Annotated in this window: 55 protein-coding genes and 2 pseudogenes (2 of these 57 cut by a window edge); 30 read left to right on the forward strand and 27 right to left on the reverse strand. The window is 73.7% G+C overall.

The genetic code is table 11. The annotated features are described in order from the left end of the window. On the reverse strand, positions 1 to 22 hold the start of the coding sequence (locus J4557_RS18550) for a TetR/AcrR family transcriptional regulator (protein ID WP_208267973.1). 605 nt of this gene lie to the left of the window's left edge; 22 of the gene's 627 nt are visible here — the first part of the coding sequence; its start codon is at positions 20 to 22; its stop codon lies beyond the left edge, outside the window. A gap of 74 nt (positions 23 to 96) precedes the next feature. Beyond that, entirely contained in the window at positions 97 to 552 is a 456-nt protein-coding gene (locus tag J4557_RS18555; RefSeq protein WP_208267974.1) for a MarR family winged helix-turn-helix transcriptional regulator, read from the reverse strand. Positions 553 to 635: 83 nt separating this feature from the next. Between J4557_RS18555 and J4557_RS18560 the strand changes: the two genes are divergently transcribed. After that, complete coding sequence (locus tag J4557_RS18560) at positions 636 to 2,141, forward strand: MDR family MFS transporter (protein WP_208267975.1); 1,506 nt, start codon at positions 636 to 638, stop codon at positions 2,139 to 2,141. Positions 2,142 to 2,198: 57 nt separating this feature from the next. Here the strand turns inward: J4557_RS18560 and J4557_RS18565 are convergent, their stop codons facing one another. The 3 genes from J4557_RS18565 to J4557_RS18575 all read right to left on the reverse strand — a co-directional run bounded on the left by J4557_RS18565 (position 2,199) and on the right by J4557_RS18575 (position 4,611). After that, positions 2,199 to 2,864 carry a response regulator transcription factor gene (locus J4557_RS18565; protein ID WP_208267976.1) on the reverse strand — a complete coding sequence of 222 codons (666 nt, stop codon included), beginning with the start codon at positions 2,862 to 2,864 and terminating at the stop codon, positions 2,199 to 2,201. A gap of 30 nt (positions 2,865 to 2,894) precedes the next feature. Beyond that, complete coding sequence (locus J4557_RS18570) at positions 2,895 to 3,320, reverse strand: pyridoxamine 5'-phosphate oxidase family protein (protein ID WP_243775979.1); 426 nt, start codon at positions 3,318 to 3,320, stop codon at positions 2,895 to 2,897. 82 nt (positions 3,321 to 3,402) lie between these two features. Continuing rightward, on the reverse strand, positions 3,403 to 4,611 hold the full coding sequence (locus J4557_RS18575; protein ID WP_208267977.1) for a sensor histidine kinase: 1,209 nt from the start codon (positions 4,609 to 4,611) through the stop codon (positions 3,403 to 3,405). 256 nt (positions 4,612 to 4,867) lie between these two features. On the opposite strand from J4557_RS18575, the gene J4557_RS18580 reads away from it, so the two are divergent. Further along, positions 4,868 to 6,049, forward strand: a complete 1,182-nt coding sequence (locus J4557_RS18580; RefSeq protein ID WP_208267978.1) for a serine hydrolase domain-containing protein — start codon at positions 4,868 to 4,870, stop codon at positions 6,047 to 6,049. Then, entirely contained in the window at positions 6,046 to 7,593 is a 1,548-nt protein-coding gene (locus J4557_RS18585; protein ID WP_208267979.1) for an alpha/beta hydrolase, read from the forward strand. Before J4557_RS18580 ends, J4557_RS18585 begins: the two co-directional genes overlap by 4 nt. A gap of 18 nt (positions 7,594 to 7,611) precedes the next feature. Here the strand turns inward: J4557_RS18585 and J4557_RS18590 are convergent, their stop codons facing one another. Continuing rightward, complete coding sequence (locus J4557_RS18590) at positions 7,612 to 8,304, reverse strand: DUF2249 domain-containing protein (protein ID WP_208267980.1); 693 nt, start codon at positions 8,302 to 8,304, stop codon at positions 7,612 to 7,614. A gap of 71 nt (positions 8,305 to 8,375) precedes the next feature. Between J4557_RS18590 and fdxA the strand changes: the two genes are divergently transcribed. Genes fdxA through J4557_RS18605 form a run of 3 tightly spaced genes read left to right on the forward strand, consistent with a single transcriptional unit; the run spans position 8,376 to position 9,836 of the window. Beyond that, a complete protein-coding gene (fdxA, locus tag J4557_RS18595; protein ID WP_208267981.1) occupies positions 8,376 to 8,699 on the forward strand; it encodes a ferredoxin in 324 nt (107 codons plus the stop codon). 5 nt (positions 8,700 to 8,704) lie between these two features. After that, positions 8,705 to 9,343, forward strand: a complete 639-nt coding sequence (locus J4557_RS18600; RefSeq protein ID WP_208267982.1) for a helix-turn-helix transcriptional regulator — start codon at positions 8,705 to 8,707, stop codon at positions 9,341 to 9,343. Positions 9,344 to 9,401: 58 nt separating this feature from the next. Continuing rightward, positions 9,402 to 9,836, forward strand: a complete 435-nt coding sequence (locus J4557_RS18605; protein ID WP_208267983.1) for a hypothetical protein — start codon at positions 9,402 to 9,404, stop codon at positions 9,834 to 9,836. 49 nt (positions 9,837 to 9,885) lie between these two features. Here the strand turns inward: J4557_RS18605 and J4557_RS18610 are convergent, their stop codons facing one another. The 10 genes from J4557_RS18610 to tkt all read right to left on the reverse strand — a co-directional run bounded on the left by J4557_RS18610 (position 9,886) and on the right by tkt (position 22,560). Then, positions 9,886 to 10,215, reverse strand: coding sequence for a cupin domain-containing protein (locus tag J4557_RS18610; protein WP_208267984.1), 330 nt, complete (start codon positions 10,213 to 10,215; stop codon positions 9,886 to 9,888). A gap of 73 nt (positions 10,216 to 10,288) precedes the next feature. Then, positions 10,289 to 11,494: a L,D-transpeptidase gene (locus J4557_RS18615; RefSeq protein ID WP_208267985.1), complete on the reverse strand. Its 1,206-nt coding sequence runs from the start codon at positions 11,492 to 11,494 to the stop codon at positions 10,289 to 10,291. Between the two features lie 186 nt (positions 11,495 to 11,680). After that, positions 11,681 to 12,460, reverse strand: coding sequence for a 6-phosphogluconolactonase (pgl, locus tag J4557_RS18620; RefSeq protein ID WP_208267986.1), 780 nt, complete (start codon positions 12,458 to 12,460; stop codon positions 11,681 to 11,683). Next, positions 12,457 to 13,548 carry a glucose-6-phosphate dehydrogenase assembly protein OpcA gene (locus tag J4557_RS18625; RefSeq protein WP_208267987.1) on the reverse strand — a complete coding sequence of 364 codons (1,092 nt, stop codon included), beginning with the start codon at positions 13,546 to 13,548 and terminating at the stop codon, positions 12,457 to 12,459. Before J4557_RS18625 ends, pgl begins: the two co-directional genes overlap by 4 nt. Continuing rightward, positions 13,548 to 15,074 (reverse strand): glucose-6-phosphate dehydrogenase, encoded by a 1,527-nt coding sequence (gene zwf, locus J4557_RS18630; protein WP_208267988.1) that lies wholly within the window; start codon positions 15,072 to 15,074, stop codon positions 13,548 to 13,550. The genes J4557_RS18625 and zwf overlap by 1 nt, the downstream gene beginning before the upstream one ends. A 164-nt stretch (positions 15,075 to 15,238) precedes the next feature. Next, positions 15,239 to 15,757 (reverse strand): hypothetical protein, encoded by a 519-nt coding sequence (locus tag J4557_RS18635; protein ID WP_208267989.1) that lies wholly within the window; start codon positions 15,755 to 15,757, stop codon positions 15,239 to 15,241. After that, on the reverse strand, positions 15,754 to 17,439 hold the full coding sequence (locus J4557_RS18640) for a phosphoheptose isomerase (protein ID WP_208267990.1): 1,686 nt from the start codon (positions 17,437 to 17,439) through the stop codon (positions 15,754 to 15,756). Before J4557_RS18640 ends, J4557_RS18635 begins: the two co-directional genes overlap by 4 nt. 129 nt (positions 17,440 to 17,568) lie before the next feature. Further along, positions 17,569 to 19,239: a glucose-6-phosphate isomerase gene (locus J4557_RS18645; protein WP_208267991.1), complete on the reverse strand. Its 1,671-nt coding sequence runs from the start codon at positions 19,237 to 19,239 to the stop codon at positions 17,569 to 17,571. Beyond that, a complete protein-coding gene (gene tal, locus J4557_RS18650) occupies positions 19,236 to 20,345 on the reverse strand; it encodes a transaldolase (RefSeq protein WP_208267992.1) in 1,110 nt (369 codons plus the stop codon). The genes J4557_RS18645 and tal overlap by 4 nt, the downstream gene beginning before the upstream one ends. A gap of 88 nt (positions 20,346 to 20,433) precedes the next feature. Continuing rightward, on the reverse strand, positions 20,434 to 22,560 hold the full coding sequence (gene tkt, locus J4557_RS18655; RefSeq protein WP_208267993.1) for a transketolase: 2,127 nt from the start codon (positions 22,558 to 22,560) through the stop codon (positions 20,434 to 20,436). 616 nt (positions 22,561 to 23,176) lie between these two features. Here tkt and J4557_RS18660 point away from each other — a divergent pair. From J4557_RS18660 to J4557_RS18670, 3 genes are all read left to right on the forward strand, one after another. Further along, positions 23,177 to 24,175 carry a heme o synthase gene (locus J4557_RS18660; protein ID WP_208267994.1) on the forward strand — a complete coding sequence of 333 codons (999 nt, stop codon included), beginning with the start codon at positions 23,177 to 23,179 and terminating at the stop codon, positions 24,173 to 24,175. A gap of 90 nt (positions 24,176 to 24,265) precedes the next feature. After that, positions 24,266 to 25,489: a PrsW family intramembrane metalloprotease gene (locus J4557_RS18665; protein WP_208267995.1), complete on the forward strand. Its 1,224-nt coding sequence runs from the start codon at positions 24,266 to 24,268 to the stop codon at positions 25,487 to 25,489. A 47-nt stretch (positions 25,490 to 25,536) separates the two neighbouring features. Beyond that, on the forward strand, positions 25,537 to 26,535 hold the full coding sequence (locus tag J4557_RS18670; RefSeq protein WP_208267996.1) for a COX15/CtaA family protein: 999 nt from the start codon (positions 25,537 to 25,539) through the stop codon (positions 26,533 to 26,535). Positions 26,536 to 26,548: 13 nt separating this feature from the next. Here J4557_RS18670 and polX read toward each other — a convergent pair whose 3' ends face one another. The 5 genes from polX to J4557_RS18695 all read right to left on the reverse strand — a co-directional run bounded on the left by polX (position 26,549) and on the right by J4557_RS18695 (position 32,041). Next, positions 26,549 to 28,279, reverse strand: coding sequence for a DNA polymerase/3'-5' exonuclease PolX (gene polX, locus J4557_RS18675; protein ID WP_208267997.1), 1,731 nt, complete (start codon positions 28,277 to 28,279; stop codon positions 26,549 to 26,551). Between the two features lie 104 nt (positions 28,280 to 28,383). Continuing rightward, positions 28,384 to 29,283 (reverse strand): proteasome subunit beta, encoded by a 900-nt coding sequence (gene prcB / locus J4557_RS18680; RefSeq protein WP_208267998.1) that lies wholly within the window; start codon positions 29,281 to 29,283, stop codon positions 28,384 to 28,386. Positions 29,284 to 29,375: 92 nt separating this feature from the next. Further along, complete coding sequence (locus tag J4557_RS18685) at positions 29,376 to 30,311, reverse strand: EamA family transporter (RefSeq protein ID WP_243775981.1); 936 nt, start codon at positions 30,309 to 30,311, stop codon at positions 29,376 to 29,378. Between the two features lie 3 nt (positions 30,312 to 30,314). Beyond that, positions 30,315 to 31,118 carry an ABC transporter permease gene (locus tag J4557_RS18690; protein WP_208267999.1) on the reverse strand — a complete coding sequence of 268 codons (804 nt, stop codon included), beginning with the start codon at positions 31,116 to 31,118 and terminating at the stop codon, positions 30,315 to 30,317. Next, positions 31,115 to 32,041 carry an ATP-binding cassette domain-containing protein gene (locus J4557_RS18695; protein ID WP_208268000.1) on the reverse strand — a complete coding sequence of 309 codons (927 nt, stop codon included), beginning with the start codon at positions 32,039 to 32,041 and terminating at the stop codon, positions 31,115 to 31,117. Before J4557_RS18695 ends, J4557_RS18690 begins: the two co-directional genes overlap by 4 nt. Positions 32,042 to 32,243: 202 nt before the next feature. Between J4557_RS18695 and argF the strand changes: the two genes are divergently transcribed. From argF to J4557_RS18760, 13 genes and pseudogenes are all read left to right on the forward strand, one after another. After that, positions 32,244 to 33,245: an ornithine carbamoyltransferase gene (argF, locus tag J4557_RS18700; protein ID WP_208268001.1), complete on the forward strand. Its 1,002-nt coding sequence runs from the start codon at positions 32,244 to 32,246 to the stop codon at positions 33,243 to 33,245. 35 nt (positions 33,246 to 33,280) lie between these two features. Further along, positions 33,281 to 34,216 (forward strand): carbamate kinase, encoded by a 936-nt coding sequence (arcC, locus tag J4557_RS18705; RefSeq protein ID WP_208268002.1) that lies wholly within the window; start codon positions 33,281 to 33,283, stop codon positions 34,214 to 34,216. A gap of 73 nt (positions 34,217 to 34,289) precedes the next feature. Further along, a pseudogene (locus J4557_RS18710) lies at positions 34,290 to 35,625 on the forward strand (amino acid permease). A 104-nt stretch (positions 35,626 to 35,729) separates the two neighbouring features. Beyond that, positions 35,730 to 36,602 (forward strand): annotated as a pseudogene (locus tag J4557_RS18715) (universal stress protein); the annotation flags it as partial. 84 nt (positions 36,603 to 36,686) lie between these two features. Further along, positions 36,687 to 37,520: a helix-turn-helix transcriptional regulator gene (locus J4557_RS18720; protein WP_372442500.1), complete on the forward strand. Its 834-nt coding sequence runs from the start codon at positions 36,687 to 36,689 to the stop codon at positions 37,518 to 37,520. Next, entirely contained in the window at positions 37,517 to 38,926 is a 1,410-nt protein-coding gene (sufB, locus tag J4557_RS18725; RefSeq protein ID WP_208268003.1) for a Fe-S cluster assembly protein SufB, read from the forward strand. The genes J4557_RS18720 and sufB overlap by 4 nt, the downstream gene beginning before the upstream one ends. Further along, positions 38,926 to 40,068, forward strand: a complete 1,143-nt coding sequence (sufD, locus tag J4557_RS18730) for a Fe-S cluster assembly protein SufD (protein WP_208268004.1) — start codon at positions 38,926 to 38,928, stop codon at positions 40,066 to 40,068. Before sufB ends, sufD begins: the two co-directional genes overlap by 1 nt. Continuing rightward, positions 40,065 to 40,382: a non-heme iron oxygenase ferredoxin subunit gene (locus J4557_RS18735; protein WP_208268005.1), complete on the forward strand. Its 318-nt coding sequence runs from the start codon at positions 40,065 to 40,067 to the stop codon at positions 40,380 to 40,382. Before sufD ends, J4557_RS18735 begins: the two co-directional genes overlap by 4 nt. Before the next feature lie 15 nt (positions 40,383 to 40,397). Continuing rightward, positions 40,398 to 41,165, forward strand: a complete 768-nt coding sequence (gene sufC / locus J4557_RS18740; RefSeq protein ID WP_208268006.1) for a Fe-S cluster assembly ATPase SufC — start codon at positions 40,398 to 40,400, stop codon at positions 41,163 to 41,165. Beyond that, positions 41,162 to 42,445 (forward strand): cysteine desulfurase, encoded by a 1,284-nt coding sequence (locus J4557_RS18745; RefSeq protein ID WP_208268007.1) that lies wholly within the window; start codon positions 41,162 to 41,164, stop codon positions 42,443 to 42,445. The genes sufC and J4557_RS18745 overlap by 4 nt, the downstream gene beginning before the upstream one ends. A gap of 62 nt (positions 42,446 to 42,507) precedes the next feature. Then, positions 42,508 to 42,966, forward strand: coding sequence for a Fe-S cluster assembly sulfur transfer protein SufU (sufU, locus tag J4557_RS18750; protein ID WP_208268008.1), 459 nt, complete (start codon positions 42,508 to 42,510; stop codon positions 42,964 to 42,966). Next, the gene (locus tag J4557_RS18755) at positions 42,963 to 43,337 is read left to right on the forward strand and encodes a metal-sulfur cluster assembly factor (protein WP_208268009.1); all 375 of its coding nucleotides are present in this window, start codon (positions 42,963 to 42,965) and stop codon (positions 43,335 to 43,337) included. Before sufU ends, J4557_RS18755 begins: the two co-directional genes overlap by 4 nt. 80 nt (positions 43,338 to 43,417) lie before the next feature. Further along, positions 43,418 to 44,203, forward strand: coding sequence for a class I SAM-dependent methyltransferase (locus tag J4557_RS18760; RefSeq protein ID WP_208268010.1), 786 nt, complete (start codon positions 43,418 to 43,420; stop codon positions 44,201 to 44,203). On the opposite strand, the gene J4557_RS18765 is transcribed toward J4557_RS18760, so the two are convergent. Together J4557_RS18765 and J4557_RS18770 are read right to left on the reverse strand one after the other, a co-directional pair. Beyond that, entirely contained in the window at positions 44,169 to 44,744 is a 576-nt protein-coding gene (locus J4557_RS18765; RefSeq protein WP_208268011.1) for a hypothetical protein, read from the reverse strand. The two genes, J4557_RS18760 and J4557_RS18765, sit on opposite strands and share 35 nt — an antisense overlap. A gap of 4 nt (positions 44,745 to 44,748) precedes the next feature. After that, complete coding sequence (locus J4557_RS18770; RefSeq protein WP_208268012.1) at positions 44,749 to 44,934, reverse strand: hypothetical protein; 186 nt, start codon at positions 44,932 to 44,934, stop codon at positions 44,749 to 44,751. 158 nt (positions 44,935 to 45,092) lie between these two features. Between J4557_RS18770 and J4557_RS18775 the strand changes: the two genes are divergently transcribed. Further along, entirely contained in the window at positions 45,093 to 46,289 is a 1,197-nt protein-coding gene (locus J4557_RS18775) for a sensor histidine kinase (protein ID WP_208268013.1), read from the forward strand. Between the two features lie 28 nt (positions 46,290 to 46,317). Beyond that, positions 46,318 to 47,028 (forward strand): response regulator, encoded by a 711-nt coding sequence (locus J4557_RS18780; protein WP_208268014.1) that lies wholly within the window; start codon positions 46,318 to 46,320, stop codon positions 47,026 to 47,028. A 55-nt stretch (positions 47,029 to 47,083) separates the two neighbouring features. On the opposite strand, the gene J4557_RS18785 is transcribed toward J4557_RS18780, so the two are convergent. Together J4557_RS18785 and J4557_RS18790 are read right to left on the reverse strand one after the other, a co-directional pair. Further along, entirely contained in the window at positions 47,084 to 48,214 is a 1,131-nt protein-coding gene (locus J4557_RS18785; protein WP_307799969.1) for an EAL domain-containing protein, read from the reverse strand. Between the two features lie 104 nt (positions 48,215 to 48,318). Then, the gene (locus tag J4557_RS18790) at positions 48,319 to 48,714 is read right to left on the reverse strand and encodes an ABC transporter permease (protein ID WP_190856390.1); all 396 of its coding nucleotides are present in this window, start codon (positions 48,712 to 48,714) and stop codon (positions 48,319 to 48,321) included. Between the two features lie 151 nt (positions 48,715 to 48,865). On the opposite strand from J4557_RS18790, the gene J4557_RS18795 reads away from it, so the two are divergent. The 3 genes from J4557_RS18795 to J4557_RS18805 are packed head-to-tail and all read left to right on the forward strand — an operon-like array spanning position 48,866 to position 50,922. Next, entirely contained in the window at positions 48,866 to 49,504 is a 639-nt protein-coding gene (locus J4557_RS18795) for an AIM24 family protein (RefSeq protein ID WP_307799971.1), read from the forward strand. Then, a complete protein-coding gene (locus J4557_RS18800) occupies positions 49,504 to 50,157 on the forward strand; it encodes an AIM24 family protein (protein WP_208268015.1) in 654 nt (217 codons plus the stop codon). Before J4557_RS18795 ends, J4557_RS18800 begins: the two co-directional genes overlap by 1 nt. 3 nt (positions 50,158 to 50,160) lie before the next feature. Next, positions 50,161 to 50,922, forward strand: a complete 762-nt coding sequence (locus J4557_RS18805; protein WP_208268016.1) for an AIM24 family protein — start codon at positions 50,161 to 50,163, stop codon at positions 50,920 to 50,922. A 35-nt stretch (positions 50,923 to 50,957) separates the two neighbouring features. Here J4557_RS18805 and J4557_RS18810 read toward each other — a convergent pair whose 3' ends face one another. Next, on the reverse strand, positions 50,958 to 51,752 hold the full coding sequence (locus tag J4557_RS18810) for a VOC family protein (RefSeq protein WP_208268017.1): 795 nt from the start codon (positions 51,750 to 51,752) through the stop codon (positions 50,958 to 50,960). A gap of 267 nt (positions 51,753 to 52,019) precedes the next feature. Here J4557_RS18810 and J4557_RS18815 point away from each other — a divergent pair, with 267 nt between their 5' ends. The 3 genes from J4557_RS18815 to J4557_RS18825 all read left to right on the forward strand — a co-directional run bounded on the left by J4557_RS18815 (position 52,020) and on the right by J4557_RS18825 (position 54,950). After that, the gene (locus J4557_RS18815; RefSeq protein ID WP_208268018.1) at positions 52,020 to 53,618 is read left to right on the forward strand and encodes an ABC-F family ATP-binding cassette domain-containing protein; all 1,599 of its coding nucleotides are present in this window, start codon (positions 52,020 to 52,022) and stop codon (positions 53,616 to 53,618) included. A gap of 116 nt (positions 53,619 to 53,734) precedes the next feature. After that, positions 53,735 to 53,947 (forward strand): helix-turn-helix domain-containing protein, encoded by a 213-nt coding sequence (locus tag J4557_RS18820; protein ID WP_021596738.1) that lies wholly within the window; start codon positions 53,735 to 53,737, stop codon positions 53,945 to 53,947. 196 nt (positions 53,948 to 54,143) lie between these two features. Continuing rightward, positions 54,144 to 54,950 carry an enoyl-CoA hydratase/isomerase family protein gene (locus J4557_RS18825; RefSeq protein ID WP_208268019.1) on the forward strand — a complete coding sequence of 269 codons (807 nt, stop codon included), beginning with the start codon at positions 54,144 to 54,146 and terminating at the stop codon, positions 54,948 to 54,950. Between the two features lie 109 nt (positions 54,951 to 55,059). On the opposite strand, the gene J4557_RS18830 is transcribed toward J4557_RS18825, so the two are convergent. Further along, positions 55,060 to 56,031, reverse strand: partial view of a Xaa-Pro dipeptidyl-peptidase gene (locus J4557_RS18830; protein WP_208268020.1) — the 3' portion only. The gene runs 948 nt beyond the window's last position; the window shows 972 of its 1,920 coding nt (coding positions 949–1,920); the start codon falls outside the window, past its right edge — the gene reads right to left on this strand; it ends in the stop codon at positions 55,060 to 55,062.

The raw sequence follows: 56,031 nt of genomic DNA on the forward strand, positions 1-56,031 counted from the left end.
CGAGGTCCGCGTCGGCGCTCATGCTTCCGACGTTAGCCGCGGACGGCGGCGAACCGTTTCCGGCAAGGTCATGGACCGGCCAAATCGCGGTCGCGGTCAGTCTTCGTAGGCGTCGACGAAGCGGGCGAGCAGCCGCGCGAACTCGGCGCGCTCGCCGTCGCTCCAGTCGCGCATGGCCTTGGCGAAGTGCTCCTGGCGGGTGCGGCGGGTCGCCGCGACGACGGACCGGCCCGCCGGGGTCAGCTCCAGGTGGATGCGGCGGCCGTCCTCCTGGGACGCGACGCGGCGGACGTACCCGGACTTGACGGCCTCGGCGACGATGCGGCTGCCGCGCGAGGCGTCGACGCCGAGGCGGGTGGCGACCAGGCCGACGCTCATCTCCTGGCCGGGCCCGTCGGGGCCCTCGTCCACGACGTCCACGACGTGCAGGACCTGCACGTCGACGGGGAGGTTGTGGTCCCGGATCGCCGCCCTGCCGAGCCGCTGCCGGGACATGCCGCGCCGCAGCTTGACCATGTTCCGCTCGACGGCGTCCAGTGCCTCGTCGGTCATGCCGCCCAGTCTAGTCCGGTTGCGTCCCTCATATTGCTGTGCTTAGCATCTATCTGCCTTAAGCATATGAATGAGAGGTGCACATGACGATCGCCCATGACGCGCCGGCGGGCATGAGCCGCCGGCACCGGGTCCTGGTGTTCGGCGGGCTGATGCTCGCCGGGCTGATGTCGTCCCTGGACGCAACGGTCCTCGGCACCGCGCTGCCGACGATCGTCGGCGACCTCGGCGGGCTGGACCGGCTCGCCTGGGTCTCCACCGCGTACGTGCTGGCCACCAGCGTCACCGTCCCGCTGTCCGGACGGCTCGGGGACCTGTTCGGCCGCCGCCCGATCCTCCTCGTCGGGCTGATCGGGTTCCTGGCAGGCTCGGCGGCGTGCGGGGCGGCGCCCTCGATGGACGCGCTGATCGCGTTCCGCGTCGTCCAGGGAGCGGCCGCCGGGTGCCTGATGAGCTCGATGTTCGCGCTGACGGGCGAGCTGTTCGAGCCGCGCGAACGGGCCCGCTACCAGGGCTACTCGGCGCTGATCTTCGCGGTGTCCAGCATTGCGGGGCCGCTGGTCGGCGGCTTCCTCACCGACCACGCGTCCTGGAGGTGGGTCTTCTACGTCAACCTGCCGCTCGGCATGGCCGCCACCGCGATCACCCTGGCGTTCCTGCGGCTGCCGAAGCCGGACCGGCGACCCCGGATCGACTACGCGGGCATCGCCGTGCTCGGCGCCGCCGTCACCTGCTTCACGCTCCTCACCAGCTGGGCAGGGACCCGGTACGCGTGGGACTCGGCGGAAATCCGCGCGCTCGCCGCCGGGTCGGTGGTGCTGTTCGCCGCCTGGGTGCTCGTGGAGCGCCGCGCCGCCGAGGCGATCATCCCGCCGCGGCTGTTCCGCGACCGGTCGTTCGCGGTGGCGTGCGCCGTCGCCGCGGTCGGCGGCGCGACCGGCTTCGGGCTCGCCACGTACCTGCCCATGTTCTTCCAGGTCGTCGGGGGAGTCGGCGCCACCGAGTCCGGGCTCCTGCTGCTGCCGATGATGATCGGCCTGCTGGTCGCCTCGATGGGCGCCGGACGGTACATCGCGCGGACCGGCCGCTACCACCGGCTGCCCGCCGCCAGCATGGCGATCAGCGCCGTCGGCGTCGCCCTGCTCGCCACCATGGACGTGCGCACCGGCCTCGTCACCGCCGGGCTCTACATGACCGTCCTCGGCTTCGGGGCGGGCTTGTCGCAGCAGGTCGTCATGCTGATCGCGCAGAACGCGGCGCCGAAGCGGGACCTCGGCGCCGCGAGCTCCGGCGTGTTCGCGTCCCGCATGCTCGGCACCGCCGCCGGGATGGCGGTGTTCGGCGGCATCGTCTCCAGCCGGTTCGCCGAGGAGATCGGGCGCCGCGTCCCGGCCGGGAGGGTGCCCGCCTTCGGTGACGCCGTCCGGCCCGAAGTGCTCGACACCCTCCCCGGGCCGGTCCGGCACGGCGTCGCCGAAGCCTTCGCGCAGGCGTTCTCCGACCTGTTCCTCACCGGCCTGCCGCTCCTGGCGGTCGGCCTGGCGGCGGCGGTGCTGCTGCGGCACGTCCCGCTCGCCCCCCGCGAGTGACCGGCCGGACGGCGGGGACGTCCCGTTCCGCGCCCGCTCAGCGGCGGCGCCGCGCGGCTACCCGTCGAGATCGGCGTCGTTCACCAGCAGCGCGACCTGCACCCGGTTGTTCAGCTCCAGCTTGGTCAGCAGCCGCGACACGTACGCCTTCACCGTCGCGACGCTCAGCGAGAGCTCGCGGCCGATCTCGCTGTTGGTCTTGCCCTGCCCGACCCGCACCGCGACCGCCCGCTCGCCCTCGCTGAGCCGCTCCAGCAGCGCGCGGGCACGGGCCTTGCGCGGATCGGCGCCCGCCTCGGCGACGAACGACATCATCCGGCGCAGCACCGCCGGTGACAGCATCGGCTCCCCGGCGGCGACCTGCCGGATCGCCTGGATGATCTCCGGCGGCGGGGTGTGCTTGAGCAGGAACCCGCTCGCGCCCGCGCGCATCGCGCGCAGGATGTGGTCGTCGGTGTCGAACGTCGTCAGCAGGATGATCTCCGGCGGGTCGCGCCGCGCGCGGAGCAGCTCCGTGGCGGCCAGCCCGTCCAGCCGCGGCATCCGGATGTCCATCAGCACCACGTCCGGGCGGTGCTCGTTCACCGCGGGCACCGCCTCCGCGCCGTCCGCGACGTCCCCGACCACCTCCAGGTCACCGGCGCCCGCGAGCATCATCGACAGCCCCGCCCGGACGAGCGCGTCGTCGTCCACGATCAGCACACGGATGGGAGGGGAGTCCATCCCCCAACCCTATGGCCGCCGGGCCCGCTCCTACGGCCGCCGGAGCCGCCGACCGCTGACCTCCATCGCCGTCAGCCTGAACCACGCCTCCCGCTGGCCCCCGGCCCACGGGTCGACCCGGACCGCGCGCTCCTTCTCCTCGGCGCCGAGGGGTTTGGCGCCACCGCGCACCAGCACGCTCCACCCCTCGTGGGTGCTGTCCTGGAACGCGTCGACCTCGAACGCGGCCCGCACCTGCCCGCCCGGCACGGCGGTCAGCAGGCTCCGGTTGAGCCGGCCCTCCAGCGAGGTGCGGAACACCACCGATTCGCCGTCGACGGCGTAGTTCACCGGGATCACCGTCGGCCCTTCGCCGTCATCGAAGGCGATCCGACCGATGCCGCCCGGTGCGATGAGCCGCAGGCACTCCTGCCGGTCGAGTTCCTCCGGGACGGGACGTGCGGAGTCAGAAGCCATGTTCACGGCCATGCCCGCAACTCGCGGCGGCCATGCGTCCGACCTACCCGGACGTGCGCGGACGTGCCCGGACGACCGCGGCTCAGCCGGGGAGCGGCAGGCGGGCGCGCAGCCGGAACCGGCCGTCCCCGGTCCGGCCGTGCTCCAGCGTGCCGCCGAGCAGCGCCACCCGCTCGCCGAGCCCCACCAGCCCGGCGCCCGCGCCCGGCAGCGCCGCTGCGGGCGGCGGCCCGGGCGGGATCGGGTTCACGATCTCGATGGTCAGCGCCGTCCCGCCGGGCGCCTCGAGCGTCACCCGGACCCCCGCGCCCGGCGCGTGCTTGCGGGCGTTGGTCAGCCCCTCCTGCACGATCCGGTAGGCGTGCCGGCCGACCCGGACGGGGATCCCCGCCGGGTCGGGCACCCGGTCGTCCAGGACCACCTCGCTCCCGGCGGACGACGACTCCCGCACCAGGTCCGGGACGTCGGCGAGCGCGGGCTGCGGGCGGTCGGCGTCCGCGCCGCCGGGATCGCCGCGCAGCACCCCGATCACCTCGCGCAGGTCCTCCATCGCCTCGTAGGCGCTCTGCCGGATGACCCCGGCGGCGGCGCGCTGGTCGGCGGGCGCGTCCGGGCGGAACTCCAGCGCCCCCGCGTGCACCGCCAGCAGCGAGATCCGGTGCGCGAGGACGTCGTGCATCTCCCGCGCGATCCGCTCGCGCTCCAGCAGCCGCGCCTCCTCCACCCGCAGCCGCTGCCCCTCCTCGGCGGCGCGCGCCCGCTCCTCCATGGAGGCGATGAGCTGCCGCCGCGACCGCACCAGCATCCCCGTCGTGATCAGCACGGCGTAGATCAGGCCGAAGATGACGATGCCCTGGCGGAACTGGTCCCAGGGCGAGGTGATCCAGAACAGCGTGGTGATCAGCGCCATGTTCGCGGCGGCGACCGGAAGGAGGGTCCGCCAGGGCCGCAACATCGCCAGCGAGTACATGGCGGCGGCGGCCGTGCCCAGCGTCGAGGTGGCCGTCCACTGCGCGAACACCATCGTCACCGCGACGGCCACCGGGAAGCGCCGCCGGAACAGCAGCAGGAACACCAGGGAGGCCGCGCCGACCGACAGGTCCAGCGGCACGACGATCCGCTGGCCGGGCGTCGGGTCGTCCAGCGTCCCCTGGAGCAGCAGCAGGCCCAGCACCGCCGCCCCGGCGGTGACGCCGAGGTCGCCGAGCCAGTCCCGCCACGGGCGCCGCAGGTCGAGCGGGCCGGCGAGGCGGGACGGGCCGGTCGCGGGGGAGGGGCCGGCGGGGTCCATGCCGGCAACGCTAGCGAGCCCGCACCGGCCCGGGAGCGGTCCACGGTCGGCGCGGGCACCGACTTTGGTCGACGCTTCCACCGGATCAGCGGCGGCCGGGCCGGCCGGTGCCCGGCGGTCCCGGCGGCTGCGCCGATCGACTCGTCCGCCCCGGATGTGGGGCTGCCCCCACCATGGCCGTACCGGCCTGCCCGACGGCGAACCGGGGTGATCGCGTCACTGCGCCGGGGCCCGCGCGCGCCTAGCGTCGAAGCACATGACGACACCAGAACCGAGGCGCCGGCGGGCCGTCCGCCGGTCGGCGGTCGCCGCCGGCGCCGCCATCGCCGGGGCCGCGGCCTTCCCGGCGCCCGCGCACGCCCTCACTCCGCCCGGATGCGGCGACCACGCCGCCACCACCCGCGCCCTGCATCGCGTCACCGGCGTCGACGGGCTGACCGGCGCGACCGTCCGGATCGACGACCCGCGCTGCGTGACGTGGACGGCCGCGAGCGGGGTCGCCGACCGCCGTACGGGACGGCCGATGCCCACGGACCCGCGCGTGCGCATCGGCAGCATCACCAAGACGTTCACCGCCGTCACCGTCCTGCGGTTGGCCGCCGAGGGCCGCGTCTCGCTGGACGCGCCGGTCGCCCGCTACCTGCCCGGGTTCATCGACGCGAACGGCCACGACGGGCGGCACATCACCGTCCGGAGCCTGCTGCGCCACACCAGCGGCCTGCCCGACCACATGGACTCCTTCCAGAGCACGGACGAGTTCCGCTTCCGGCACTTCGAGCCCGAGGAGCTCGTGCGCCGGGCGCTGCGGCTCCCCGGCCCCGGCGGGGGATGGCACTACTCCACGACCAACTACGTCGTCGCGGGGCTGATCGTGGAGAAGGTCACCGGGCACCGCCTGGAGGACGAGACCGAGCGGCGGATCATCCGGCCGCTCGGCCTGCACGGCACGTACTGGCCCGGTGACGAGACCCGGATCAGGGGCCCGCACCCGCGCGGCTACGTCCGCGTCGAAGGCGACGGGCCGGTCCGCCGGGCCGACAGCACCGAGATGAACACGACGGTCGCCTGGGCCGGCGGTGCGCTGATCTCCACCCCGCGCGACGTGAACGCGTTCTACGGCGCGCTGCTCGGCGGGCACCTGCTGCCCGCGGGGATGCTCGCCCAGATGGAGCGGACCGTTCCCGCCGACACCGACCGCACGTGGCCGGGCGCCGCCTACGGGCTGGGGCTGATCGGGACGCCGCTGCGCTGCGGCGGCACCTGGTGGGGCCACGCCGGCGACATCGACGGGTTCACCACTCTCGCGGGCGTCGCGCCCGGCGGCCGCCGCGTCTCGATCGCCTTCAACGAGAACCCCGCCACGCAGGCGGCCTTCGACGACGAGCTGGACCTCGTCCAGACCGGCCTGTGCGACCGTCCCGGAACGGAGACGTCATGACCACGAGCAGGACCCGGGCCACGGCCGTGGCGGGACTGACGGCGACCGCCTTGGCGGCCTCCGTTCCGGCGGTGGCGAGCGCCGCGCCGGGCGTGTCCACCGAGGGCGGCCTCGGCCGCTACTACTCCCAGCACCTCACCTGGAAGACGTGCACGCTCGGCCCGGACGACGAGGTGGGGCGCGGCCTGGACGAGGCGGGCGCACGCTGCGCGGACGTGACCGTCCCGCTCGACTACGCCCGCCCGGGCGGCCGCACGATCAAGATCGCGATCTCCCGGCTCGCCGCGTCCGACCGCGCGCACCGCATCGGCACGATGGTGCTCAACGGCGGCGGCCCCGGCCCCGCCATCGACATGCCGCCCTACATGCGCGACCTCATGGGCGCCGCGGGCCCGCGCTACGACCTGATCGGCATGGACCCGCGCTCGCTCGGCCGCAGCGCCACGATCGACTGCGGCTGGCCCTCCGCCACCTGGATCAGGTCGGCGGGGGAGACCCGGCGCTCGTTCCAGCGGTCGGTCCGGTTCGCCCGCGACCTGGCCGCCCGCTGCGCCCGGACGAACGGCGCCGAGCTGCCCTACATCAGCACCCGCAACATCGCCCGCGACATGGACGTCGTCCGGGGCGCGCTCGGCGAAAGGAAGGTCTCCTACAACGGCGGCTCCTACGGCACCTACCTCGGCGCGGTCTACGCGACGATGTTCCCCGGCCGCCTCGACCGGACCGTCCTGGACAGCTCGGTCGACCCGCGGAGCTGGGGGCCGTCGCTGCTCGCCGGCACGGAGGACGCCAACGACCACGCGCTCGCGGACTGGGCGGCGTGGGCGGCGAAGCGCGACGCCGAGTACGGACTGGGCGGCACCCGGGCGGAGGTCCTGGCCGAGGTCCGCGCGATCGTCGACGCGTCCGCCCGCAGGCCCCTGAAGGTCGGCCGGCACCGCGTGGACGACTCGCTCGTCCCGGTCGTCCTGTTCGACTACCTCGGCGACGACGAGGACGCGGCACGGGCCGTCCTCGCCGAGGCGGTGCGGGTGTTCGGCGAGGCGGCGGCGGAGCGGCCGGCCCAGCCGGGCAAGGACCTCGACGAAGAGCTGGCGTTCCTGACCGACGGCGACGAGTCGCTCTACGGCAGCGGCCAGAGCGCGATCATCTGCGGGGACGCCGCGGCCCGCCGCGACCCGGAGTCGTACTGGCGCGACATCCAGCGGCACCGAGCGGCCAGCCCGGTCTTCGCCCCGCTCACCCGGGGCGTCAACCCGTGCGCGTTCTGGCCGGGCGGTCCGCGCGAACCCCTCACCGAGGTCGGCGGGCGGCTGCCCGCGCTGATGGTGGCGGCGACGGGCGACACCAGGACGATCTACGCGTCGAGCCGCGCGCTGCACGGGCTGCTGCCCGGCTCCCGCATGATCACGCTCGAGGGAGCGAACGTCCACGCCCCCTACCAGCGCGGATACAAGAACGACTGCGTGACCGGGCAGGTGAACGCGTACCTGCTGACCGGGCGGCTGCCCGCGCGCGACCTCACCTGCGCTCCGCAGGGCTGACGTAGGCCCGGCGCGGGGTCAGGCGGCGGGGCGGCCGATGCGCACCCGCCACAGCTCCGGCCCGGACTCGACGTAGTCCCAGGTGAACGCGGACGGGTGGGCCAGCTCGAACTCGCGCCGCAGGTGCTTGGGGTCGTGGTTGTTGACCAGCGTGAACGACTCGCCTGGCGCGAGCCGCGCGAAGCGGGCGAAGATCCGGGGGTGCCGCTGCCCGCGCGGGATCTCCCGGACGTCGATCTCGTCCGGCCGCTCCAGCCGCCCGCCGTCGAGCAGCGTGTCCAGGTCGGCGGCCATGAGGCCGACGTCGGCGCCGGGCAGCGCGGCGAGCGCCGGCAGGAGCACCGTCTCCTCCACGGTGAAGTGCACGGCGAGGACGGCCGCGAGGTCGCGGGCGGCGCGCACCGGGTCGGCGGTGGTGGGGAACGCGCCCGCCAGCGCCTCGATCTCGGCGACGGTGGCGCGCAGCGCCCGGACGAGCAGCCGCGTCTCCGGCGCGCCGGACGCGGGCGCGTAGAGGGCCTCGTCGGCGGCGGCGAGGTGGCGGCGCAGCTCGCCGTCGAGGAACCCGGCCAGGACCGCGTGGTCCTGGCCGGGTTCGTGCTCGGCGAGGGCGGCGAGCCGGTCGAGCAGCCGCCGGTGGACGCCCCGCACCTCGGTGGCGGCGCGGACGGCCGGGTCGGTCTCGGTGGCCTGGATGAACACGTCGGACATGGGTGCCCCTCTCTGTTGCCACTATTATTACATGTACTATTTGTAAAAACCCTTGGAGGGGGGGCAACGCCGTGACCTACGTGATCGCCGAGCCGTGCGTGGACGTCAAGGACCGGGCCTGCGTCGACGAATGCCCGGTCGACTGCATCTACGAGGGCGCCCGCTCGCTCTACATCCATCCGGACGAGTGCGTCGACTGCGGCGCCTGCGAGCCGGTGTGCCCCGTCGAGGCGATCTACTACGAGGACGACGTCCCGGACCGGTGGGCGGCCTACACCCCGGCCAACGCCGAGTTCTTCGACGACCTCGGCTCGCCCGGCGGCGCGTCGAAGCTCGGCCCGCTCGACCGGGACCACCCCCTGATCGCGGCGCTGCCGCGGCCCGGGGAAGGATGAGGGCCATGCCCTCCGAACGGCACCGCCGCCGCGAGATCCTGGACGCCCTGCGCGCCGCCGGCGCCCCGCTCGGCGTCGCCGACGTCGCCGAGCGGCTCGGCGTCCACCCGAACACCGCGCGGTTCCACCTGGACGCCCTGGTGGCGGACGGCACGGCCGAGAGGACCCTGGAACGGCCGTCCGGACCCGGCCGGCCCCGCACCGTCTACACGGCCTGCCCCGGCATGGACCGCGGCGGCTCGCGCGGCTACCGGCTGCTGGCACAGATCCTGCTCAGCCGGCTCGCGGGCGCCGGGCCCGACGGGCGCCGGGAGGCCGAGCGCGCCGGCCGCGAGTGGGGCCGCTTCCTGGTCGACCGGCCGCCGCCGTTCGCCCGGACGAGCGCCGGCGACGCGACCGAGCGGCTCACCGCGCTGCTCGCCGACCTCGACTTCGCGCCCGACCCCGACCCCGCCGGCGACGTCGTCCGGCTGCGGCACTGCCCGTTCCTGGAGCTGGCCGAGGAGTACGGGCCGCTGGTCTGCGACGTCCACCTCGGCCTCATGCGGGGCGCGCTGGCCGAGCTGGACGCGCCGGTCGAGGCCGAAGGGCTCGAACCGTTCGCCGAGCCCGCCGCCTGCCTCGCCCGCCTCCGGCGCACCTGACCGTCCGCCGGCATCCCCCTCGGATACCCGAATCCTCTGCGAAAGGCCTTCGACGACCATGAACGCGACCGCGGCCGCCACGGCAGGCGCCCTGACCTTCCTCTGGCTCGGGATGGTGCTCGGCATCTCGTTCCTCGAGGCACCGCTGAAGTTCCGCGCGCCGGGCGTGACCATCCCGATCGGGCTGGGCATCGGCCGCATCGTCTTCCGCGCCCTCAACCTCGTCGAGATCGTGCTGGCCGTCGCGGTGGCCGCCGCGGTCGCGGCCGGCGGCCCGCCGGTCGCCGTCTCCGTGCTCACCGCCGTCCTGGTGGTGCTGCTCGCCGTGCAGCTCGGCGTCGTCCGGCCGCGCCTGAACAAGCGGTCCGACCGGGTGCTCGCCGGCGAGGACGACCAGCCCCGCTCCCGGGGGCACCTGTACTACGTGGCGCTGGAGGGCGTGAAGGTCGCCCTGCTGGTCGCCATCGGCATCACCGTCCTCGCGGCGGGCTGACCCTGCCGGCCCGGCCGGCGGCGCGGGGCCGCCGGCCGGGCCGGGGCCCTCAGCTCTTCGCGACGGTCAGCAGAACCGCGGCGTCCTCCAGCGCCTCCAGCGCGTGCCTGGCCTGCGGGATGATCAGCATGTCGCCGGAAATGCCGTCCCACGCGTCGTCGCCGCTCGTCAACCGCACCCGCCCGTGCAGGACGATCAGCGTCGCCTCTCCCGGGTTCTCGTGCTCGGTCAGCGACGTGCCGGAGGTCAGGGCGATCAAGGTCTGCCGCAGGACGTGCTCGTGGCCGCCGTAGACGGTCTCGGCGCTGCGTCCCGTGGCCGCCGCGGCGGCCCGCTTGAGGTGGTCCCGTACCTGCGCGTCCAGCGAGAGCTTCTGCATGGCACCAGTGTGCCAGCGCCCCAGGGGGACGCCCGGGAGGGGACCCCGGACGCGATGCCCGGTGCGGCCGGCGTCAGTTCAGCGGGGCGCCGGTGACCGGCGCGCCGAGCGCGCTGCCCTTCAGCCACTCGTCCCACGACTTCACCCACGGCGTCGGCCCGTTGCCGAACTGGAGCTGCCGCGACGTCCCCGTCACCTTGACGATGTCGCCCCGGTTGGTGAAGTTGTAGAACCACTTCGCGTCCGTGGGGGAGGCGTTCACGCAGCCGTGGCTGACGTCGGAGACGCCCTGCGAGCCCGTCGACCACGGCGCCGAGTGCACGAACGTCCCGCTGTAGGTCAGCCGCACGTTCCAGCTCGTCGGGATCCGGTACTCGCCGGGGTCGCCGGTCGTCGCGGAGTCCATGATGATGTGCGCCGCCTTCTCCTGCGCGATCATCGTGCCGCTGTAGCTGTCGTGGCCCGGCTTGCCGAGGCTGACCTTCATCGTCCGCACCAGCCGGCCGTTCTCGGTGACCTTGGCGCGGTGCGTGCCGTCGCTGACCGTGGTGATGTGCTTCGGGCCGACGGTGAAGCTCAGCGTCCGGTCCTTCATGCCGTAGAGGCCCTGGCCCGCCTTCAGCCCGGCGAGGTGCGCGACGACCTTCACCTTCTCGCCGGACGGCCAGTAGTCGCGGGGCCGGAAGTCGACCTCCTTGTCGCTGATCCAGTACCAGGCGCCCTGCACGGGCGTGGACATCCGGACCTCCAGCGCCTTCTCCACCGCCTGCTTGCCGGCCTTGGTGCTCACCGGCCTGGACAGCAGCAACTGCACCGGCATCCCCACCCCGACGGTCTCGCCGTCCAGCGGCGACATGCCGGTCTCCAGCTTCTTGGCGGGCGTCAGGGTGGTGAAGGTCGAGGTGGCGGTGACCGGCTTGCCGCCGTCGGTGGAGCCCTGCGCGGTCACCGTGTACGTGGTGGACGGCCGCAGCGTCCACGACGACCGCCACGACTTGCCGTCCGGCGCCAGCTTGCCGTCGGCCTTCTCGTTCTTGCCGTACGTGAGGGTGACGCTCGTGAGCTTGCCCTTGTCGGCCTTCACCAGCACGGGCTGGTCGGGCGCCACCTGCTTGGTGCCGGTCGCCGGGGTGATGGCGAGCTTCGCGGCGTCCTCGGCCTTGCCGCCGCCCGCACCGCCGCCCTTCCCGTCTCCTCCGCCGGAGGAGCACCCGGCGACCGAGATGGCCAAAGCCCCGATGATCGCCGCACTCGCCGTCCCGGCCCGACCCTTGCGCATCACCGAACTCCTCATGCTCGACACGCGGAACCTCATGGCCAGGTTATGCGCCGCTCGCGGCGCGGCATGCCGATGCGAGGGAACGTCCCGCCTTTCTCACAGGTGGGCAATGGTCTCGTCAAGCGCGAAGACCGGTGCCGAACAGCGTTCTTACCGCGCGGCACCGGCCTCGACGTGATCGACGCCTCAGGGGGAGGCGATCCGCTCGATCCCGGGTGGAAGCTCCGCGGCCGCGGCGCGGTCCAGCAGGAACAGCGTGCTCCGCCGGCCGCGCGCGCCCGCGCACGGCACCTGCACCGGCCCGGCCCCCGACAGCCCGAGCCGCACCGCCTTCGCCTTCGACTCCCCGGACGCCAGCACCCACACCTCCTGCGCGGCGCACAGCGACGGGAACGTCAGCGAGATCCGGGTCGGCGGCGGCTTCGGAGCGCCGTGCACCGCCACCACCGGCCGCTCGTCGCGCACCGCCGGCATCTCCGGGAACAGCGACGCGACGTGCGCGTCCGGGCCGACGCCGAGCATCAGCACGTCGAACGAGGGGACCGGCCCGTGGTCCTCGGGACGGGCGGCGGCGCGCAGCTCGGCGGCGTACCGCTCGGCGGCGGCCTCCACGTCGTCGCCGTCCGGGCCGTCCGAGGCCGGCATCGGGTGCACGCGCGCCGGGTCGAGGTCCACATGGTCCAGCAGCGCCGCGCGGGCGCCGGTCTCGTTGCGCTCGGGGTCGCCGGCCGGCAGGAACCGCTCGTCGCCCCACCACACGTCCAGCCGGCGCCAGTCGACGGCGTCGCGGGCGCCCGTCGCGGCCAGCGCCGCCAGCACCGCCGTGCCGACGCCGCCGCCGGTCAGCACCACCGACGCCGAGCCCCGCGCGGCCTGCGCGTCCACGATCCGCGTCACCAGCCGCGCGGCGGCCGCCGCGGCCAGCAGGTCCTGGTCGCGGTGGACCAGGACCGTCGGGGGCGTCACGCGTCCCCCGAGGACTTGCCGCGCGACGACCGCTTCCCGCCGGACGGCTTCGCCGCGGACGAGGCCGGGGCGTCGGGCAGGCCCTCCTTCTCGGCCTCCTTCGCCGCCTTCTTCGTCGTGGCCGCCTCCCGCGTGCCCGACAGCGGCTCGCTGGCGACGCCCTCGTCGGACGTCCCGCCCGCGAGGTCCTTGGCGAAGCGGGCCGCCGCCTCCCGGTAGACCTCGTCGGGGTCGAGCCGCCGCAGCTCCTCGGCGAGCAGCTCCGACATCGGGCGGCGCATCAGCGCCACCTGCCGGTCGGGCTGGCCGGGACGGCACAGCGTCGCGACCCGGCCGTCCGGCCGGTCGATCACGATGTCGCCGCCGGTCGTCGTCAGCCGGACGCCGGTGATGCCCGGGCCCTCCGACACCGTCCGCTCCACCGCGACGCCGAGCCGGATCGACAGCCACGCCGCCAGCAGCTCCGCGCTCGGGCTGTCCGGCTCGGCCATCACCTCGCCGGAGATGATCTCGTCGTGCTCCTGGTCGAGCGAGGCGGCCAGCAGCGACCGCCACGACGTCAGCCGGGTCCAGGTGAAGTCGGTGTCGCCCGGGCTGTAGTTCCCGGCCAGCTGCGCGAGGGTGCCGAGCCGGTCGCGGGCCGCGTAGGCGTCGGTGATCCGCCGCGTCGCGAGCTTGCCGAGCCCGCTCTTGGACGGCGACTTCGGCACCTTGCCGCCCGGCCACCAGATCACCACCGGCGTGTCGGGCATCAGCAGCGGAACCACCACCGAGTCGGCGTGCTCGGCGAGCGGGCCGTACATCCGCAGCAGCACCGTCTCGCCCGGGCCGGTCTCGCCCATCCGGATCTCGGCGTCCAGCCGCGAGGAGTTGCCGCGCGGGTCGCGGGAGATCACCGTCAGCACCCGGCAGGGGTGCTCGCGGGCCGCCTCCGTCGCCGCGCGGACCGCGTCGTACTGCGCCGACTCGTCCGTCACGATGATCAGCGTCAGCACCATGCCGACCGCCGGGCCGCCCATCAGGTGCCGCGACTGGGTCAGCGCGTCCTGGATCTGGCGCGTCGTGGTGCCGGTGAGGTCGATGTTCATCAGAGCCTCCTCCAGGAGCGGCCGTCGCGCGCCATCAGCTCGTCGGCGCTGTCGGGCCCGTAGCCGCCGGACGGGTACTGGTCGAGGCCGCCGCGGCTCGCCCAGTACTCCTCGATCGGGTCGAGGATCCGCCAGGACAGCTCGACCTCCTCCTGCCGCGGGAACAGCGGCGGGTCGCCGATCAGCACGTCGAGCAGCAGCCGCTCATAGGCCTCCGGGGACGCCTCCGTGAACGACTCGCCGTAGGCGAAGTCCATGTTCACGTCGCGGATCTCCATCGAGGTGCCGGGCACCTTCGAGCCGAACCGGACCGTGATGCCCTCGTCCGGCTGCACCCGCATCACCAGCGCGTTCTGCCCGAGCTCCTCGGTGTCGGTGTGCGAGAACGGCAGGTGCGGCGCCTGCTGGAACACCATCGCCACCTCGGTCACCCGGCGGCTGAGCCGCTTGCCGGTGCGCAGGTAGAACGGGACCCCCGCCCAGCGGCGGTTGTCGATGTCCAGCTTGACCGCCGCGTAGGTCTCGGTGCGCGAGTCGGCCGGGATGCCGTCCTCCTCCAGGTAGCCCTTGACGCTCACGCCGCCCTGCCAGCCCGCCGCGTACTGGCCGCGCGCGGTGGAGATCGTCAGGTCGCCCGGCACCCGTACCGACGACAGGACCTTGGCCTTCTCGGCGCGGACGGCCTCGGCGCTGAAGGAGGTCGGCTCCTCCATCGCCGTCAGCGCCAGCAGCTGCAGCAGGTGGTTCTGGATGACGTCGCGGGCGGCGCCGATGCCGTCGTAGTAGCCGGCCCGGCCGCCGATGCCGATGTCCTCGGCCATCGTGATCTGGACGTGGTCGACGTACGAGCGGTTCCAGATCGGCTCGAACATGGAGTTCGCGAACCGCAGCGCCAGGATGTTCTGCACCGTCTCCTTGCCGAGGTAGTGGTCGATCCGGAAGATCGACTCCTCGGGGAAGACGCGGTGCACCGTGTCGTTCAGCTCCAGCGCCGTCTTCAGGTCCCGGCCGAAGGGCTTCTCGATCACCACCCGCCGCCAGGCGCCCTCCTTGCGGTCGGCCAGCCCGCTGCGCTGCAGCTGCTCCACCACCTGCGGGAAGAACTTCGGCGGGATCGACAGGTAGAACGCATAGTTGCCGCCGGTACCGCGGCTCTCGTCCAGCTCCTTGACGGCCATCGACAGGGCGTCGAAGGCGCCCGGGTCGCTGAACTCGCCGGGGACGAAGTGCATGCCCTCCGAAAGGTGCGTCCACACGTCCTCGCGGAACGGGGTCCGCGCGTGCGCCTTCACCGATTCATAGGCGATCTGGCGGAAATCCTCGTTCTCCCAGTCGCGGCGGGCGAAACCGACCAGCGAGAAGCCCGGCGGCAGCAGCCCCCGGTTCGCGAGGTCGTAGATCGCCGGGAGCAGCTTCTTGCGCGACAGGTCCCCGGTGACCCCGAACAGCACGAGCACGCACGGCCCGGCCACCCGCGGCAGGCGCTTGTCGCGCGGGTCCCGGAGCGGATTGGCTGCGTCGGTCACGTTGCGGCCCCCTCTTCTCGCACCTTGACTACCCTCACTTCTACTCGCATCCGATCAGACCACGCATCCTGTGTGTCGACCCCGTGTACTGACAGTCTCGCCCCTGCGGGACGCGCCGCCGCCGTTTCCCGGGTCGCCGGACAGCCGCAGCGGCGCCCGTCGTCCTACCCGCCTCTGGCCGAGTCGAGCAGCCGGGCCGGGTCCGCCCGCCGTTTCCGCAGGTGCGCCCGGACGGCCGGGCGGCCGTCCGGGCACGCCGCCCGCGCGGCGGCGAGCGCCCGCGCGGGCCGGAGCACGCCGAGCCGGCGGTGCCGGCCGGGGCCCGGGACGTCGCGGGCGGCGTTCCCGGTCACCTGGAGGTATACGCCCGCGCCGGGTCGATCATTCCCGCCCGCCGGGCGCCGGGCGCCCCGGCCCGGCGGCGCCGCCTCGGTCGGCCCGGCCGCGCGGGCGTCCGCCACCGGTTCCTCGGCACGGTCCAAAGCGGCCCGCCCGGGCCCCGGCCGGCCAGGGCGGCACGGCGGCCGCCCGGGCCGCGGCGCCGGCGGCCGCAGCGCCGGATCCTCCGGAGCGAGCCGCCCCGGGGCGGTCCATAGGCGCACCAGCACCCGCTCGGCGGCCTCCCTGACCGGCGCGCGGGCGGCGATGGCCGTCTCCCCCGAGACGACGGCGGTGAAGCTCACGGCCGGGGACCCGCCCCCGCCACCGCTCGAACGGCCTCGATCAGCCGGCCCGCGCCGTCGACCGGGTTGCGCAGATGCAGCCGCACCACCGGCAGCCGCCGCTGCCGCAGCGCCCGGACCTCGCCGAGCGCCCGCGCCAGCTGCAGCTTCGCCAGCCCGTACGGCCGCCCCGGCACCGGATGCGCCGCCAGCGCGTCGCCCGGCGCCGGATCGCCCGTGATCACCAGGAACGCGCCGTTGCCCGGCCCGTCCTTGTGGATCGGGCCGGTGGCGTGCGGGTACGCCGGGCCCGGCCCGTACACGACCGGCCGCCCGGCGGCGCGCGACAGCGACGGCGCCAGGTAGCGGCCCGAGAAGTCGCCCGACAGGTACGTCAGCACCGACAGGTAGCCGTCCGCGGGCACCGAGGCGATCAGCCCGCCCAGCACCGTCCCGAGGTCGGCGCCCGACGGCCACGCGAAGTCGGCGTGCACCTCGATGTCGTCCTCGACGTACACCGGCCGTCCGGTGGGCAGCGGCCCGGCGCCCGCCGAGCGCAGCAGCGTCGCCGCGTCGTCCTCCGCCTCCTGGACGGCCGCGCTGCCCGCCTCGAACGGGTTCACGCCGAGCAGCCACCCGGCCACGGCCGTCGCGTACTCCCACAGCACGAACTGCGCGCCGAGCGGCGCCCACACCGAGGTGTCGGCCTCCTCCTGCGCCGCCGACCGGGGGTTGATCGAGATCGCGTGCAGGTCGGGGAAGCCCCCCTTGCCGCCCGGCGGCTCCAGCGCGAGCACACCGCGGCCCCGCTTGCCGGTGCCGACCGCGAGCAGCTGCGAGATCCAGGCGCTGAGCGCGCCGGACCCGCCGGGCTCGCGCAGCACCACCTTGTCGCGGGTGACGCCGCCCGGGCCCTGCTGGGCGCAGCCGCCGAGGACCGCGCCGAGCAGCAGCCCCGGGTTGTCCTCGTCCTTGGACAGCGACGGCACCAGCGACGCCGCCTCCTCCAGCAGGCGCCCCGCGTCGGCGCCCGCCAGCACCGCAGGGACCAGCCCGTACGCCGACAGCGCGCCGAAGTGGCCCGGCAGGTACGGGTCGGTGAGCCCGATCCGGTACCCGCACTGGCGGGCGAAGTCGTGCAGAGGGCTGCCGTGGTCGGTGATCACCAGGAAGCGGCCCGCGATCTCGCGCTCCGACAGGCCCCGCTCGCGGAACGCACCCGCGAAGATCCGCCGGTAGGCGTCGCCCTCCAGGGACACGCCCGCCTTGCTGGCCAGCACGACCAGCGTCCGGTCGAGCCGCTCCAGCGCGAACGCCAGCGCGGCGGTGTCGCTGCCGTCCAGCACCGTCAGCCCGCCGCCGGCCCCGGCCGGGGCGCCGCCCCCGCCGGCGAGGGCGGGCGCGTGCGCCTCCACGATCGCCTGGGCGGCGAGGCTCTCCGCGCCCACCCCGATCAGCACGATGTGGTCCAGGCCGGAGTAGCGCGCCTCGGCGACCAGCCCGTCCACCTGCTTCAGCAGCCCGCGCGAGGCGAACGGCAGGTCCAGCCAGCCCAGCCTGCTGTGGTCGACCGCGCGCCGCCCCCACAGCCGCGGGTCCTTCGCGGCCAGCGCGCCCGGGACGCCGCAGCCGACGAGGTAGTCCCTCGCCTGCAGCGCCGAGTCGAGCACGTCGCCGCGCGTCAATACGTCGAATCCGGACACGCTTTCCTCCCGCCCCCTATCGTTTCAGGAGAGAAAGGGCATCCGCGACCATCTCCATCGATCTTCTGCCTCCGGTTGCTGAACCGGAGGCAGAAGATCGGCCGAGCTCTCCGATCAGGTGCGCCCGGATCAGCCGAGCGCCTCGAGTAGCTGCGCGAGTCCCTCGGCGCGGTCGCGCAGATGCAGCCGGAACGCCGGGCGGCCGAGGGAGCGCAGCACCCGCTGGTCCCCGAACGCCTGCGCCAGCTGCAGCTCGCCGAGCGTGAAGGGCCGTCCGGGCACCGGGACGTCCGTCGTCACCGCGCCTGTGACCTGCAGGAACACGCCATTGCGCGGGCCGCCCTTGTGGTACTGGCCCGTCGCGTGCAGGTACCGCGGACCCCAGCCGAACGTGACCGGCACCGGATGCCTGCGCAGCCCCGCGCCGCGGGCCGCCAGCAGCGGCCGCAGGCCGGCCGCCGCCGCCTCCCCGGAACGGTCCAGGTAGGCCAGGACGGCGAGGTAGCCGCCGTCCGGGACGTCCTCCAGGAACGTCTCCAGCGCCTCTCCCAGCGTCTTCGCGCCGCGCAGCGCCTCCTCCGGCGCGTGCACCTCCACCGCGTCCGACACCAGCGCCGGCGGGCGCCGCACCACCGTCGGGGCCGTGCCCTCCTCCGAGCGCAGCAGCGCCGCCGTGCTGTCCCGCGACTCGCCGGTGTCCGGCTCGGCGAACGGGTCGACGCCGAGCACCCGGGCGGCCACCGCCACCGCGTAGTCCCACAGCAGGAACTGCGCGCCGAGCGGGCCCGCCACGCTCACCCCCGCCTCGCGGCCCGGCCCGGGCTCGTCCGGGCGGCGGCCCAGGATCACCCGGCGCACATCGCCGGCCAGGTCGAAACCGGGGGAGTCCACGCTCTCCACGACGACCGGCAGCAGCCCCCGGCCGTCCTTGCCCAGCGCGCCCGCCACCAGCTGCTCCGCCCAGGCGGGGAAGCCGTGCAGCCCCGAGCCGTGGTCGGCGAGGACGAGCTTGTCGCGGCCGCCGAGCGCCGACGAGCCGAGCGCGGCGCCGAGCGCCAGCGCCGGGTTGTCGTAGGGCTGGCGCAGCACGCCCGCGAGCCGGTCCGCCTCGTCCAGCAGGGCCGGGACGTCCGTGCCCGCGAGCGCGGCGGGCGCCAGCGCCGCCACGCCGAGGGCGCCGAAGCGGCCGTCGACGTCGGTCTCCACCTCCACGAAATGGTGGCCGACCTCACGGGCGGTGCGCTCCGGCTCCGACCCGGGCTCGGCCACCACGACGAACCGCCGGGCCAGCTCGGCGCGGCTCAGCCCCGCCTCGGAGAACGCCCGCCCGAAGACGCGGCGCAGCGACCGCGCCTCGACGTCGTCGCCCACGACGACCACCAGCGTGCGCCCGAGGTCCCCCGACAGGACCCCGGACACCTCGTGCGGGTCGGTCGTGTCCAGGACGACCAGCTCGGCGTCCGGCCCGGTGCGGGCCGCGGTCCGGTGGATCGCCTCGGCGGCGATCGCCGGGCCGCCCGTCCCCGCGACGACGATCCGGTCCAGGCCCGCGCCGCGGAACTCCTCCGCCGGCCCGGCGAGGCGGGCCGGCAGGGACAGCGAGGTCCCGGGCAGGCCCAGCCAGCCCAGCCGGCGGGCGGCCAGCGGGGCCGCGTCCGGCCCCCACAGCTTGGCGTTGCGGGACGTCAGCGAGCTCGGCACGCCGTCGGAGGCGAGACGGTCGAGGACCGTCTCGCTCTCGTCGACGACGGCGCCGCGGATGGTGACCGAGATCCCCCCGGCGGTCACCACCGAGGTCACGCGCTCTTGTCCTTCAGCTCGCCGCTGATGGAGTCGAGCAGCTCCTTCCAGGACGCCGCGAACTTCTCGACGCCCTCCTCCTCCAGGACCCGCACGACGTCGTCGTAGTCGACGCCCGCGTCCTTCAGCGCCGCCATGTGCGCGCGGGCGTCGTCATAGGCGCCCCGGACGGTGTCGCCGCGCAGCCGGCCGTGGTCGGCCTCCGCCTCCAGCGTCGCCTCCGGCATCGTGTTGACGACGCCCGGCGCCACCAGCTCGTCCACGTACAGCGTGTCGACGAGGTCCGGGTCCTTCACGCCGGTCGACGCCCACAGCGGACGCTGCGGGCGGGCGCCCGCGTCCTTCAGCGCCTTCCACCGGTCGGTGCCGGACTTCTCCTCGTACAGCGCGTACGCCAGCCGCGCGTTCGCCAGGCCCGCCTTGGACCGCAGCTTCTTGGCGTCCTCCGACCCGATCTTGTCGAGCCGCTTGTCGATCTCGGTGTCGACCCGGCTCACGAAGAACGACGCCACCGACGCGATCGTCGACAGGTCGTGCCCGTTCGCGCGGGCCTTCTCCAGGCCCTCGAAGAACGCGTCGATCACCTTGCCGTAGCGCTCCAGCGAGAAGATCAGCGTCACGTTCACGCTGATGCCCTCGGCCAGCGCCGCGGTGATCGCGGGCAGGCCCTCCTCGGTCGCCGGGATCTTGATGAACAGGTTGGGCCGGTCCACCATCCACCACAGCGCGCGCGCCTCGGCGACCGTCTTCTCGGTGTCGCGGGCCAGCCGCGGGTCCACCTCGAGCGACACCCGGCCGTCCAGGCCGTCGGTCCGGTCGTAGACCGGGCGCAGCACGTCGCAGCCCCAGCGGATGTCGTAGGTGGTGATCGCCCGGGACGCCTCCTCGACGTCCACGCCCCGCACCGCCAGGTCGCGCACCTGGTCGTCGTAGGCGGTGCCCTTGCTCAGCGCCTTGGCGAAGATCGTCGGGTTGGAGGTGACGCCGACGACGTGCTTCTCCTTGACCAGCCGCTCCAGGTTGCCGCTGCGCAGCCGCTCCCGGCTGATGTCGTCCAGCCAGATCGACACGCCCTCGTCCGAGAGCGCCTTCAGGATGTCACTCATCGCTTTCTCCTCGTCGTCGAGTTCCGCGGGGGGTCGGCCGCGCCGGGCCCCCGGCCCGCCGGGGGCGGTCGCCGGGGGCCCCGCGGCCCTAGTTCCCGGTGGTGCTGCCGCGGCCGGCGTCCTTGACCCCGGCCTTGATCAGGCTCGCCTTCGCCGCCGCGACGACCCGCTCGGCGGTGATGCCGAACTGCTCGAACAGCGTCTTGTAGTCGGCGGACGCGCCGAAGTGCTCCAGCGACACCGACGCGCCGGCGTCGCCGACGTAGGTCCGCCAGCCGAGCGCCACGCCGGCCTCCACCGACACGCGCGCCCGCACCCCGGGCGGCAGGACCTGCTGCTTGTAGGCGTCGGGCTGCTCCTCGAACCACTCGACGCACGGCATCGACACCACGCGGGTCGGGGTGCCCTGCGACTGGAGCGTCTCCCGGGCCTCCAGCGCCAGCTGCACCTCGCTGCCCGTGGCGATCAGGATCACGTCGGGCTGCCCGCCCTCGGCGTCGGCCAGCACGTAGCCGCCCTTGGCGGCGCCCTCGGCGGACGCGATCTCGCCGTTGCGCTCCAGCGTCGGCAGCTTCTGCCGGGTCAGCGCGAGGCCCGCCGGGCGGTCGGTGTGCTCCAGGACCGTCCGCCACGCGACCGCGGTCTCGTTGGCGTCCGCCGGGCGGACGACGTCGAGCCCCGGGATCGCCCGCAGCGCCCACAGGTGCTCCACCGGCTGGTGCGTCGGGCCGTCCTCGCCGAGGCCGATGGAGTCGTGCGTCCACACGTAGGTGACCGGCAGCCTCATCAGCGCCGCGAGCCGGACAGCCGGCCGCATGTAGTCACTGAAGATCAGGAACGTGCCCGCGTAGGGCCGGGTGCCGCCGTGCAGCGCGATGCCGTTGGAGATCGCGCCCATGGCGTGCTCGCGGACGCCGAAGTGCAGCGTCCGGCCGTACCGGTCGCCCGGGAACTCCTTGGTCTGGAACTCCTCGGGGATGAAGGACGGCTCGCCCTTCATGGTGGTGTTGTTGCTCTCGGCGAGGTCGGCCGACCCGCCCCACAGCTCCGGCAGCACCGGCGCCAGCGCGGTCAGCACGTCGCCGGACGCGGCGCGCGTCGCGACGTCCTTGCCCGCCGGGAACTCGGGCAGCTTCGCCTCCCAGCCCGCGGGCAGGTGCCGGGCGCTGATCCGGTCGTACTCGGCGGCGCGCTCGGGGTTCGCCGACCGCCACGCCCGGAACGCCTTCTCCCACTCGGCGTGCAGCGCGCGGCCCCGGTCCGAGACCTCGCGGGCGTGCGCCAGCACGTCGTCCGGGACGATGAACGACTCGGCCGGGTCCAGGCCGAGGATCCGCTTGGTCGCGGCGACCTCCTCGGCGCCGATCGCCGAGCCGTGGATCTTGCCGGTGTTCTTCTTGTTCGGCGCCGGCCAGCCGATGATCGTGCGCAGGGCGATGAACGACGGCCGGGCCGTCTCCGCCTTGGCCGCCTCGAACGCCGCCGCCAGCGCGGCCACGTTCTCCTCGTAGTCGCCGTTCACGGTCCAGTCGACGTGGTGGACGTCCCAGCCGTACGCCTCGTAGCGGGCCCGCACGTCCTCCGACAGCGCGATCGCCGTGTCGTCCTCGATCGAGATGTGGTTGTCGTCGTACAGCAGGACCAGGTTGCCGAGCCGCTGATGGGCCGCCAGGGCGCTCGCCTCGTGGCTGATGCCCTCCTCGATGTCCCCGTCGGACGCGAACGCCCAGACGGTGTGGTCGAAGGGGGACTCGCCCGCCGGCGCGTCGGGGTCGAACAGGCCGCGCTCGCGGCGGGCCGCCATCGCCATCCCGACCGCGTTCGCGATGCCCTGCCCCAGCGGGCCCGTGGTGGTCTCGACGCCCGCGGTGTGCCCGTGCTCGGGGTGGCCGGGGGTGAGGCTGCCCCACTTGCGCAGGGCCTTCAGGTCGTCCAGCGTCAGCGGGTAGCCCGAAAGGTAGAGCTGGATGTAAAGGGTCAGGCTGGAGTGCCCGCAGGACAGGACGAACCTGTCGCGGCCGGCCCAGTCGGGGTCCGTCGGGTCGTGCCGAAGGAACCGCTGGAACAGAAGGTAGGCGGCGGGCGCAAGGCTCATGGCCGTCCCGGGGTGGCCGGAGCCCGCCTCCTCGACCGCGTCCATGGCGAGGGCGCGGATGACGTCCACCGCCCGCTTGTCCAGGTCGGACCATTCAAACGTGCTGCTGTCCCTGCTCACGGAACGCCAGGCTCCTCTCGAACCGCTGTCGTACAGAGTTCATTAGCGATGTGCCGCCGCGCGGCATGACCGGCGCCCGTGCCGCGGCCCCCTGTTGCCGCAACGCCCGGCGGCACCGTCCGTCTTCCCTCGGGCCCCCTTGCGGCCACCTTCCGTGGCCTCGCGAAGATCATGCCGCGCCTCCGGCGAGCCTATCGCGCGGGCGGGCCGCCGCAGGCGAGAGCGGGAACACGACGAAACGGCGCCGCCGCCCGCGCCAGGCCCGCGCCGCTTCATGCACCCTTGCCCGATCGGCCGGGGGACTAACCCCCCGCACGGGTGATACCGAGGGGGGAACGGGTTTCCGCCCCCCGCACCGGGGGACGGCTTCCCGGATGGGCGCGGAACGGCCTCCGGAACGCGCCTCGCCAGGGGGACCGGCGCGTCCGGTGCCCCGGTGCACGCCTCCGGCGGGGGTCGGACTACAGTGATGGCGCGGCCGACGACGACGGCCGCTGTGCAGGACCAAGCAGGATCACCAAGCCGAAGTTGCACTCGACCGAGGCCGGCCCGGAAGCGGGGGCGCCGCCGCGGTGGTACGCGATTTCTTCATCCCTAGTTGGACGTGGACCCGATTGTGACGGTGCTCAGTAACAAGCGCGGGGTCGAGCTCGACGAGCCGGTGCCGCTCGACGGGCGTGCGCCGGGGGCGCCCGCCGCGCCGGAGCCGGTGGCCGAGACCGCCCGCCGGTCGATCGGCGCCAGTGTGCGCGCCTACGTGGCGCTCACCAAGCCGCGCGTGATCGAGCTGCTCTTGATCACCACGATCCCGGTGATGTTCCTCGCGCAGCGCGGCGTGCCGCCGCTGTCGACGGTGCTGCTGACCTTCTCCTTCGGGGCCATGTCGGCCGGGGCCGCGAACGCGATCAACTGCTACATCGACCGCGACATCGACGTCAAGATGCGCCGCACCCGGCGCCGCCCGCTGGCGCGCGCGCAGGTCACCCCGGCCCGCGCCCTGGTGTTCGGGATCACCCTGGCCCTGGTGTCCACGGCCGGGTTCTTCCTCACCGTCAACCCGCTGTCGGCCGCCGGGTCCCTGTTCGCGATCCTGTTCTACGTCTTCGTGTACTCGCTGCTGCTCAAGCGGCGGACGTCGCAGAACGTCGTGTGGGGCGGCATCGCCGGCTGCATGCCGGTCCTCATCGGCTGGACGGCGATCACCGACAGCCTGGACTGGACGCCGTTCGTGCTGTTCGGCGTCGTCTTCCTGTGGACGCCGCCGCACACCTGGACGCTGGCGATGCGCTACCGCGAGGACTACGCGGTCGCCAAGGTGCCGATGCTGCCCGTCGTCGCGACCGAGCGCCGCGTCATCACCGAGAGCCTCGTCTACAGCTACGCCACCGTCGTGTGCTCGCTGGCGCTGTGGCCCGTCGCCGGGATGGGCCCGCTGTACGGGGCCGTCGCGGTCGTCCTCGGCCTGGTCTTCCTCGCCGAGGGACACCGGCTGCTCAAGGCCGTCCGCGCCGGCGTGACCGGCGTGCACCTGCGGCCGATGCGGTTCTTCCACCTGTCGAACGTGTACCTGGCCCTGCTGTTCACCGCCGTCGCGGTGGACCCGCTGCTGCACTGACGCCCGCCCGGACCCGCCCGGGCCCTTCAGGGGACCGGCCCACGTCGCCGCGACCCGCGAGGACCTGCGCCGACCCGTTACGCTCACGTCATGGCGCGTGTGGACCCCAAGGCCGTGCTCGAAGGCCGGATCCCCGGCCGGCCCCCGGTCGGCCTCATCGTCGGGCTGACCGTCTCGTCGCTGTGCGTGGTGCTCGCGCTCGCCGCCGACGCCCTGTCCGGCGGCGCCGGGTTCTGGGTCGGGGTCGTCCTGGCGATCCTGCCGATCCCGGCGCTGGTGGCGCTCGCCCTCACCCTGGACCGGCTGGAACCCGAACCGCCGCGCGCCCTCGTCTTCGCGTTCATGTGGGGCGCGGGCGTCGCCGTCCTCGGCGCGCTGGTCCTGAACACCCTCGGCCTGCTGTACGTCACCGTCCCGATCTTCGGCGAGACCAAGGGGCACTTCGTCAGCGCCACCTTCGGCGCGCCCGTCATCGAGGAGTCGCTGAAGGGCGCCGTGCTGTTCGGCATGCTGTGGTTCCGCCGCAACGAGATCGACGGCTTCGCCGACGGGATCATCTACGCCGCCATGGTCGGCCTCGGCTTCGCCATGATGGAGAACATCACCTACTACATGCGGGCGTTCGAGGACGGCGGCGCCCAGCAACTGCAGACGGTGTTCATCCTGCGCGGCCTGATCGCGCCGCTCAGCCACCCGCTGTTCACCTCGATGACCGGCCTCGGCGTCGCCTACGCCGCCACCCACCGGCGCGGCCAGATCGTCGCGCCCGCCCTGGGGCTGCTCGGCGCGATGATCCTGCACGGCCTGTGGAACGGCGCCACCGCCTTCGGGCTCGGCGGCCTCGGCATCGTGTACCTCCTCGACTTCTGCGTCCTGGTCACGCTGATCGTCATCGTGGCCGTCGAGCGGCGGCACACCGTCCGGCGCATCGAGACGTACCTGCCGATGTACGCCGGCAGCGGCCTGGTGACCCCGCAGGACGTGCGGATGCTGCGGTCCATCCCGTCGCGGCGGGCCGCGCGCCGCTGGGCGAGGTCCGTCGGCGGCCCGCCCGCCGCGCGCGCGATGGTCGACTACCAGCTCGCCGCCACCGAGCTGGCGCTGCTGCACAAGCGCGCCGACCGCGGCAACGCCGAGCCGCACTGGTTCGCGGCCCGCCGCGACTCCCTCCTCGAGCTGATGTCGCTGGCGAGGCAGGCGTTCCTGCGGACCCCGCCGCGCGGCGGCGGCCCCGTCGCGGGAGCGCCGCCGTGGGCGCCGCAGGGCCCGTCCGGGTTCCTGCCGCCGCCCCCGCCCGGCCCGTACACGCGGTAAACGGGGGGTGCGTCGGGGGCACGGGAGGGCGGCCATACGATTGACGCGTGGCTGAGCGAAAGTCGTCGACGAACCCGCTGATCCGTGCCTGGGACGCCGTGTGGCACCCCACCCCCGGGTCGGTGCGGCTGCTGGCGCTGCTCGGAGTCATCGGCAACGTGGTGATCGTGGTCAGCGGCGGCCTCGTCCGGCTCACCGAGTCGGGGCTCGGCTGCCCGGAGTGGCCGCGCTGCTCGGGCGACAGCCTCGTCCCCACCCACAACGCCGACCACCACGCGTTCAACATGGCGGTCGAGTTCGGCAACCGGCTGATCACCTTCGTGGTCCTGGCGATCGGCGTGCTGGTGTTCGTCGCCGCGCTGCGCCTCGTCCCGCGCCGCCGCGACCTGGTCTGGTGGTCGCTTGCCCAGCCGATGAGCGTCGTCGCGCAGGCCGTCATCGGCGGCATCGTGGTGCTCACCGACCTGAACCCGGCGGCGGTGTCGGCGCACTTCCTGGTCTCGCCGGCGCTCCTCGTGTTCTGCGTGGCGCTGTGGGTGCGCGCGGGCGAGGGCGACGCCCCCGCCCGGCCCCTCGCCGGCCCCTGGACGCGCCGCCTCGGCGCGCTGCTGCTGGTCGCCTCCGCGGCCGTGCTCGTCGCGGGCACCGTCGTCACCGGCACCGGCCCGCACGCCGGCGACGCCTCGTCCCGCCGCTACGGCTTCGATATCGAGGACGTGGCGCGCATCCACGGCGAGCTGGCGTGGGTCACCATCGCGTTCACGATCGCCGTCACGATCGCGCTGTACCGCACCGGCGGCCCCGCCGCCGCCAAGCGCCGCGCGTGGGAGCTGATCGCGCTGATCGTCGCGCAGGGCGCCGTCGGCTACACGCAGTACTTCCTGGGCGTCCCCGCCGGGCTGGTGCTGCTGCACATGCTCGGCGCGGTCCTGATGTGGATCGCGGCGTTCCGGCTGTTCTTCGCGCTCCGCGACCGCGGCCCGATGCCGGAGGCGCGGCCGCGCGCGGTGCCCGCCCGCCCCGCCGAGGCCCCTCAGCCCGCCTGAGCCCCGCCGCCGCTCACCGCGCGCCTCCGTCCTTGCGGAGGAAGGCGCGCAGGCGCTCCAGCGGCCAGGTGTTGATGACGTCGTCGGGCGTGAGCCATCCCCGCTGGGCGGTGCCGACCCCGTAGCGGATGTTGCGGTGGTGCCCGAGCGAGTGCGCGTCGGTGTCGACGGAGAACCGCACCCCGAACCGCTTCGCCCGGCGGATCAGGTCGGCGGGCAGGTCGAGCCGGTCGGGGAACGAGTCGATCTCCATCGCCGTGCCGGTGCGGGCGGCGGCGCGGAACACCTCGTCCCAGTCGGCGTTCACCGCCGGGCGGCGGCCGATGCTGCGCGCCGTGGGATGCCCGATCACGTGGACGTGCGGGTTCTCGCAGGCGCGGACGAGCCGCCGCGTCATCTCCGCCTCGTCCTGGGTGAAGTGCGAGTGGACGGACGCCACGCAGATGTCGAACCCCGCGAGGAAGCCGGCGTCCCAGTCGACGCCGCCGTCCGGGTCGATGTTCAGCTCGGTGCCGTGCAGCAGGACCAGGCCGGGGTACTCCTTCTGCAGCTCGCGGACCCGCTCGCGCTGGGCGAGCATCTTCTCGTCCGTCATCCGCTGCATGAACAGGTTCGGCGCGTGGTCGGTGATCGCGTAGTACTCCAGCCCCCGGTCCGCCGCGGCGGCGACCATGTCCTCCAGGGAGGCGATGCCGTCGGTGAGGTCGGTGTGGCTGTGCAGGTCACCCCGCAGATCCTCGACGGTGACCAGGCGGGGCAGCTCGTCCTTGCGCGCCGCCTCGATCTCCCCGGTGTCCTCGCGCAGCGCGGGATGGATCCACGGCAGGCCGAGCCTCTCGTAGACCTCGTCCTCCGTCCGGGACACGATCAGGTCACCGGAGTCGGCGTCGAACAGGCCGTACTCCGACAGCTTCAGCCCGGCCTTCACCGCGATCTCGCGGGTGCGGATGTTGTGCGCCTGCGAGCCGGTGAAGTACTGCAGCGCCGCGCCCCACGCCTCCGGCGGGACGATGCGCAGGTCGACCTGCAGGCCCCGGTCGGTGCGGATCGAGGTCTTCTTGTCGCCGGCGACGACCACCTCGGCGGCGAGCGGCAGCGCGGTGAACGCCTCCATGATCGGGTGCGGGTCGGTGGACGCGGCGAGCACGTCGACGTCGCCGATCGTCTCGCGCATCCGGCGCAGCGAGCCCGCGTGGGCGCACCGCTCGACCTGGGGGAGCGCCGACAGCGCCGCGACGACCTCGTCGGCGACGCCCGCGGCGACGTCGAGAAGGACGCGCTCGCCGGAGCTGCGCATCAGCTCGATGCCGCGCAGGATGTTGTCCTCGGTCTTGGCGCCGAAGCCCTTCAGGCCGCGCAGCCGACCCTCCTTGATGGCCTCGGCCAGCTCGTCCACCGACGAGATGCCGAGCTCCTCGTAGACGGCCAGGGCCTTCTTCGGGCCGAGCGTCGGGATCGCGGTGAGCGCCCGGACGCCCGCGGGGATCTGCGTGCGCAGCTCCTCGACCTGCCGGATGGTGCCGGTGGTGTTGTAGTCGAGGACCTTCTTGGCGATCGCCTCGCCGACCGTCGGGATCTTGCGCAGCCCGGCCAGGTCGAGCCCGGAGATGTCGTCGGGATGGCCCGCGATCGCCCGCGCGGCCTTCTCGTACGCCCGGATCTTGAAGGCGTCGCCGCCGGTGATGGAGAGGAGGTCGGCCAGTTCCTGGATGAGGGCGGCGGCCTCGTCGTTCGCGCGTGCCATACGGCGAGTCTATGAGCCGGGTACGACGTTCCCGGAGCCGGCGGGGTCGCGGAGCGAGTCGCCTCGGCGACGCTCCGTGCCGCCCCGCCGTTCCGGCCGGTGGATCAGCGCAGCGGCGCGACCGGGCCGTTCGGGTCGCGCATCCGGCCCTCCAGCACCTCCGCGGCGATCGCGGAGACCTGCTCCTCGGGCAGCTGCCGGTAGCCGTCCGCGGTGACGGCCGCGATCGTCGGGTAGATGCGCCGCGCCAGGTCGGGCCCGCCGGTGGCCGTGTCGTCGTCGGCCGCGTCGTACAGGGCGTGGACGCACACCGTCGCGGCGTCCTCCACCGACAGGTCGGGCCGGTACAGCTTCTTCAGCGCGCCCAGCGCGTAGGGGGAGCCGGAGCCGTCCGCGTGGTAGTGGCGGGCGAGCTGCGGGGCGCCGGTGATGTCGTAGGTGTAGATCCGGGCGTCGTCGGCGTCCGGGTCGTACCCGGCGAACAGCGGGACGACCGCGAGTCCCTGCATCGCCTGGGCGAGGTTGGCCTGGATGACGGCGCCGAGCCGGCGGGCCTTGCCCGGCAGCGACAGCGGGACCGTCTCCATCTTCTCGTAGTGCTCCAGCTCCACCTGGAACAGCCGGACCATCTCCAGCGCGAGCCCGACCGTCCCGGCGAACGCCACCGCGGAGTACTCGTCGGCCCGCTGGACCTTGTCCAGCTCGCGATAGGCGATCCGGTTGCCCTGGGTGGCGCGGCGGTCCCCGGCCATCACGACGCCGCCCGGGATCGTCAGCGCGAGCACGGTGGTGCCGTGCGGCAGCTCCGGGACGGTCCCGGCGTCCGGCACCCGGTTGACGGGCAGCAGGTCGGGCGAGTGGTGGCGCAGGAAGTCGACGAACGACGCCGGTCCCGCCTCGAAGAACTCCGGCGGCAGTCCCTGGTCATCGGTCCGGCCGGTCACGGCGGCTCCTCTCTGCTGGGTGGTGCTGCTCGGGTGGTGCTGCTGCGGGTGCTCCCGCATGATCCTTCCACCGATCCTGCCACGCTCGCCCACCCCATGCCCCGCCGCCGGGGGGCCGATTCGCCCGGGACGGCCGTCGGCGGGGAAAGGGCTCAGACCTCGGGGGCCTCCGGCGGCTCCTTCTGGCTCCGCGTGGCGCCCGCGCAGGCCACGATGACGCAGGCGATCGCGGCCCACTGCCGCCCGCTGAGGACCTCGCCGAGCACGACGACCCCCACCAGCGCGGCGACGGCGGGCTCCAGGCTCATCAGGATGCCGAACACCCGGGCGGGCACCCGGCGCAGCGCCTCCAGCTCCAGCGAGTAGGGGATCACCGACGACAGCAGCCCGACGCCGAGCCCGATCAGCAGCAGCCACGGGTCGAACACGGCGCCGCCGCCGGCCGCGATCCCGCCCGGCAGCATGACCAGCGTGCCGATGATGCTGGCGAGCGCGAGGCCGGTCGTGCCCGGGATCCGCCGGCCGGTGGCGGCGGTCAGCAGGATGTAGCACGCCCAGCCGACCGCGGCGACCAGCGCGAACGCGATGCCGGCGAGGTTCACGTGGCCGCCGCCCCTGGCGAGCAGCACCACGCCGGCGCCCGCCAGCGCGACCCACAGCAGGTCCCGCGGTCGGCGCGAGCCGGCGATCGCGACCGACAGCGGCCCGAGGAACTCGATGGTCACCGCCACGCCGAGCGGGATCCGCGACAGCGACTGGTAGAACGCGAAGTTCATGATCGCCAGCACGAGCCCGTACCCCGCGGCGAACGCCAGGCTCGTCCAGGAGTGGTCCCGCAGGATCGTCCGCAGCCCACGGCGGGCGAGGAAGCCCAGCACGAGCGCCGACGCCAGCAGCCGGATCGACACCACCGAGGTCGGCGGCAGCCGCTCGAACAGGTGCTTGGCCAGGCCCGCGCCGACCTGCACGGACACGATGCCGAGCAGGATCATCGCGGGCGGCGGCACCGAGCCGAGCGACAGCGCGCGGGCGCGCCGGGCCGCCCGGCCCGCCGCGCCGTAGGGTTCGGGGGCCTCAGCGAGTGCCAACGATCACTCCCAGCGGAAGAAGCGGGCGGCGAGGGCGAGCCCGGCGGCCGCCCACACCGCGAGGACCAGCAGCGGCTTGCCGGGGAACGCCACGCCGTGCTGCAGGACCTGCCGCAGCCCGTCGGCGAGCGCCGAGATCGGCAGGAGCTCCAGCACGTCCCGGACGGCGCCGGGGAACTTGTCGAGGGGGAACACCACGCCGCCGACGGCCAGCAGCAGGATGTAGACCAGGTTCGCCGCGGCGAGGGTCGCCTCGGCGCGCAGCGTCCCCGCCATCAGCAGCCCGAACCCGCTGAAGGCGGCCGTCCCGAGCAGCAGCAGGACGACCACCGAGACGGGGTCGCCGTGCGGATGCCAGCCGAGCGCCAGCGCGACCGCGCACACCACGACCGCCTGCAGGATCTCGACGGCGACCACCGACAGGGTCTTGGCGGCGATCAGCCCGCCGCGCGGCAGCGGCGTGGCGCCGAGCCGCTTGAGCACGCCGTAGCGGCGCTCGAACCCGGTGCCGATCGCCTGGCCCGTGAACGCGGTGGACATCACCGCGAGCGCGAGGATGCCGGGGGCGAGGAAGTCGACCCGGCGGCCGGAGCCGAGGTCCAGCAGCGAGGTGGCGCTGAACAGCGTCAGCAGCACCACCGGGATGATCAGGGTGAGCAGGAGCTGCTCGCCGTTGCGGACCACGGCGCGGAACTCGTAGCCGGCCTGCGACAGGATCATCCGCGGCAGCGGGACGGCGCCCGGCGCGGGCGACAGGTCCAGCTCCACGGGCGCCGCGGCGGGCGTCGCCGCCGGTGTCGTGGTCATGAGCGCAGCTCCCGTCCGGTCAGTTCGAGGAAGACGTCCTCCAGCGTGCGGCGCTCGATCCGCAGGTCCTCGGTCATCACCCCGTGCGAGGCGCACCAGGCGGTGACGGTGGCGAGCAGCTCCGGGCTGACGTCGGCCTCGATCAGGTAGTGCCCGGCGGGCGACTCCTTCGCGGCGCTCCCGGCGGGCAGCGCCGACAGCAGCTCCTCCAGCCCGAGGCCGGGCCGGGCGCGGAAGCGCAGCTGCCGCTCGGCACCGGTGAGCTCCGCCGGGCTGCCCTCCGCCACGACCTTGCCGTGGTCGACGATCACGACCCTGTCGGCGAGCCGCTCGGCCTCCTCCATGTTGTGCGTGGTGAGGACCACGGAGACGCCGGCCGCGCGGAGCTCCTCGATCAGCTCCCAGGTGGCGTGCCGCGCCTGCGGGTCGAGGCCGGTGGACGGCTCGTCGAGGAAGACCAGCTCGGGCCGTCCGACCACGGCGACCGCGAGCGACAGCCGCTGCTGCTGGCCGCCCGACATGCGGCGGAACGCGGTGCGGGCGTGCTCGGTGAGGCCGAGCCGCGCCAGCAGCGCCGCCGGGTCGAGGGGGGTGGCGTGGAAGGAGGCGACCAGCCGCAGGAACTCGGCGGCCTTCGCGGTGCCCGGCACGCCGCCCGACTGCGGCATCACCCCGACGCGGGGCTTGAGCGCCCGCGCGTCGGCGACCGGGTCCAGGCCGAGGACCCGGACGGTGCCCGCGTCGGCGCGCCGGAAGCCCTCGCAGATCTCGATCGTGGTGGTCTTGCCCGCGCCGTTCGGGCCGAGGAGCGCGGTGACGGCGCCCCGGGCGGCGCTGAACGACAGGCCGTCCACGGCCGTCGCCGTGCCATAGCGCTTGACGAGCGCGTCCAGCTCGACGGCGCCGTCTCCGGGGGTTGTCATGGCATTGAGTTTAGGTCCGCCGCCGGACGGCTCCGCGCGGGGTGCCGCCGGTGCCGGGTGAAGGCCGGGTAAAGGCGCCGGACGGGACGGGGAGCCCCGCGAAGGGCCCTGGTTTCGCCCAGGGGGCGGGGGGAAGCTCTCGGCCTGTCACCGGGGCGGGACCGGTGGCCCGACGGCGCGCCGAACGGGGGACCGGGGACCGATGGCCTACAACCTGCGGGGGCGCAGCCTCACCCGGGAGCTCGACCTCGCCCCGAAGGAGTTCGGCTTCCTGGTCGACCTGGCCGCCGAGCTGAAGGCCGCCCGGTACAGCGGGACGGAGCGGCGCCGCCTCGAGGGCCGCAACATCGCGCTGATCTTCGAGCGGCCCTCGACCCGGACGCGCTGCGCCTTCGAGGTCGCCGCGCACGACCAGGGCGCCCACACGACCTACCTGGACCCGGCCGGCTCCCAGATCGGCCACAAGGAGTCGATGAAGGACACCGCCCGCGTGCTGGGCCGGATGTTCGACGGCATCGAGTACCGGGGCTCGCGGCAGCATTACGTGGAGGAGCTGGCCGAGCACGCGGGCGTCCCGGTGTGGAACGGCCTGACCGACGAGTGGCATCCGACGCAGATGCTCGCCGACATGCTCACCATGCGCGAGCACAGCGACAAGCCCCTGCGCGAGGTGACCTACGCCTACCTGGGCGACGCGCGCAACAACATGGGGCACTCGTACGTGGCCGCGGGGGCGCTGCTGGGCATGGACGTCCGGATCGTCGCGCCGAGGGCGCTGTGGCCGGACAAGAGCACGGTCGTCGACCCCGCCAACGCGGTCGCGGCCCGGACCGGCGCCGAGATCACCATCACCGAGGACGTGGAGCAGGGCGTGCGCGGCGCCGACTTCGTCCTCACCGACGTGTGGGTGTCGATGGGCGAGCCCGCGGACGTCTGGGAGGAGCGCATCGCGCTGCTCAAGCCCTACCAGGTCGACTCCGAGGTGCTGCGCGCCACCGGGAACGCGGACGTGAAGTTCATGCACTGCCTCCCCGCCTTCCACAACCGGGAGACCGTGGTCGGCGAGGAGGTCTTCCGCCGGACCGGCCTGGAGGCGCTGGAGGTCACCGAGGAGGTGTTCGAGTCGGACGCCTCGATCGTGTTCGACGAGGCCGAGAACCGGATGCACACGATCAAGGCCGTGCTGGTCGCGACGCTCGGCTGAGCGCCCGCCGGGCCGGGGCCGCGAGGAGGAGGGACATGCGCGTCGTCGTCGCGCTCGGTGGGAACGCGCTGGTCAAGCGCGGGGAGACGCCGGACGCCGGGCTCCAGCGGGACAACGTGGACCGGGCCGTCCGGGCGCTCGCGCCGCTCGCCGAGGAGCACGAGCTGATCGTGACGCACGGCAACGGCCCGCAGGTCGGGGTGCTGGCGCTGGAGAGCCAGAACGACGGCCGGCTGACACGGCCCTACCCGCTGGACACCATCGGCGCGGAGACGCAGGGGATGATCGGGTACTGGCTGCTGCAGGCGCTGCAGAACGCGCTGCCCGGCCGCCAGGTGGTGGCGATGGTCAACCAGACGCTGGTGTCGGCGGTGGACCCGGCGTTCCAGAACCCGACCAAGTTCGTCGGGCAGGTGTACGAGCGTGAGGAGGCGGAGCGGCTGGCCGCCGAGTACGGCTGGACGGTCCGCCGGGACGGGGACCGCTGGCGCCGCGTGGTGCCCTCGCCGAAGCCGCAGCGGGTGATCGAGACCCGCCTGATCCGGGAGCTGGTGCGGACCGGGACGGTCGTGGTGTGCGCGGGCGGCGGGGGCGTCCCGGTGTTCCGCAACGACGTCGGCCGGCTGGAGGGCGTCGAGGCGGTGATCGACAAGGACCTCACCGCGTCGGTGCTGGCCGAGACGCTGGACGCGGACGCGCTGCTGATCCTCACCGACGTTCCGAACGTCATGCGGCACTACGGGACGGACCGGCAGGAGGCGATCACCCACACCACCCCGTACGAGCTGCGCGGCGAGGAGTTCCCGGACGGGTCGATGGGGCCGAAGGTCGCCGCCGTCACCGGGTTCGTGGAGCGGACCGGCGACATGGCCGCGATCGGGCTGCTGGACGAGTGCGTCGCCATCCTCGCGGGGACCGCGGGCACGATCGTGACCCCGAACGCGACCTGGCCGCTGGCGAGCACGCTGTGACCCATGTGACCGCTGCGATCCCGGTGCCCGCCGCGGCGCCGCCGCGGGCACCGGGCCGGCGCCGGAGCGGCCGGTGACCACCGGAGCGGGCCGCGGGTCGTTCGCGCGGTCGCTGGTGCGGACCAAGCCGGTCGACCGGATCGTCGCCGAGGGCGGGCGGGGCGAGGGCGGCGAGCTGCGGCGCTCGATGAGCCTGCTCCAGCTGACCCTGTTCAGCGTGGGCGCGACCCTCGGCACCGGGATCTTCGTGGTGCTGGGGGAGGCGGTGCCGAAGGCGGGTCCGGCCGTGGTGCTGTCGTTCGTGCTCGCCGCGGTGACGGCGCTGTTCTCCGCGCTGTCCTACGCCGAGCTCGCCGGGACGATCCCGGTGTCCGGCTCGTCCTACTCCTACGCCTACGCGACCCTCGGCGAGCTGGTGGCGTGGGTGTGCGGGTGGTGCCTGCTGCTGGAGTACGCGGTCTCGGTGTCGGCCGTCGCGGTCGGCTGGGGCTCCTACCTGAACGAGTTCTTCGACAAGGCGGTCGGCGGCACGATGCCGGCCGCGATCAGCAACCCGCCGGGGGACGGCGGGCTGCGCGGTCGCCTTCACCGCGTTCCGCTCGGGCAACCTGACCCCGTTCGCGCCGATGGGATGGGCGGGCATCAGCGCCGCCGGGTCGAAGGTGTTCTTCTCCTACATCGGGTTCGACGCCGCGTCCACCGCCGGCGAGGAGGCCCGCAACCCGCGCCGCGACCTGCCCCTGGCGATCGTCCTGTCGCTGGCGATCGTGACGGCCCTGTACGTGCTGGTCGGGCTGGCCGCCGTCGGCGCCATGCACTGGACCCGGTTCTCGCTCAGCGGGTCGGAGGCGTCGCTGGCCCTGGTGCTGGACCAGGCGACCGGCCGGGCCTGGCCGTCGATGATCCTGTCCCTCGGCGCGGTGGTCGCGATCGCCAGCGTCGTCCTCACCGTCATGTACGGGCAGACCCGCATCCTGTTCGCGATGTCGCGGGACGGGCTCGTCCCGCACGTGTTCCAGCGGGTCAGCCCCGGCCGGGCGGTGCCGGTGGCCAACACCCTGATCGTCGCGGCGTTCATCGGGATCCTCGCCGCCGTCATCCCGCTGGGCCGGCTGGTCGACGCCACCAGCATCGGCACGCTGTTCGCGTTCGCACTGGTCAGCGTGGGCGTCATCGTGCTGCGCCGGACGCGGCCGGACCTGCCGCGCGGCTTCCGCACGCCGGCCTACCCGGCGACGCCGCTGATCGGCGTCGCGCTCTGCGTGTACCTGATGGTCGGTCTCGGCAGCGTGACCTGGATCGTGTTCGCCCTGTGGACCCTGGCCGGGCTGGTCGCCTACTTCCTGTACGGGCGCCGCCATTCGCGCCTCGCGGCCGAGACGTCCGGCGTTCCCGGGGAGACGGGGTGAGCGGGGTGGGCGAACCGGACGCGCCCGGACTGCGGATCCTCGCCGGGTACTCGCCGGACGAGCGGGGCGGCGACGCGCTGGCGCTCGCCGCGCTGGTCCTGCGGGGCGCGGCGGCGCCGCGCAGGGTAGCCGATGTGCGGCTGACCGTGGCGAACGTCCATCCGCCGGCCTGGCCGGCGCGCGGGCCGGCCTCGGTCGACGTTGAATGGGTCGGCTACCTGCGGGAGAGGTCGCGCGACGCGCTGGATCGGGCGGCCGGGCGGCTGGCGGAGCTGGGCGTGCCGGAGCGGCGCACCGACCTGCGGGCGCACGCGCGCCAGGGCATCGGGCGCGGCCTGATCGAGGTGGCCGCGGAGACCGGGGCGGACCTGGTCGTGATCGGCTCGGCGCCGCGCGGCCGGCGCGGGCGCGTCGCCATCGGCAGCACCGCGGACCAGCTGCTGCACGGCTCGCCGGTGCCGGTGCTGCTGGCGCCGCGCGGCTACGCGGCGCACGCCCCCGGCCGGCTCGAGCGGCTCACGGTGGCGTACCGGCGGCGACCGGACACCGGCGGCCCGGTGGAGGCGGCCGCGCGGACCGCCCGGACGCTGGCGCTGCCGGTGCGGCTGGTCACCCTCGTCCTGCGGCCGCCGGGGCCGGCGGCCCGGTTCCGCGGCGCCGACGACGCCATGGCGCGGCAGCTGGACCGGGCCGAGCGGGACCTCGCCGACGCCGCCGCACGGCTCACCGAGATCGCGGGCGCGGGGACGCCGGTGGGAACCGAGGCGGTCGTCGGAACGGGGACCGCCAAGGCGCTGGCCGCCGTGGATATGCTGCCGGGTGAGCTGCTGGTCTGCCCGTCCGGCCACCACGGGCCGCTGCGCGGGGTCTTCCTGGGCGAGGGCTCCGGCAAGATCGTCCGGGCCGCGCCGTGCCCGGTGCTGGTGCTCCCGCGCGGGGCCGCGGGCGCTTTCGCCTGGCGAGAAGGTCAAGGTTAGGTAAGGCTAACCTGCGTGAGCCAGGACATTCCCGTTTCGGTGTTTCGGGGGAAGTAATTACGGCACACTGATGTTGTGAAAAACGTGAGCGAGGATCAGGCGACCCCGGAGAGCGCACCCGTGCGCCCTTCCGGCGTGCCGTCGGCCGCCTCCCACACCGAGCGCGACACCCGCGCCCGGGTGGCACGGCTGATCCTCGAGCACGGCCCGGTCACGGCGTCCACGCTCGGCGAGCGCATGGGGCTCACGCCCGCCGCGATCCGCCGGCACCTGGACGCGCTGCTGGCCGAGGGCATGATCGAGATCCGCCAGGCGCGGACGCCGCAGACCCGACGCGGCCGCGGCCGTCCCGCCAAGTGGTTCGCGATCACCGACGCCGGGCGCAGCGCGTTCGTGCACGCCTACGACGACCTGGCGAGCAGCGCGCTGCGGTTCCTGGCCGAGACGGCCGGGGACCACGCGGTCGCCGAGTTCGCCCGCCGGCAGATCGCCGACCTGGAGCGGCGCTACCGGCCCGTCGTGCAGGACGCGCCGCCGCAGCAGCGGGTCCGCACGCTCGCAGAGGCGCTCTCCGGCGACGGCTACGCGGCCGCCGCAGGCAAGGCGCCCCAGCCGGGCGGCGGCGAGCAGCTGTGCCAGCACCACTGCCCGGTCGCGCACGTCGCGGCCGAGTTCCCGCAGCTGTGCGAGGCCGAGACCGAGGCGTTCAGCCGGCTGCTGGGCACACCCGTCCAGCGGCTGGCCACGATCGCCCACGGCGACGGGATCTGCACCACCCACGTCAGCCCCCGCTCCCTGTGCGGGGCGGAGCAGGCGGAGGATCCCGGAGCGAGCGTCACCCCTGGCGGGGACGCGGGGGAGAGGTCCCCCGAACAGACACACACCGTTGACGAGGAGTCCGGGAGGACGTCCCTATGACTACAGCCCACCCCGAGCTGGAGGGGCTCGACAGGTACAAGTTCGGCTGGGCCGACTCCGACGAGGCCGGCGCCTCCGCGCGGCGCGGCCTGAACGAGGACGTCGTCCGCGACATCTCGGGCAAGAAGAACGAGCCGGACTGGATGCTCGACCTGCGCCTCAAGGGACTCCGGCTCTTCGACAAGAAGCCGATGCCCACCTGGGGCTCGGACCTGTCGGCGATCGATTTCGACACCATCAAGTACTTCGTCCGCTCGACGGAGAAGCAGGCGGCGTCCTGGGAGGAGCTTCCCGAGGACATCAAGAACACCTACGACAAGCTCGGCATCCCCGAGGCGGAGAAGCAGCGCCTCATCGCCGGCGTCGCCGCCCAGTACGAGTCGGAGGTCGTCTACCACAAGATCCGCGAGGACCTTGAGGAGAAGGGCGTCATCTTCGTCGACACCGACACCGGCCTGCGCGAGCACCCGGAGATCTTCCAGGAGTACTTCGGCTCGGTGATCCCAGTCGGCGACAACAAGTTCGCCGCGCTCAACACCGCCGTGTGGTCGGGCGGCTCGTTCATCTACGTGCCGCCGGGCGTCCACGTCGAGATCCCGCTCCAGGCCTACTTCCGGATCAACACCGAGAACATGGGCCAGTTCGAGCGGACGCTGATCATCGCCGACGAGGGCTCCTACGTCCACTACGTCGAGGGCTGCACCGCGCCGATCTACAAGTCGGACTCGCTGCACTCCGCCGTCGTCGAGATCGTCGTGAAGAAGGACGCCCGCGTCCGCTACACGACCATCCAGAACTGGTCGAACAACGTCTACAACCTGGTGACCAAGCGCGCCGTCGCCTACGAGGGCGCCACCATGGAGTGGGTCGACGGCAACATCGGCTCCAAGGTCACCATGAAGTACCCGGCGATCTACCTGCTCGGCGAGCACGCCAAGGGCGAGACCCTGTCGATCGCGTTCGCCGGCGAGGACCAGCACCAGGACGCCGGCGCCAAGATGGTGCACGCCGCGCCCAACACCTCCAGCAGCATCATCTCCAAGTCGGTGGCGCGCGGCGGCGGCCGCACCTCCTACCGCGGGCTGGTGCAGATCCAGGAGGGCGCCGAGCACAGCAAGTCCACCGTCAAGTGCGACGCGCTGCTGGTCGACCAGATCAGCCGGTCCGACACCTACCCGTACGTCGACGTCCGCGAGGACGACGTGGAGATGGGCCACGAGGCCACCGTCTCCAAGGTGTCGGAGGACCAGCTGTTCTACCTCATGAGCCGCGGCATGACCGAGGACGAGGCGATGGCGATGATCGTGCGCGGGTTCGTCGAGCCCATCGCGCGCGAGCTGCCCATGGAGTACGCGCTCGAGCTCAACCGGCTCATCGAGCTGCAGATGGAAGGGGCCGTCGGCTGATGGGGCTGGAGACCGGCAAGCCGCTCTCGACCCTGCACGAGAAGGCTTCGTACGAGGTGGGCGACTTCGACGTCCCCACCGGCCGCGAGGAGGAGTGGCGGTTCACCCCGCTGCGCCGGCTCCGCGGCCTGCACAACGGCACGGCCGAGCCCAACGGCAAGGTCATCGCCGAGGTCGAGGCGGCGCCCGAGGTGACCGTCGAGACCGTCGGCCGCGACGACGCCCGGCTCGGCAAGGCGTACACGCCCGCCGACCGGGTCAGCGCGCAGGCGTGGACGTCGTTCACGCACGCGACCGTCGTCACCGTGCCGAAGGAGGTCGTCGCCTCGGCGCCGACCGTGCTCCGGCTGCGCGGCGAGGACGCGTCGGCCGCCGCCTACGGGCACACCACCGTGATCCTGGAGCCGTTCGCCGAGGCGACCGTGGTGCTCGCGCACCGCGGCTCGGCGACCTACGCCGACAACGTCGAGTTCGTCGTCGGCGACGGCGCCCGCCTCTCGGTGATCAGCCTGCAGGACTGGGCGGACGACAGCGTGCACGTCTCGCACCAGCACGCCCGCCTCGGCCGCGACGCCCGGTTCGTCTCGCACAACGTCTCGCTCGGCGGCGACCTCGTGCGGATCTCGCCTTCCGTCGCCTACGACGGGCCCGGCGGCGACGCCGAGCTGTACGGGGTGTACTTCGTCGACGGCGGCCAGCACCTGGAGCACCGGCTGCTGGTCGACCACGCCGTGCCGAACTGCCGCAGCCGCGTCGACTACCGCGGCGCGCTGCAGGACCAGGACGCGCACGCCGTCTGGATCGGCGACGTGATCATCCGCGCGGAGGCGGAGGGCACCGACACCTACGAGCTGAACCGCAACCTCGTCCTGACCGACGGGACGCGGGTCGACTCGGTGCCGAACCTGGAGATCCTCACCGGCGAGGTCGCCGGCGCCGGGCACGCCTCGGCGTCCGGGCGGCTCGACGACGAGCACCTGTTCTACCTGCAGGCGCGCGGCATCACCTTCGACGCGGCGCGCCGCATGGTGGTGCGCGGGTTCCTCGGCCAGCTGGTCGAGCGGATCGAGGTCCCCGAGGTGCGCGAGAAGGTCGCCGAGGCCATCGAGGCCGAGCTGGACGTGCGGGCGGAGGGCAGATGAGCTTCGTCAAGGTGTGCGCGCTGGAGGAGATCCCCGAGGACGGGGCCCTCGGCGTCGAGATCGGCGACACGCCGGTCGCGCTGGCCCGCTCCGGCGGCGAGGTCTACGCCGTGAACGACATCTGCTCGCACGCCGAGGTGTCGCTGTCCGAGGGCGAGATCTACAACGGCACCATCGAGTGCTGGCTGCACGGGTCCTGCTTCGACCTGCGCACCGGCAAGCCCACCAACCCGCCGGCCACGCAGCCGGTCGCCACCTACAAGGTCAAGGTCGAGGACGGCGACGTCTACGTCTCGCTCGGCTCCGACGATTGAGGAACGACAACCACCATGGCCACGCTTGAGATCCGCGACCTCCACGTCTCCGTCGCCGACGGGTCCGACGGGACGAAGGAGATCCTGCGCGGGGTCGACCTGACCGTCAAGGCCGGCGAGACCCACGCGCTCATGGGGCCGAACGGCTCCGGCAAGTCCACGCTCGCCTACGCCGTCGCCGGCCACCCGAAGTACGAGGTGACCTCCGGCACGGTCACGCTGGACGGCGAGGACGTGCTCGGCATGTCCGTCGACGAGCGCGCCCGCGCCGGGCTGTTCCTGGCGATGCAGTACCCGGTCGAGGTCCCCGGGGTGTCGGTGTCGAACTTCCTGCGCTCGGCGGTCACCGCGGTGCGGGGCGAGGCGCCGAAGCTGCGCGAGTTCTCCAAGGAGATGAAGCAGGCGATGGACGAGCTGTCCATCGACCCGGCGTTCGCGCAGCGCAGCCTGAACGAGGGCTTCTCCGGCGGCGAGAAGAAGCGGCACGAGATCCTCCAGCTGGAGATGCTCAAGCCGAAGGTCGCCGTGCTGGACGAGACCGACTCCGGCCTGGACGTCGACGCGCTGAAGGTCGTCTCCGAGGGCGTCAACCGGTTCTCCGCCGGCGGCGAGACCGGCGTGCTGCTGATCACGCACTACACCCGCATCCTGCGGTACGTGAAGCCGGACTTCGTGCACGTGTTCGCGGCCGGCCGCGTCGTCGCCGAGGGCGGGCCCGAGCTGGCCGACCAGCTCGAGAACGAGGGCTACGAGAAGTACGTCAAGGCGGAGGCGGCCCTATGACGCTTCTGTCCGAGGGGGCGCTGCTCCCCGAGGAGCTCAAGAAGGACTTCCCGCTGCTGCGGCGCACCGTCCGCGGCGGGCGCCCGCTCGTGTACCTGGACTCCGGCGCGACGTCGCAGAAGCCGACACGGGTGCTGGACGCCGAGCGCGAGTTCTACGAGCGGCACAACGCGGCGCCGCACCGCGGGGCGCACCTGCTCGCCGAGGAGGCCACCGAGGCGTACGAGAACGCCCGCGCGTCGATCGCCCGTTTCATCGGCGCGACGCCCGGCGAGATCGTGTTCACCAAGAACGCCACCGAGGGCATCAACCTGGTGGCGTACGCGATGAGCAACGCCGCCACGGCGGGCCCCGAGGCCGAGCGGTTCAAGGTCGGCCCCGGCGACGAGATCGTGGTCTCGGAGATGGAGCACCACGCCAACCTCGTCCCGTGGCAGCAGCTGTGCCAGCGGACGGGCGCGACCCTGCGCTGGTTCGGCATCACCGACGAGGGCCGCCTCGACCTGGAGAACCTGGACGAGCTGGTCAACGAGCGCACGAAGATCGTCGCGCTGACGCACCAGTCGAACGTCCTCGGAACGGTCCCGCCGATCAAGCTGATCGCCGAGCGGGCGCACGCCGTCGGCGCGCTCGTCCTGCTGGACGGCGCGCAGTCGGTTCCGCACCAGCCGGTGGACGTCACCGAGCTGGGCGCCGACTTCCTGGCGTTCTCGGGGCACAAGATGCTCGGCCCGACCGGCATCGGCGTGCTGTGGGGGCGGTCGGAGCTGCTGGAGGCGATGCCGCCGTTCATCACCGGCGGTTCCATGATCGAGGTCGTGCACATGGAGGCGACCACCTTCATGCCGCCGCCGCAGCGGTTCGAGGCCGGCGTGCCGATGACCGCGCAGGCGATCGGGCTCGGCGCGGCCTGCGAGTACCTCGCCGAGATCGGCATGGACCGCGTCCACGCCCACGAGGAGGCGCTGGTCGCCCGCTCGCTGGAGCGGCTCGGCGAGATCCCCGGTGTCCGGATCATCGGGCCGGGCACCACCGAGGCGCGCGGCGGGGCCGTGTCGTTCACCGTCGAGGACATCCACCCGCACGACGTCGGCCAGGTGCTGGACGACCTGGGCGTCGAGGTGCGCGTCGGGCACCACTGCGCGTGGCCGATCTGCCGCCGGTTCGGCATCCCGGCCACGACCCGCGCGACGTTCTACCTCTACAACACCCTGTCGGACATCGACGCGCTCGCCGACGGGGTCAGGCAGGCGCAGAAGTTCTTCGGGACCGTCTCCTGACGGCCGCAGGAACAGCCCGCGCCGGGGCCGGGTTGTAGCGAGAAAGGCTTGGAAAGGACGCCATGCAGCTGGAGGCGATGTACCAGGAGGTCATCCTGGACCACTACCGCAACCCCCTGCACAAGGGGCTGCGGGAGCCGTACGAGGGCGAGGCGCACCACGTCAACCCGACCTGCGGGGACGAGGTGACGCTCCGCGTCCATCTGGACGGCGACGGCCAGGACGCCACGGTGGCGGACGTCTCCTACGACGCCATGGGCTGCTCGATCAGCCAGGCCAGCGCGTCGGTGATGTCCGACCTGATCATCGGCAAGTCCGTGAAGGAGGCCATGGCGGTCGGCGAGGAGTTCCTGGCGCTGATGCAGTCGCGCGGCCAGGACGTCGAGCCGAACGAGGACGTCCTCGAGGACGCCGTCGCCTTCGCCGGGGTGTCGAAGTACCCCGCCAGGATCAAGTGCGCCCTGCTCGCCTGGATGGCGTGGAAGGACGCGACCGCCCGCGCACTCGGAGAGGCATCATGAGCGACACCGCACCGGAGGAGACCCCCGCGACCGCGGAGGAGACCCCCGCGACCGCCGCGGTCGGCACCGTCCCCGACGAGGAGATCCTCGAGGCGCTGAAGGACGTCGTCGACCCCGAGCTCGGCATCAACGTGGTCGACCTCGGCCTGGTGTACGGGGTGAACCTCGCCGACGAGGTCGTCACCCTGGACATGACCCTCACCAGCGCCGCCTGCCCGCTCACGGACGTGATCGAGGACCAGGCGCACAGCGCGCTGGAGGGCCTGGTCAAGGACGTCAAGATCAACTGGGTCTGGCTGCCGCCGTGGGGCCCGGACAAGATCACCGACGAGGGCCGCGACCAGCTCCGCGCCCTCGGCTTCAACGTCTGACACCGGGCCGCCGCGAGGCCGCGCCTCCCCGCCGGGGGCGCGGCCTCACGCATGCCCGGCCGCGTCTAGGGTGAGGCGATGTGAAGGACGCCTTCCCTGACAGCGATCCCGCGCTGGTGGCACGCAGGGCCTCGTCGTTCGGCGGGAGCGCGGCGGCGTACGCGCGGGAGCGGCCGGACTACCCCGACGCGGCGGTGCGGTGGGCCCTGGAGCCCGTGGCGGGCCGCGGGCCGCTGCGGGTGCTCGACCTGGCGGCCGGCACGGGCAAGCTGACGCAGGTGCTGCTCCGCAACGGCGTCGGCGCGGCGGACCTCGTGGCAGTGGAGCCCGACACGGCGATGCTGGACGAGCTGCGCCGCGAGGTGCCGGGAGTGCGGGCGCTGCGGGGCGGCGCGGAGGCGATCCCGCTGCCGGACGCCGCGGTCGACGCCGTGCTGGTGGGGCAGGCGATGCACTGGTTCGACCTGGACCGGGCGCTGCCGGAGATCCACCGGGTGCTGGCCGCGGGCGGGGTGCTCGCGGGCCTGTGGAACACCGACGACGACCGGGTCCCGTGGGTCGCGGAGCTGAAGCGGGTCTCCCGCAGCACCGTCTCGTTCCGGCGGTGGCAGCCGAAGGACCTGCCCGGGACCCGGTGGTTCCCGGTGTTCGAGCGGGCGGAGTTCCCGCACGCGCAGCGCCGCACGGCCGAGTCGATGGCGGCGACGATCGGGACGCACTCGCACATGCTCGTGCTCGACGACGCCGAGCGGGCGGAGGTGACCGAGCGGATCGTCGCGTTCCTGCGGGCGACGCCGGAGACCGCCGAGGGCGAGTTCGACCTGCCGATCGTCACCTTGGCCGCGCGCGCTCTGCGGGCGGACTAGCCGCGCCGTCCTTCGGCCTGGACGGCCACAGCGTGTGGGTGATCGGCCACAGCGACCAGACCGCGAGGACCAGCCCGAGACGGGCCGTCCAGCCGGTGAGTGCGGCGGTCCGGTCGGGGTCGCCGACGAGCGCGATCATCGCCAGCAGCAGCGCGCAGCCGATCGCCGTCGCGATGGCGGCCTTGCCGAACTCCACCCATTCGTAGCGGGCGCGCGCCCAGCCGTACCGGGGCTTGCGCCGGGGCGGCGGCCCGCCGGCGAAGCGGTGCGCGAACCGCTCGTCGGCCCACCGGACCATGCCGTGCCCGAACGCGGCCGAGTAGCCGAGGTAGGCCGCCGCGAGGCCGTGGGCGAAGCCCGCGGTCGCGCCCCCGCGCAGGTCGGCGACCGTGGCGATGAGGAGGACGAGGTCGACCAGCGGGACGCCCACCAGGAGCGCCGCGCCGGTCCTGCGCATCCGCAGCGGGTAGCGGGCGACCAGGCCCGCCGCGAGGACGGCCCAGAAGCCGATCTCGCAGGCGGCGATGACACCGGCGAGCACGGCGTCACCGGTCCCGGGAGAGGGCCGCGCCGGCGGCGGTGGCGAGCGGCCCGGCGAGGCCGACGCCGGGCCTGGAGAGCGGCTGGCGGCCCTCCGCCCACGTCATCGGCCCGATGTTCTCGCCGTCCGTGCAGTGGTGCACGACCGAGATGACGCCGGCGGCGGCGACGGTGACCCCGATGGTCCGCATGGTGCGTCCCCCTTCCTTGCGCTACCCCTCGATGGTCGGCCCGCGCGGGAGGGCGAGGCGTCGTCGCCGATGAGGTTCTCGGGGTCCTCCGAAGGATGTACACGGTGCCCTCAGTGAGATGGACGCGGCGGGCCCCGGCGGGATGCTGAGATGGACGCGTGCTCGCCAGGCTCCGCCGCCTCACCACGCCCCAGGACGCTCTCATCACCGCCGGGGCGCTGACGGCCGGGCTGGTGCTGCTGGCGGCGCACGGATACAGCACCTGGACGGACCACTGGCCGCCGACCGGGCTCCGGCTGCTGCCGCTGGCCGGGCTGTGCGGGGCGATGCTGCTGCGGCGGACGGCCCCGCTCACCGCGCTGGCGATCTCCACCCCGTTCAACTTCCTCGACGTGGCGTTCGGCCCGTCCATCGCCACTGCGATGATCTACGGGGACGCGCTGTACGCGGCGAGCCTGTACGGGCGGCCGCGGCGGACGGCGGAGGGGCTGCTCGCCGCGACCGCCGGCGCGACCGTCGCGGTCCTGGCGGTGACCGGCGCGCTGGCGCGCGACCTCGCGCTCGGCGTGGTGGCCGGGGCGCTCGCGGCGGCGGTGTGGGTGACGCCGGTGCTGACCGCGATGCTCGTCCGGGAGCACCGGTCCCGGGCGGAGGCGGAGCGGCAGCGCGCCCGGCAGGTCGCGCGGCTCGCCGAGATGGACCGGCGCGCCGCCGTCGGCGCCGAGCGCGCCCGGATGGCGCGCGAGCTGCACGACGTGATCGCCAACCATCTGAGCGCCGTCGCGCTGCACTCCTCGGCGGTGCTGAAGGTCCGCGACCTGGACCGGGAGGGCCTGGACCGGGCGATGACGGTGATCCGGGAGAACAGCGTGCAGGGGCTGGCGGAGATGCGGCGGATGATCGGGCTGCTGCGCGAGGGCGGCCCGGACGGCGCCGACCCGGCGGAGGCGCCGCGGCTGGCCGACCTCGGCCGGCTCGTCGACCGGACGGCCCGCCCGGACCTGACGGCGCGGCTGCGCGCGGCCGGCGGGCTCCCCGAACTGCCCGCGCCGGTCGAGCTGGCGGCCTACCGGATCGTCCAGGAGTCGCTGACCAACGCGCTCAAGCACGCCGGGCCGGGCAAGGCCGAGGTGTCGGTCGGGTACGCGCGGGGACGGGTGGTGATCGACGTGCTCAGCCCCCTCGGGGACGGCGCGGGGCTGCCGGGGTCGGGCAGCGGCCTGATCGGGATGCGGGAGCGGGCGGCGATCCTCGGCGGTGAGTTCTCCGCCGGGCCGGACGGCGGGCGCTGGCTGGTCCACGCCGAGCTGCCGGTGGACGGAGAGCCCGCACGCGGCCGGGAGGGCTCCTCATGATCGGGCCGGCGGTGAGCGGGGTGGCGCGGTGATCGAGGTGCTGGTGGCGGACGACCAGGCGGCCGTGCGGGCCGGGCTGGTGCTGATCCTCGGCGCGGCGCCGGACGTGCGGGTGGTCGGCGAGGCCGCCGACGGGGAACGGGCCGTCGGGCTGGCCCGGGAGCTGCGCCCCGACGTGGTGCTGATGGACGTGCGGATGCCGCGCCTGGACGGGATCAGCGCCACCCGGCAGATCGCCGGGTTCGCGGACGTGCTGGTGCTGACCACGTTCGATCTGGACGAGTACGTGTTCGGGGCGCTGCGGGCGGGCGCGGCGGGGTTCCTGCTGAAGGACGTGGACGCCGACCGGCTGGTGGAGGCGGTGCGGACCGTGGCGGCCGGGGACGGGATCATCGCGCCGCAGGTGACGCGGCGGCTGATCGGCGCGTTCGCGGCCCGGCCGGAGCCGCCGTCGCCCGGTCCGGCGGGGGTGGCGGAGCTGACGCCGCGGGAGCGGGAGGTGCTGGGCTGCCTCGGGGAGGGGCTGTCGAACGGGGAGATCGCGCGGCGGCTGTCGATGGCGGAGACGACCACCAAGACGCACGTCAGCCGCATTCTGGGGAAGCTCGGGCTGCGCAGCCGGGTCCAGGCCGCCATCCTCGCGCAGGAGCTGGCCGCCTCCGGCCTCACGGCCTCGTCCGCGGACGCCGCGGCCCCGGACGCGCCCGGATCCGGCAGCGGGGATCTCAGCGCGGGCTGAGCCCCGCCTCGCCGCTGCTGCGGGTCAGTACGGCCACCGGACGGGAGGCCGCGGATCAGGGTGACAGGCTGCGGATCAGGTCGGCGACGCGGACGATCCCCAGGCAGCGGCCCAGCTCGTCGACCACGACCAGGTCGTCGTAGACGCGCTCGTCCTCCTGGCCCGCCGCGCGCAGCGCCGCGACGGCCGGGACGGTCCGCGGGACCGGGCGCGGCGGGTCGGCCAGCCGGGCGGCGGGCCGGTGGGCGTGCAGCGCGTGGCCGTAGGCGCCGGACAGCCGCAGCAGGAAGCGCGTCCGGTCCACGGTGGCGCGCGGCCGCTGCCGCTCGTCCACCAGGACGATGCTGGTGATGCCCGTCTCGGCGTTCAGCGCGTCCAGCACCTCGTCGGCGGTCGCGGTGTGCGGCATCGTGACGCCGGGGAGCGTGAACTCCGAGACGCGGGGGCCGAGGTCGGGGCGCTCGCGGGGGTCCGGGGCGCCGCGCGCCGCGACGGGGACGGTGACCGGCATGCCGGGCCGCCACTCCGGCGGCGCCAGCGCCGGCCCCTGGACCAGCCGCACCCCGAGTTCGCGCAGGTGCAGCACCTGGTCGCCGGTCTCCAGGCCGGGCGCGAGCACGTGGGTCTCGAGCCGGTGCGCCAGCTCGACGAGGCTCGCCACCAGCGCGGAGCGGCGCGGTTCCGCGGGCGCCCGGCGGGCCAGCACGGGATCGAGCTTGAGCAGGTAGGACGCGCCGTCGACGAGCAGGTCGAGCGGGGCGTGCGCGGCGCCCACGCCGCCGAGCCCGACCAGGTACCCGGCCCGGCGCAGCCCGGACAGCGCGGCGGTGACGGGGGCGCGCTGCGCCGGCGGGAAGCCCCCGGTGACGCAGATGATGATCTCCTGCGGGCGGCGCCCGGCCCCGGCGAACCCCTGGTGCAGCTCCGCCAGCACCGGGTCGCCGAAGGCGAGGGTCTCGGCGCGCAGGCCGATCTGCAGCGGCAGGGGCGTGCGGAGGTCCGCCGCGGCGCGGGCCGCCTCGGCGGCGCGCCGCAGATCCTCGGACACGGGGTCGACCCGCGGCGGGAGCCCGGTGGCGGGGGGCGGCCCCGCGTGCGCCTCCACGGCGACGACGGTCCCGGTGCCGAGATCGACGACCGGATGGAACACCGCCCTCGCCGGGACCAGGACATCTACGGCTGACACAGCGGCATCATGTCGCCCCGAAGCGCCCGGAACCACCGTTGTCAGGAGAAGTTAACGCACAGTTCGCGCAGGTCGCGCTGTGGATCTTGACCCGGGCCGGGCCGTCACAGCCCGCGGCCGCCGACCATGGCCGACAGCGCGTAGGTGACCCCGGCGACGGCCGCCAGCCAGACGTAGGCGGTGATGTCGCCGCCGCGCAGCGCCTGCACGACGAGCCCGCCGATCACGGCGACCGTCAGCACGTCGCCGGTCATCGCGGCGGCGCGCAGATGGGTGCGGGCGCGGTGGCCGGAGCCGAAGCCCTCGCTGAGCGGCAGCGCGGGCTCGTTGCGCCGGAAGGCCAGGTAGCCGGCGTACCCGGCGAGGGCGGCGAGCGCGATGAGGGCGGTGCCGTCGCGTCCGTCGGCGGCGAGCACGGCGCCGACCACCACCCCGGCACCGAGGACGAGCCCGGGTACGGCCCACCGGCTGAGGCTGCGGCGTTCGGGAGCGATCCACATGAGCGACATCCTCTCCGATCGCGGGCGCACGGGACCGGCAACGCGCCGGTTCCGCCGCGATGAGGCCCGGCCGCGTGCTCCCGACCCCGGGCGGGCGCATCCGCGCCGATGCCCGGACCGCGCGGGGTTCCGGCCGGTATCTTGTCGCATCGTGGCGCAATTTCGACTGAACGGCTCCAAGATGCTGGCCGTCGATCTCGCCGGGGAGACGATCCGGGCGCTGAACGGCGCCATGGTCGCCTACGAGGGGCGGATGGCGTTCAAACGGGAGGGGATGACCGGGGGAGAGGGCCTGCGCGGCGCGCTCAAGCGCAAGATCGCCGGCGAGGGCATGACGCTCATGGAGGTCACCGGCGAGGGCACCGTGTACCTCGCGAGCGAGGCGGCGGAGGTGACGCTCGTCCAGCTGACCGGCGACACCCTGTTCGTGGAGTCGGAAAGCCTCCTCGCGCTGGAGGGCGGGCTGCGCACCGGCGTGCAGTTCGTGGGCCTGCGCGGCATGGGGACCGGGCAGGGCCTCGCCACGACCAAGGTGGAGGGGCACGGCACGGTCGCGATCGTGTCCGACGGGCCCGCGATCGCCCTGGAGGTGACGCCCGAGACGCCGCTGTCGGTCGACCCGCACGCCTACGTCGGGCACCACGGGCAGCTGCGCCAGGACGTCGTCACCGACGTCAACTGGCGGACCGTCATCGGCCACGGGTCGGGAGAGAGCGTCCAGTTCCGGTACCAGGGGCACGGCCTGGTCTACGTCCAGCCGGCCGAGCGCGGCGGAATCCTGGAGATCTGATGCCCGGCTACCAGAAGATCACCTCCAAGATGCTCCAGGTGCCGGTCGGCCCCGGGCGGGAGGTCTACAGCAGGCGCGGCGCGATGCTCGCCTACACCGGGTCGGTGGCGTTCGCCCCGTCCACCACGGCGGGGCAGAGCATCGGCGGCGCCATCGGACGCGCCGTCGCGGGCGAGCGCAGCGCGATGATGCACGTGACCGGGCAGGGCGAGGTCATGTTCGGGCACGCCGGGCTGCACGTGTCCGTCGTCGACCTCGGCGGCGGCGACACCCTGTACGTCGAGGCCGACCGGCTCCTCGTGCACGACGCGTCACTGCAGGTCGGGACCATGTTCATGGGCGAGCAGGGCGGCGTTCGCGGCATCGTGCGGGGCGCCGTCACCGGGCAGGGGCTGTTCACCACCACGCTGACCGGCCAGGGCTCGTGCGCGCTGCTCTCGCACGGCGGCGTCATGGAGCTGCCGATCGGCCCGCAGCGCCCCGTCCACGTCGATCCGCAGGCGTACGTGGCCCACCGGGGCCAGGTGCAGAACCGGCTCACCACGGCGGTGGGGCTGCGCGACCTCATCGGACGCGGCTCCGGCGAGGGCTTCCAGCTCGAGCTGAGCGGCTCCGGCGTCGTCTACGTCCAGGCCAGCGAGAGGAAGATCTGACCCGTGAGCAGCTTCGGCACGCGGACCTGGAACGCCGCCACCCTCCCGGTGAACGACAACGTCAACCCCTACGCCTTCAGCGTCGACCTCGACGGCCAGTGGTTCGCGCAGAAGGGCAAGATGATCGCCTACTACGGGCAGATCAGGTTCGAGGCGCTGTCGTCCGGGCCGCTGGACGCGCTGGTCGCGCGCACCTTCAACTCGCCGCTGTACGCCCAGGACTGGATCGTCGCGCAGGGGCGGGGCAAGCTCGTCCTCGCCGACCGCGGGTTCGACGTGAACTCCTTCGACCTCGACGACGGCAACCTCACCGTCCGCGCCGGGAACCTGCTGGCGTTCCAGCCCGGCCTGGAGCTCAAGCAGTCGATCATCCCGGGGTTCCTGACCCTGATCGGGACGGGCCGGTTCGTGGCCGCCTCCAACGGGCCGGTGCACTTCGTCGAGCCGCCGGTCCGGGTGGACCCGCAGGCGCTGCTGGGCTGGGCGGACTGCCCGTCGCCCTGCCACCACTACGACCACTCCTACATGCGCGGCGCGTTCGGGGCGGCCCGGATGGTCTTCGGGATCGGCGGATCGTCGGGGGAGGAGCACCAGTTCGACTTCACCGGCCAGGGCACGGTGCTGATGCAGTCGTCGGAGGTCGTGATGAACGAGGACGTGCTGCTGCGCGACCTCGAAGGCCAGATCGGCATGGTCGGCACGTCGGGGCTGCAACGGCTCCAGCAGACGATCAGCCGGCGGCTGTCCGCCGAGCGGCAGGGCTGACGCAGGGGCCCGGCCGCCCGGGCCCCCGCGCGCGGTCATCCCTGCTCGGGGGCGGGCTTCATCACGTGGAACGGCACCCCGAACGGGTCCCGTACGGCCGCGGACCGGCCGTACGGGCTGTCGGCCGGCCCCGAGTCGACCGTGCCGCCGCCCGCGGTGACCTTCCGGACCGCCTCGTCCGCGTCCGCCACCGCGAAGTAGGTCATCCACGTCGGCACGGCGGTCCGGCCGTTGCCGAGCACCATGTCCGCCCCGCCGAGGATCCCGCCGACGTAGCGCCCGTCGGAGGCGCGCCGCAGGACGGTGTAGTCCATGTCGCCCGGCATCGGCTCGAGCTCGTAGCCGAACACCGCCTGGTAGAAGTCGCCCGCGGCGTTGGAGTCAGGGGTGACCAGCTCGTTCCAGACGAACGAGCCGGGCTCGTTCACGATCGCCGAGCCGTGGTGCTCCCGCCCCTGCCACAGCCCGAACTGCCCGCCCTGCGGGTCCCTGACGATCGCCATGCGGCCGATCGACATCACGTCCATGGGCGGCATGACCACCTCGCCCCCCGCGTCCGCGGCGCGCTTGGCGAGCCCGTCGCAGTCGTCCGCGGCGAAGTAGACGGTCCACCAGTACTCGTCCGGCGCGTCGTCGGGGTTCCGCATCATCCCGGCGACCGGCGCTCCGCGCAGCGTGCACTGGTTGTAGTGGCCCGCCTCCGGCCCCGCGTCCTCGAACTGCCAGCCGAGGAGCGTCCCGTAGAACGTCTTGGCCCGCTCGAGGTCCGGAACGCCGATGTCCAGCCAGTTCGGCGTCCCGTCCGGCAGGTTGCCCGTGACCTGGGTCATCCGACTCACACTCCTTCGTTCCGGGGCCGCCGGCCCCGGCGTCCGCCGCCGCCCGCCGTACTCCCATCCTGGCCCGCGGCGCGGCGTTCACACATCCGCCGGCCCCGATCGGCATGGCCGGGAGCCGCTTCCGTGTCACGTACACTGTGATGATGGTTTCGCTCCCGAGTTGACAGGCCGCCCAGCGCGCCCCGGTCGGATGGACCGCGCGGCGCGCTGTTTCGTGCGCCTGCCCATCGAGCCGTCCGTCAGGGGAGCCCTGTCACTGTGATCATCGCGAAAGACATCGAGCTGCGCGCCGGGTCCCGGCTGCTGATCGAGTCCGCCTCGTTCCGGGTCAACCCCGGCGACCGGGTCGGGCTGGTCGGCCGCAACGGCGCGGGCAAGACCACCCTCACCAAGGTGCTGGCCGGGGAGTCGATCCCCGCGCAGGGCGGCGTCACGTCGTCGGGCACCATCGGCTACCTCCCGCAGGACCCGCGCGGCGTCGACCTCGACGAGCTGGCCCGCGACCGCATCCTGTCGGCGCGCGGGCTGGACGAGGTCGTCCGCAAGCTGCGCGCCGCCGAGGAGGCGATGGCCACCGCGACCGGCGAGGAGCGCGACAAGGCGGTCCGCCGGTACGGCCGGCTCGAGGAGCGGCTGCACGTGCTCGGCGGCTACTCCGCCGAGGCCGAGGCGGCCTCGATCGCCTCCAGCCTCGGGCTCCCGGACCGGGTGCTGGGGCAGCCGCTCGGCACCCTGTCGGGCGGGCAGCGGCGCCGCGTCGAGCTGGCGCGCATCCTGTTCTCGGGCGCCGACACGCTCCTGCTGGACGAGCCGACCAACCACCTGGACGCCGACTCGATCGTCTGGCTGCGCGACTTCCTGAAGTCGCACCAGGGCGGCCTGGTCGTGATCAGCCACGACGTCGACCTGCTCGACGTGGTGGTCAACCGGGTCTTCCACCTGGACGCGAACCGCAGCGTGATCGACATCTACAACGTCGGCTGGAAGAAGTACCTCGACCAGCGGGAGACCGACGAGCGGCGGCGCAGGCGCGAGACGGCCAACGCGCAGCGGCAGGCGTCGGCGCTGCTGTCGCAGGCCGACAAGATGCGCGCGAAGGCGACCAAGGCCAAGGCGGCGCAGCAGATGGACCGGCGGGCCCGGCAGCTGCTCGCCGGTGTCGAGGGGGAGCGGCAGGCCGACAAGGTGGCCAAAATTCGCTTCCCGGACCCGGCACCTTGTGGCAAAACCCCCCTTACCGCCGAAGGTTTGTCGAAATCGTACGGATCTTTGGAGATTTTCACCGACGTGGACCTGGCCATCGACCGGGGCAGCCGCGTCGTCGTGCTGGGCCTGAACGGAGCGGGCAAGACCACCCTTCTGCGCATGCTGGCAGGGGTGGACAAGCCCGACACCGGAACCGTCGTGGCGGGGCACGGGCTGCGGATCGGCTATTACGCCCAGGAGCACGAGACGCTCGACGTGGAGCGGTCGGTGCTGGAGAACATGCAGTCGGCCGCGCCCGGTCTCGCGCCCGTCGAGGTGCGCAAGATCCTGGGCTCGTTCCTGTTCTCCGGCGACGACGTCGACAAGCCCGCGGGCGTGCTGTCCGGCGGCGAGAAGACCCGGCTGGCACTGGCGATGCTGGTGGTGTCCAGCGCCAACGTCCTGCTGCTGGACGAGCCCACCAACAACCTCGATCCGGCCAGCCGCGAGGAGATCCTCGGGGCGCTGCGCACCTTCGCCGGGGCCATCGTCCTGGTGACCCACGATGAGGGTGCGGTGGGCGCGCTGCGGCCGGAAAGAGTGATTTTGCTGCCCGATGGTGTCGAAGACATCTGGAGTGACGAGTTTGCCGATCTGGTGGCACTTGCGTGACCTGCAGGGTGCCTTCCGCAGATCTTTTCTGGCCGAGTGGGTAGCCGAACGCGCGGGAATGACTGATCATGGCGGGGGATAACGCAGCGGTCACCACATCACTACGGGAGGTACTCGTGGCCGAGACCCTCAAGAAGGGCACCCGCGTGACCGGTGCCGAGCGCGACAAGCTGGCGGCGGACCTCAAGAAGAGGTACGACTCCGGCGAGAGCATCCGCGCCCTGGCAGCCGCCACCGGCCGCTCGTACGGCTTCATCCACCGGATCCTGACGGAGTCGGGAGTCAACCTGCGCGGTCGCGGCGGCGCGACCCGGGGCAAGAAGTCCTGACCGGACGAACGTTCCGAACGGACGCGGGTCCACCACGGCCCGAGGTCCGGGACGGACGACTTCCCCCGGATGAGCGCACCGCCTGATCCGCCGCCGCGGCCCACCGAGTAGGGTTCGGTCGCGGCGGCGGGAGGTCGGGTCCCGCCCCGTGGACGGCGGGGCGGGCCCGCCGCGCTCGTCGGAAGGGGAAGTGTCGATGGCGGAAGCGAACGCCGGGGCCGGGACGGCCACCGCGGCCGGGCCGGCCGAGGAGGTACTGGCCGAGGCCGGGCTGCGGCTGGAGGTCGACGGGGCGGTCGCGACCGTCACGCTGAACCGGCCGGAGCGGCGCAACGCCATGACGTTCGCCACCTGGCGCGGCCTGGCGGCGATCGGCCGGTCGCTGCCGGAGGGCGTGCGGGTGGTCGTGCTGCGCGGCGCCGGCCCCTCGTTCTCGGCGGGCATCGACCTGTCGATGTTCTCCGGCGAGGGAGAGGGCTTCGCCGACGGCTCCGACGCCGCGGCGACCGACCGCTTCATCGCCGAGCTGCAGGAGGGGTACACCTGGCTGCGGCGCCCCGAGATCGTCACCGTCGCGGCGGTGCACGGGCACGCCATCGGCGGCGGGTTCCAGCTCGCCCTGGCCTGCGACATCCGCGTCGCCGCCGACGACGTCAGGTTCTGCATGAAGGAGCCTGCCCTCGGGCTCGTCCCCGACCTCACCGGCACCAAGCCGCTGGTGGAGATCGTCGGCATCGGGCGCGCGCTGGAGCTGTGCCTGACGGCCCGGACCGTGCACGCCGAGGAGGCGGCCCGGCTCGGCCTCGCCGAGATCGTCGTGCCGCGCGACGGCCTGGACGCCGCGGTCGCCGAGCTCGTCGCGTCCCTCCTCGCGGTGAACCCGGGCGCCGCGGTGGCCACCAAGCGGCTGCTGTGGGAGGCCCCGCAGAACACCCTGGAGCAGCAGTGCGCCGCCGAGCGCCGCGAGCAGATCGGCCGCCTGCGCGAGCTCTTCGGCAAGTGACCCGTACACCCACGTCGCACGCGCCCCGCTCCCGTCGTCGTTGACGTGCGGCGAGTCGTCGCCATGGCCGAGCCATGACGACGGCTCGCCGCACGCCGCCGCGGAGTGGTCAGCCGAGCGCCTCGCGGCCGCCTCGGGCGAGCGGGAGGTCGATGCGGCTGACGCCCGTCCTCGTCGTGACGACGGTTCCGGCGGGGTAGCGCAGCGTGTAGTCGTGGTCGGTGGACAGCAGGATCACGCCGAGCCGGTGACCGGCCTTGACGGTGTAGTCGGTCGGCTGCAGGTCCCACCGGAACGCGTAGGCGCGTCCCGGTGCGATCGGGTCGGTGCGGCTGAAGCTCTTCCGGTTCCGCGCGTCCAGCCAGCTCCGCGTGATGATCTTGTACGGTGCGGTCTGCATGGCGAGGGCCTGCCGGGTGGTGCAGCCCTCGTCGCCCGGGACGCTCTGCCCGTAGCAGACCTTCTGCCCGGTGTCGACGCGGGCGCCGGTCGGCCGGCTGTCGGTGCCGTAGTCGACCAGCAGCGCCGTCAGGTAGGGCGACCGGCCGTCCAGGGACGCGCGCAGCGACATCGACGGGGTGCCGTCGATGCGGAGCGGGCGGTCCAGCGTTCCGGTGAGGTAGGCGAGCCGGTTCGGGTCGGCGCGGCCCTCGTTCGCCAGCAGGTCCTCGGCGGTGCGGGTCTTGCCCGCGTCGGTGAACGACTGCGCGGCGCCCGCCCCGGCCCGCAGGTCGAGCGTGCCGGGCTGACCGGCCTGGCCCGCGTCCAGATGGACGGGAACGGTGCGGGTCCCCGGCACGGGCCAGTCCTTCGCGGTCTCCCACGTCCCGTCCGCGTGCTCGATGTCGACGCGCGGCTCCTTGTCGATCCCGTTGCGGATCCCGTACAGGTAGCGGTCGAACCAGTGGAGCGTCTGCCGCAGCCACTCCTCGACGCGCCAGCGGAACGGCGTGGAGTGGTTGCCCTGGTGCAGCCACAGCTTGCGGGGCACGCCCGCCTTCTTCAGCGCGTCCCACCACTGGACGGAGTTCTTGAGCTTCACGTTCCAGTCGTTGAGCCCGTGCACCACCATGACGGCCGC

Origin of the sequence: Actinomadura nitritigenes (genome assembly GCF_017573545.1) — a bacterium.
In the GTDB taxonomy this organism is placed as follows: domain Bacteria; phylum Actinomycetota; class Actinomycetes; order Streptosporangiales; family Streptosporangiaceae; genus Spirillospora; species Spirillospora nitritigenes.

Bases quoted from the DNA above. Each gene is read 5' to 3' on its own strand.
- J4557_RS18555 (WP_208267974.1), bottom strand. From the start codon at position 552: ATGACCGACGAGGCACTGGACGCCGTCGAGCGGAACATGGTCAAGCTG.
- J4557_RS18560 (WP_208267975.1), top strand. From the start codon at position 636: ATGACGATCGCCCATGACGCGCCGGCGGGCATGAGCCGCCGGCACCGG.
- J4557_RS18565 (WP_208267976.1), bottom strand. From the start codon at position 2,864: ATGGACTCCCCTCCCATCCGTGTGCTGATCGTGGACGACGACGCGCTC.
- J4557_RS18570 (WP_243775979.1), bottom strand. From the start codon at position 3,320: ATGGCTTCTGACTCCGCACGTCCCGTCCCGGAGGAACTCGACCGGCAG.
- J4557_RS18575 (WP_208267977.1), bottom strand. From the start codon at position 4,611: ATGGACCCCGCCGGCCCCTCCCCCGCGACCGGCCCGTCCCGCCTCGCC.
- J4557_RS18580 (WP_208267978.1), top strand. From the start codon at position 4,868: ATGACGACACCAGAACCGAGGCGCCGGCGGGCCGTCCGCCGGTCGGCG.
- J4557_RS18585 (WP_208267979.1), top strand. From the start codon at position 6,046: ATGACCACGAGCAGGACCCGGGCCACGGCCGTGGCGGGACTGACGGCG.
- J4557_RS18590 (WP_208267980.1), bottom strand. From the start codon at position 8,304: ATGTCCGACGTGTTCATCCAGGCCACCGAGACCGACCCGGCCGTCCGC.
- J4557_RS18600 (WP_208267982.1), top strand. From the start codon at position 8,705: ATGCCCTCCGAACGGCACCGCCGCCGCGAGATCCTGGACGCCCTGCGC.
- J4557_RS18605 (WP_208267983.1), top strand. From the start codon at position 9,402: ATGAACGCGACCGCGGCCGCCACGGCAGGCGCCCTGACCTTCCTCTGG.
- J4557_RS18610 (WP_208267984.1), bottom strand. From the start codon at position 10,215: ATGCAGAAGCTCTCGCTGGACGCGCAGGTACGGGACCACCTCAAGCGG.
- J4557_RS18615 (WP_208267985.1), bottom strand. From the start codon at position 11,494: ATGCGCAAGGGTCGGGCCGGGACGGCGAGTGCGGCGATCATCGGGGCT.
- J4557_RS18625 (WP_208267987.1), bottom strand. From the start codon at position 13,548: ATGAACATCGACCTCACCGGCACCACGACGCGCCAGATCCAGGACGCG.
- tal (WP_208267992.1), bottom strand. From the start codon at position 20,345: ATGAGTGACATCCTGAAGGCGCTCTCGGACGAGGGCGTGTCGATCTGG.
- J4557_RS18665 (WP_208267995.1), top strand. From the start codon at position 24,266: ATGGCGCGTGTGGACCCCAAGGCCGTGCTCGAAGGCCGGATCCCCGGC.
- polX (WP_208267997.1), bottom strand. From the start codon at position 28,279: ATGGCACGCGCGAACGACGAGGCCGCCGCCCTCATCCAGGAACTGGCC.
- prcB (WP_208267998.1), bottom strand. From the start codon at position 29,283: ATGCGGGAGCACCCGCAGCAGCACCACCCGAGCAGCACCACCCAGCAG.
- J4557_RS18690 (WP_208267999.1), bottom strand. From the start codon at position 31,118: ATGACCACGACACCGGCGGCGACGCCCGCCGCGGCGCCCGTGGAGCTG.
- J4557_RS18695 (WP_208268000.1), bottom strand. From the start codon at position 32,041: ATGACAACCCCCGGAGACGGCGCCGTCGAGCTGGACGCGCTCGTCAAG.
- argF (WP_208268001.1), top strand. From the start codon at position 32,244: ATGGCCTACAACCTGCGGGGGCGCAGCCTCACCCGGGAGCTCGACCTC.
- arcC (WP_208268002.1), top strand. From the start codon at position 33,281: ATGCGCGTCGTCGTCGCGCTCGGTGGGAACGCGCTGGTCAAGCGCGGG.
- sufB (WP_208268003.1), top strand. From the start codon at position 37,517: ATGACTACAGCCCACCCCGAGCTGGAGGGGCTCGACAGGTACAAGTTC.
- sufD (WP_208268004.1), top strand. From the start codon at position 38,926: ATGGGGCTGGAGACCGGCAAGCCGCTCTCGACCCTGCACGAGAAGGCT.
- J4557_RS18735 (WP_208268005.1), top strand. From the start codon at position 40,065: ATGAGCTTCGTCAAGGTGTGCGCGCTGGAGGAGATCCCCGAGGACGGG.
- sufC (WP_208268006.1), top strand. From the start codon at position 40,398: ATGGCCACGCTTGAGATCCGCGACCTCCACGTCTCCGTCGCCGACGGG.
- J4557_RS18745 (WP_208268007.1), top strand. From the start codon at position 41,162: ATGACGCTTCTGTCCGAGGGGGCGCTGCTCCCCGAGGAGCTCAAGAAG.
- sufU (WP_208268008.1), top strand. From the start codon at position 42,508: ATGCAGCTGGAGGCGATGTACCAGGAGGTCATCCTGGACCACTACCGC.
- J4557_RS18755 (WP_208268009.1), top strand. From the start codon at position 42,963: ATGAGCGACACCGCACCGGAGGAGACCCCCGCGACCGCGGAGGAGACC.
- J4557_RS18770 (WP_208268012.1), bottom strand. From the start codon at position 44,934: ATGCGGACCATCGGGGTCACCGTCGCCGCCGCCGGCGTCATCTCGGTC.
- J4557_RS18790 (WP_190856390.1), bottom strand. From the start codon at position 48,714: ATGTGGATCGCTCCCGAACGCCGCAGCCTCAGCCGGTGGGCCGTACCC.
- J4557_RS18800 (WP_208268015.1), top strand. From the start codon at position 49,504: ATGCCCGGCTACCAGAAGATCACCTCCAAGATGCTCCAGGTGCCGGTC.
- J4557_RS18810 (WP_208268017.1), bottom strand. From the start codon at position 51,752: ATGACCCAGGTCACGGGCAACCTGCCGGACGGGACGCCGAACTGGCTG.
- J4557_RS18825 (WP_208268019.1), top strand. From the start codon at position 54,144: ATGGCGGAAGCGAACGCCGGGGCCGGGACGGCCACCGCGGCCGGGCCG.